The 54,245-nt window shown below is 72.2% G+C and carries 58 protein-coding genes and 1 pseudogene (2 of these 59 running past the window's edge); 31 read left to right on the plus strand and 28 right to left on the minus strand.

The window, feature by feature from the left end:
* A protein-coding gene (locus ACIRGB_RS10220) for an MFS transporter (RefSeq protein ID WP_403861162.1) crosses the window boundary here: on the plus strand, nt 1–717 show its 3' portion. The gene continues 633 nt to the left of window position 1, outside the view; 717 of the gene's 1,350 nt are visible here — the last part of the coding sequence; the start codon falls outside the window, past its left edge; its stop codon occupies nt 715–717.
* Nucleotides 714–2,663, plus strand: a complete 1,950-nt coding sequence (locus ACIRGB_RS10225) for an alkyl/aryl-sulfatase (RefSeq protein ID WP_403861166.1) — start codon at nt 714–716, stop codon at nt 2,661–2,663. Before ACIRGB_RS10220 ends, ACIRGB_RS10225 begins: the two co-directional genes overlap by 4 nt.
* Here ACIRGB_RS10225 and ACIRGB_RS10230 read toward each other — a convergent pair.
* The 6 genes from ACIRGB_RS10230 to ACIRGB_RS10255 all read right to left on the minus strand — a co-directional run bounded on the left by ACIRGB_RS10230 (nt 2,592) and on the right by ACIRGB_RS10255 (nt 8,573).
* Nucleotides 2,592–4,436: a PP2C family protein-serine/threonine phosphatase gene (locus tag ACIRGB_RS10230; RefSeq protein WP_403861169.1), complete on the minus strand. Its 1,845-nt coding sequence runs from the start codon at nt 4,434–4,436 to the stop codon at nt 2,592–2,594. The two genes, ACIRGB_RS10225 and ACIRGB_RS10230, sit on opposite strands and share 72 nt — an antisense overlap.
* Nucleotides 4,433–5,506, minus strand: coding sequence for a SpoIIE family protein phosphatase (locus ACIRGB_RS10235; RefSeq protein ID WP_403861172.1), 1,074 nt, complete (start codon nt 5,504–5,506; stop codon nt 4,433–4,435). The genes ACIRGB_RS10230 and ACIRGB_RS10235 overlap by 4 nt, the downstream gene beginning before the upstream one ends.
* Nucleotides 5,503–5,946 (minus strand): anti-sigma regulatory factor, encoded by a 444-nt coding sequence (locus ACIRGB_RS10240; protein ID WP_403861175.1) that lies wholly within the window; start codon nt 5,944–5,946, stop codon nt 5,503–5,505. The genes ACIRGB_RS10235 and ACIRGB_RS10240 overlap by 4 nt, the downstream gene beginning before the upstream one ends.
* The gene (locus ACIRGB_RS10245; RefSeq protein WP_403861178.1) at nt 5,946–6,371 is read right to left on the minus strand and encodes an STAS domain-containing protein; all 426 of its coding nucleotides are present in this window, start codon (nt 6,369–6,371) and stop codon (nt 5,946–5,948) included. Before ACIRGB_RS10245 ends, ACIRGB_RS10240 begins: the two co-directional genes overlap by 1 nt.
* Nucleotides 6,368–7,264: an STAS domain-containing protein gene (locus tag ACIRGB_RS10250; RefSeq protein WP_403861181.1), complete on the minus strand. Its 897-nt coding sequence runs from the start codon at nt 7,262–7,264 to the stop codon at nt 6,368–6,370. Before ACIRGB_RS10250 ends, ACIRGB_RS10245 begins: the two co-directional genes overlap by 4 nt.
* 139 nt (nt 7,265–7,403) lie before the next feature.
* Nucleotides 7,404–8,573 carry a PP2C family protein-serine/threonine phosphatase gene (locus ACIRGB_RS10255; RefSeq protein ID WP_403861184.1) on the minus strand — a complete coding sequence of 390 codons (1,170 nt, stop codon included), beginning with the start codon at nt 8,571–8,573 and terminating at the stop codon, nt 7,404–7,406.
* Nucleotides 8,574–8,755: 182 nt separating this feature from the next.
* On the opposite strand from ACIRGB_RS10255, the gene ACIRGB_RS10260 reads away from it, so the two are divergent.
* From ACIRGB_RS10260 to ACIRGB_RS10280, 5 genes are all read left to right on the plus strand, one after another.
* Complete coding sequence (locus tag ACIRGB_RS10260; RefSeq protein WP_403862098.1) at nt 8,756–9,190, plus strand: MarR family transcriptional regulator; 435 nt, start codon at nt 8,756–8,758, stop codon at nt 9,188–9,190.
* A 297-nt stretch (nt 9,191–9,487) separates the two neighbouring features.
* Nucleotides 9,488–9,868 (plus strand): FhaA domain-containing protein, encoded by a 381-nt coding sequence (locus ACIRGB_RS10265; protein ID WP_403861187.1) that lies wholly within the window; start codon nt 9,488–9,490, stop codon nt 9,866–9,868.
* 171 nt (nt 9,869–10,039) lie between these two features.
* The gene (locus ACIRGB_RS10270; RefSeq protein WP_403861190.1) at nt 10,040–10,477 is read left to right on the plus strand and encodes an ATP-binding protein; all 438 of its coding nucleotides are present in this window, start codon (nt 10,040–10,042) and stop codon (nt 10,475–10,477) included.
* Nucleotides 10,478–10,594: 117 nt separating this feature from the next.
* Nucleotides 10,595–12,010, plus strand: a complete 1,416-nt coding sequence (locus tag ACIRGB_RS10275) for a cytochrome ubiquinol oxidase subunit I (protein ID WP_403862101.1) — start codon at nt 10,595–10,597, stop codon at nt 12,008–12,010.
* Between the two features lie 121 nt (nt 12,011–12,131).
* Nucleotides 12,132–13,169 carry a cytochrome d ubiquinol oxidase subunit II gene (locus ACIRGB_RS10280; RefSeq protein ID WP_403861193.1) on the plus strand — a complete coding sequence of 346 codons (1,038 nt, stop codon included), beginning with the start codon at nt 12,132–12,134 and terminating at the stop codon, nt 13,167–13,169.
* Between the two features lie 46 nt (nt 13,170–13,215).
* Here ACIRGB_RS10280 and ACIRGB_RS10285 read toward each other — a convergent pair whose 3' ends face one another.
* The 4 genes from ACIRGB_RS10285 to ACIRGB_RS10300 form a co-directional block, all read right to left on the minus strand.
* The gene (locus tag ACIRGB_RS10285; RefSeq protein WP_403861196.1) at nt 13,216–14,574 is read right to left on the minus strand and encodes a diaminopimelate decarboxylase; all 1,359 of its coding nucleotides are present in this window, start codon (nt 14,572–14,574) and stop codon (nt 13,216–13,218) included.
* 173 nt (nt 14,575–14,747) lie between these two features.
* Entirely contained in the window at nt 14,748–16,415 is a 1,668-nt protein-coding gene (locus ACIRGB_RS10290; protein WP_403861199.1) for a PucR family transcriptional regulator, read from the minus strand.
* Nucleotides 16,416–16,478: 63 nt separating this feature from the next.
* On the minus strand, nt 16,479–16,913 hold the full coding sequence (locus ACIRGB_RS10295) for an OsmC family protein (protein ID WP_403861202.1): 435 nt from the start codon (nt 16,911–16,913) through the stop codon (nt 16,479–16,481).
* 171 nt (nt 16,914–17,084) lie between these two features.
* Nucleotides 17,085–17,498, minus strand: coding sequence for a DUF4190 domain-containing protein (locus ACIRGB_RS10300; RefSeq protein WP_403861205.1), 414 nt, complete (start codon nt 17,496–17,498; stop codon nt 17,085–17,087).
* A 317-nt stretch (nt 17,499–17,815) separates the two neighbouring features.
* On the opposite strand from ACIRGB_RS10300, the gene ACIRGB_RS10305 reads away from it, so the two are divergent.
* Together ACIRGB_RS10305 and ACIRGB_RS10310 are read left to right on the plus strand one after the other, a co-directional pair.
* Nucleotides 17,816–18,937: an FAD-dependent oxidoreductase gene (locus tag ACIRGB_RS10305; protein WP_403861208.1), complete on the plus strand. Its 1,122-nt coding sequence runs from the start codon at nt 17,816–17,818 to the stop codon at nt 18,935–18,937.
* 629 nt (nt 18,938–19,566) lie between these two features.
* On the plus strand, nt 19,567–20,088 hold the full coding sequence (locus ACIRGB_RS10310; protein WP_403861211.1) for an SRPBCC family protein: 522 nt from the start codon (nt 19,567–19,569) through the stop codon (nt 20,086–20,088).
* A gap of 105 nt (nt 20,089–20,193) precedes the next feature.
* Here the strand turns inward: ACIRGB_RS10310 and ACIRGB_RS10315 are convergent, their stop codons facing one another.
* Nucleotides 20,194–20,736: a GNAT family N-acetyltransferase gene (locus ACIRGB_RS10315; protein WP_403861214.1), complete on the minus strand. Its 543-nt coding sequence runs from the start codon at nt 20,734–20,736 to the stop codon at nt 20,194–20,196.
* A gap of 51 nt (nt 20,737–20,787) precedes the next feature.
* Here ACIRGB_RS10315 and ACIRGB_RS10320 point away from each other — a divergent pair, with 51 nt between their 5' ends.
* A complete protein-coding gene (locus ACIRGB_RS10320) occupies nt 20,788–21,414 on the plus strand; it encodes a TetR/AcrR family transcriptional regulator (RefSeq protein ID WP_403861217.1) in 627 nt (208 codons plus the stop codon).
* Between the two features lie 10 nt (nt 21,415–21,424).
* On the opposite strand, the gene ACIRGB_RS10325 is transcribed toward ACIRGB_RS10320, so the two are convergent.
* Both ACIRGB_RS10325 and ACIRGB_RS10330 read right to left on the minus strand, forming a co-directional pair.
* Nucleotides 21,425–22,078, minus strand: a complete 654-nt coding sequence (locus ACIRGB_RS10325; RefSeq protein ID WP_403862104.1) for a hypothetical protein — start codon at nt 22,076–22,078, stop codon at nt 21,425–21,427.
* Between the two features lie 22 nt (nt 22,079–22,100).
* Entirely contained in the window at nt 22,101–23,561 is a 1,461-nt protein-coding gene (locus ACIRGB_RS10330) for an alpha/beta hydrolase (RefSeq protein ID WP_403861220.1), read from the minus strand.
* Nucleotides 23,562–23,744: 183 nt separating this feature from the next.
* On the opposite strand from ACIRGB_RS10330, the gene ACIRGB_RS10335 reads away from it, so the two are divergent.
* Both ACIRGB_RS10335 and ACIRGB_RS10340 read left to right on the plus strand, forming a co-directional pair.
* Nucleotides 23,745–24,941 carry a sensor histidine kinase gene (locus ACIRGB_RS10335; RefSeq protein ID WP_403862107.1) on the plus strand — a complete coding sequence of 399 codons (1,197 nt, stop codon included), beginning with the start codon at nt 23,745–23,747 and terminating at the stop codon, nt 24,939–24,941.
* Nucleotides 24,942–25,631, plus strand: coding sequence for a response regulator (locus tag ACIRGB_RS10340; protein ID WP_403861223.1), 690 nt, complete (start codon nt 24,942–24,944; stop codon nt 25,629–25,631).
* A 23-nt stretch (nt 25,632–25,654) separates the two neighbouring features.
* On the opposite strand, the gene ACIRGB_RS10345 is transcribed toward ACIRGB_RS10340, so the two are convergent.
* The 3 genes from ACIRGB_RS10345 to ACIRGB_RS10355 form a co-directional block, all read right to left on the minus strand.
* Entirely contained in the window at nt 25,655–26,302 is a 648-nt protein-coding gene (locus tag ACIRGB_RS10345; protein ID WP_403861226.1) for a hypothetical protein, read from the minus strand.
* A 97-nt stretch (nt 26,303–26,399) separates the two neighbouring features.
* Nucleotides 26,400–28,445, minus strand: coding sequence for a CocE/NonD family hydrolase (locus ACIRGB_RS10350; protein ID WP_403861228.1), 2,046 nt, complete (start codon nt 28,443–28,445; stop codon nt 26,400–26,402).
* Nucleotides 28,446–28,461: 16 nt separating this feature from the next.
* Entirely contained in the window at nt 28,462–29,766 is a 1,305-nt protein-coding gene (locus ACIRGB_RS10355) for an acetyl-CoA carboxylase biotin carboxylase subunit family protein (protein ID WP_403861231.1), read from the minus strand.
* Between the two features lie 121 nt (nt 29,767–29,887).
* Between ACIRGB_RS10355 and ACIRGB_RS10360 the strand changes: the two genes are divergently transcribed.
* On the plus strand, nt 29,888–30,649 hold the full coding sequence (locus tag ACIRGB_RS10360) for a ZIP family metal transporter (RefSeq protein ID WP_403861233.1): 762 nt from the start codon (nt 29,888–29,890) through the stop codon (nt 30,647–30,649).
* 54 nt (nt 30,650–30,703) lie between these two features.
* Here the strand turns inward: ACIRGB_RS10360 and ACIRGB_RS10365 are convergent, their stop codons facing one another.
* A complete protein-coding gene (locus ACIRGB_RS10365; RefSeq protein ID WP_403861236.1) occupies nt 30,704–31,519 on the minus strand; it encodes a hypothetical protein in 816 nt (271 codons plus the stop codon).
* Nucleotides 31,520–31,646: 127 nt separating this feature from the next.
* Complete coding sequence (locus ACIRGB_RS10370; protein WP_403861239.1) at nt 31,647–32,300, minus strand: TetR/AcrR family transcriptional regulator; 654 nt, start codon at nt 32,298–32,300, stop codon at nt 31,647–31,649.
* Nucleotides 32,301–32,358: 58 nt separating this feature from the next.
* On the opposite strand from ACIRGB_RS10370, the gene ACIRGB_RS10375 reads away from it, so the two are divergent.
* Nucleotides 32,359–33,264 (plus strand): SDR family NAD(P)-dependent oxidoreductase, encoded by a 906-nt coding sequence (locus ACIRGB_RS10375; RefSeq protein WP_403861242.1) that lies wholly within the window; start codon nt 32,359–32,361, stop codon nt 33,262–33,264.
* Between the two features lie 112 nt (nt 33,265–33,376).
* Nucleotides 33,377–34,339, plus strand: a complete 963-nt coding sequence (locus ACIRGB_RS10380; protein WP_403861245.1) for a pentapeptide repeat-containing protein — start codon at nt 33,377–33,379, stop codon at nt 34,337–34,339.
* Between the two features lie 236 nt (nt 34,340–34,575).
* Here ACIRGB_RS10380 and ACIRGB_RS10385 read toward each other — a convergent pair whose 3' ends face one another.
* Complete coding sequence (locus ACIRGB_RS10385) at nt 34,576–35,235, minus strand: type III effector protein (protein WP_403861248.1); 660 nt, start codon at nt 35,233–35,235, stop codon at nt 34,576–34,578.
* Nucleotides 35,236–35,362: 127 nt separating this feature from the next.
* On the opposite strand from ACIRGB_RS10385, the gene ACIRGB_RS10390 reads away from it, so the two are divergent.
* From ACIRGB_RS10390 to ACIRGB_RS10400, 3 genes are all read left to right on the plus strand, one after another.
* Entirely contained in the window at nt 35,363–35,800 is a 438-nt protein-coding gene (locus ACIRGB_RS10390; protein ID WP_403861251.1) for an Hsp20/alpha crystallin family protein, read from the plus strand.
* A 99-nt stretch (nt 35,801–35,899) separates the two neighbouring features.
* Nucleotides 35,900–36,328, plus strand: coding sequence for a DUF2267 domain-containing protein (locus ACIRGB_RS10395; RefSeq protein WP_403861254.1), 429 nt, complete (start codon nt 35,900–35,902; stop codon nt 36,326–36,328).
* A gap of 100 nt (nt 36,329–36,428) precedes the next feature.
* A complete protein-coding gene (locus tag ACIRGB_RS10400; protein ID WP_403861257.1) occupies nt 36,429–36,869 on the plus strand; it encodes a DUF2267 domain-containing protein in 441 nt (146 codons plus the stop codon).
* A gap of 26 nt (nt 36,870–36,895) precedes the next feature.
* Here the strand turns inward: ACIRGB_RS10400 and ACIRGB_RS10405 are convergent, their stop codons facing one another.
* The 3 genes from ACIRGB_RS10405 to ACIRGB_RS10415 all read right to left on the minus strand — a co-directional run bounded on the left by ACIRGB_RS10405 (nt 36,896) and on the right by ACIRGB_RS10415 (nt 39,412).
* On the minus strand, nt 36,896–37,786 hold the full coding sequence (locus tag ACIRGB_RS10405; RefSeq protein WP_403861260.1) for an SDR family oxidoreductase: 891 nt from the start codon (nt 37,784–37,786) through the stop codon (nt 36,896–36,898).
* A gap of 73 nt (nt 37,787–37,859) precedes the next feature.
* Complete coding sequence (locus tag ACIRGB_RS10410; protein ID WP_403861263.1) at nt 37,860–38,471, minus strand: HD domain-containing protein; 612 nt, start codon at nt 38,469–38,471, stop codon at nt 37,860–37,862.
* Nucleotides 38,468–39,412 (minus strand): NADP-dependent oxidoreductase, encoded by a 945-nt coding sequence (locus ACIRGB_RS10415; RefSeq protein WP_403861266.1) that lies wholly within the window; start codon nt 39,410–39,412, stop codon nt 38,468–38,470. The genes ACIRGB_RS10410 and ACIRGB_RS10415 overlap by 4 nt, the downstream gene beginning before the upstream one ends.
* Nucleotides 39,413–39,676: 264 nt before the next feature.
* Between ACIRGB_RS10415 and ACIRGB_RS10420 the strand changes: the two are divergent.
* A pseudogene (locus ACIRGB_RS10420) lies at nt 39,677–40,090 on the plus strand (DUF6003 family protein); the annotation flags it as partial.
* 20 nt (nt 40,091–40,110) lie between these two features.
* Here the strand turns inward: ACIRGB_RS10420 and ACIRGB_RS10425 are convergent.
* Nucleotides 40,111–40,389, minus strand: coding sequence for a DUF4190 domain-containing protein (locus ACIRGB_RS10425; protein ID WP_403861269.1), 279 nt, complete (start codon nt 40,387–40,389; stop codon nt 40,111–40,113).
* A 155-nt stretch (nt 40,390–40,544) separates the two neighbouring features.
* Between ACIRGB_RS10425 and ACIRGB_RS10430 the strand changes: the two genes are divergently transcribed.
* The 4 genes from ACIRGB_RS10430 (at nt 40,545) to ACIRGB_RS10445 (ending at nt 43,318) form a co-directional block, all read left to right on the plus strand.
* Nucleotides 40,545–40,790, plus strand: coding sequence for a hypothetical protein (locus ACIRGB_RS10430; protein ID WP_403861272.1), 246 nt, complete (start codon nt 40,545–40,547; stop codon nt 40,788–40,790).
* Nucleotides 40,791–40,974: 184 nt separating this feature from the next.
* Nucleotides 40,975–41,262, plus strand: a complete 288-nt coding sequence (locus ACIRGB_RS10435; RefSeq protein ID WP_403861275.1) for a DUF6355 family natural product biosynthesis protein — start codon at nt 40,975–40,977, stop codon at nt 41,260–41,262.
* A gap of 90 nt (nt 41,263–41,352) precedes the next feature.
* A complete protein-coding gene (locus ACIRGB_RS10440; protein WP_403861278.1) occupies nt 41,353–42,090 on the plus strand; it encodes a VOC family protein in 738 nt (245 codons plus the stop codon).
* A 214-nt stretch (nt 42,091–42,304) separates the two neighbouring features.
* Nucleotides 42,305–43,318 carry a DUF3500 domain-containing protein gene (locus ACIRGB_RS10445; protein ID WP_403861285.1) on the plus strand — a complete coding sequence of 338 codons (1,014 nt, stop codon included), beginning with the start codon at nt 42,305–42,307 and terminating at the stop codon, nt 43,316–43,318.
* Here ACIRGB_RS10445 and ACIRGB_RS10450 read toward each other — a convergent pair.
* Nucleotides 43,315–43,599 (minus strand): DUF1905 domain-containing protein, encoded by a 285-nt coding sequence (locus ACIRGB_RS10450; RefSeq protein WP_403861288.1) that lies wholly within the window; start codon nt 43,597–43,599, stop codon nt 43,315–43,317. The genes ACIRGB_RS10445 and ACIRGB_RS10450 overlap by 4 nt on opposite strands.
* Before the next feature lie 155 nt (nt 43,600–43,754).
* Nucleotides 43,755–44,375, minus strand: coding sequence for a dihydrofolate reductase family protein (locus ACIRGB_RS10455; RefSeq protein ID WP_403861291.1), 621 nt, complete (start codon nt 44,373–44,375; stop codon nt 43,755–43,757).
* A gap of 159 nt (nt 44,376–44,534) precedes the next feature.
* Here ACIRGB_RS10455 and ACIRGB_RS10460 point away from each other — a divergent pair, with 159 nt between their 5' ends.
* The 5 genes from ACIRGB_RS10460 (at nt 44,535) to ACIRGB_RS10480 (ending at nt 50,206) form a co-directional block, all read left to right on the plus strand.
* Nucleotides 44,535–45,692: an ROK family transcriptional regulator gene (locus ACIRGB_RS10460; protein WP_403861294.1), complete on the plus strand. Its 1,158-nt coding sequence runs from the start codon at nt 44,535–44,537 to the stop codon at nt 45,690–45,692.
* A gap of 107 nt (nt 45,693–45,799) precedes the next feature.
* Nucleotides 45,800–47,020 carry a Gfo/Idh/MocA family protein gene (locus tag ACIRGB_RS10465; RefSeq protein WP_403861297.1) on the plus strand — a complete coding sequence of 407 codons (1,221 nt, stop codon included), beginning with the start codon at nt 45,800–45,802 and terminating at the stop codon, nt 47,018–47,020.
* Between the two features lie 150 nt (nt 47,021–47,170).
* Nucleotides 47,171–48,544: a cellulase family glycosylhydrolase gene (locus tag ACIRGB_RS10470; RefSeq protein ID WP_403861300.1), complete on the plus strand. Its 1,374-nt coding sequence runs from the start codon at nt 47,171–47,173 to the stop codon at nt 48,542–48,544.
* A gap of 127 nt (nt 48,545–48,671) precedes the next feature.
* A complete protein-coding gene (locus ACIRGB_RS10475; RefSeq protein WP_403861303.1) occupies nt 48,672–49,247 on the plus strand; it encodes a snapalysin family zinc-dependent metalloprotease in 576 nt (191 codons plus the stop codon).
* Nucleotides 49,248–49,288: 41 nt separating this feature from the next.
* Nucleotides 49,289–50,206: an endo-beta-N-acetylglucosaminidase H gene (locus ACIRGB_RS10480; protein ID WP_403861306.1), complete on the plus strand. Its 918-nt coding sequence runs from the start codon at nt 49,289–49,291 to the stop codon at nt 50,204–50,206.
* Between the two features lie 15 nt (nt 50,207–50,221).
* On the opposite strand, the gene ACIRGB_RS10485 is transcribed toward ACIRGB_RS10480, so the two are convergent.
* A complete protein-coding gene (locus ACIRGB_RS10485; RefSeq protein ID WP_403861309.1) occupies nt 50,222–50,683 on the minus strand; it encodes a MarR family winged helix-turn-helix transcriptional regulator in 462 nt (153 codons plus the stop codon).
* A gap of 112 nt (nt 50,684–50,795) precedes the next feature.
* Between ACIRGB_RS10485 and ACIRGB_RS10490 the strand changes: the two genes are divergently transcribed.
* Nucleotides 50,796–51,353 (plus strand): quercetin 2,3-dioxygenase, encoded by a 558-nt coding sequence (locus tag ACIRGB_RS10490; protein WP_403861312.1) that lies wholly within the window; start codon nt 50,796–50,798, stop codon nt 51,351–51,353.
* Nucleotides 51,350–52,261, plus strand: coding sequence for an alpha/beta hydrolase fold domain-containing protein (locus tag ACIRGB_RS10495; protein WP_403861315.1), 912 nt, complete (start codon nt 51,350–51,352; stop codon nt 52,259–52,261). Before ACIRGB_RS10490 ends, ACIRGB_RS10495 begins: the two co-directional genes overlap by 4 nt.
* Before the next feature lie 117 nt (nt 52,262–52,378).
* On the opposite strand, the gene ACIRGB_RS10500 is transcribed toward ACIRGB_RS10495, so the two are convergent.
* Nucleotides 52,379–53,212: a PIG-L family deacetylase gene (locus ACIRGB_RS10500; RefSeq protein ID WP_403861317.1), complete on the minus strand. Its 834-nt coding sequence runs from the start codon at nt 53,210–53,212 to the stop codon at nt 52,379–52,381.
* Between the two features lie 200 nt (nt 53,213–53,412).
* A complete protein-coding gene (locus tag ACIRGB_RS10505) occupies nt 53,413–53,796 on the minus strand; it encodes an STAS domain-containing protein (protein WP_403861320.1) in 384 nt (127 codons plus the stop codon).
* Between the two features lie 114 nt (nt 53,797–53,910).
* Between ACIRGB_RS10505 and ACIRGB_RS10510 the strand changes: the two genes are divergently transcribed.
* On the plus strand, nt 53,911–54,245 hold the 5' portion of the coding sequence (locus tag ACIRGB_RS10510; protein WP_403861323.1) for a helix-turn-helix transcriptional regulator. Its footprint extends 40 nt past the window's final position; the window shows 335 of its 375 coding nt (coding positions 1–335); the start codon lies at nt 53,911–53,913; its stop codon lies off the right edge, out of view.

The following is a 54,245-nucleotide window of genomic DNA, read 5'->3' on the forward strand; positions in this document are numbered from 1 at the left end:
ACCCGTCCGCCACGAACCGACGACCCACGGCCCGTGGAACACCTGCCGTACCGCCGGCTGCTGCTCACCGGCACCACGCTGGGCAGCATCGCCGGCGCCTTCGGAGCCGCCTGGGCCCTCGCGCTGGCCCACGCCTGGCTGCCCGCCTACCTCAGGACCCAGCTCGGTCTGGGCCCGCAGACGGTGGCGACCGCCATCAGCGGCATCTCCGCCCTCAGCCTCGTCCTGCTGCTGACCGTCTCGCCGCTCATGGACGCCCTCAAGGCACGCGGAGTGTCCAGCCGCTGGTCCAGCGGTGCCGCTCAGGGCGCCTCGGTCTGTGTCGCCGGCTGTGCCATGGCCGCCTTTCCCTTCACCGACGGCGACGTCGCCCGCCTGCTGCTCATCGGGGTGGCCTTCGGCACGGTCGCCGTCGCGATCCCCTTGCACTACGTGACCGTCGCGGAGGTCGTTCCCGCGGCCCAGCGCGGTGCCGTCTTCGGCATCGTCGCCGCGACGGGCACCCTCCCCGGCCTGATCGCGCCCTTCGTCACCGGCCACCTCATCGACGCGGCGGACAACGCGTCCTTCGGCTACACGACCGCGTTCCTCATCGCGGCGGCGGTGATGCTGCTGGCGGGCGCCTCGGCCATCGCCGCCATCCGGCCGGAGCAGGACGCGCGACGGCTCGGCCTGCTCCACCTCACGACCGACCCCGAGAAGGGTGCACACCCATGAATCCGATGAACCGGCGTGGCTTCGTCGCCGCCGCGGCGGGCGCCGCCGCGGCGACCGTGCCGCTGAACCCGCACGCGTCCGAGGCGTCCCCCGGCCTCCAGCCGGCCGGAACCCCCTCCCCCACCCACACCGGGGATCTCCCCTACGACGACCGCAGCGATTTCGCCGACGCCGACCGTGGGTTCGTCGCCGCGTACACCGGCGGACCGATCGCCACGCCCTCCGGCGGCACCGCCTGGGACCCCGACGCCCACCGCTTCCTCGCCGACGCCACCGACGCCCCGCCCGCGACCGTCGACCCGAGCCTCTGGCGCCAGGCCAGGCTGCTGTCCCGCCAGGGGCTCTACGAGCTCACGGAGCGGATCTACCAGGTCCGCGGCCTGGACCTGTCCAACATGACCCTCGTCGAGGGGGACACCGGCGTCATCGTCATCGACCCCCTGACCTCCGCGGAGACCGCGGCCGCGGCCCTGCGGCTGTACCACGCCCACCGCGGGAACCGCCCGGTCAAGGCCCTGATCTACACCCATCCCCACGTCGACCACTTCGGCGGCTGCCGGGGCGTCCTGCCCGACGGCGCCGAAGGCACACCCGTTCTCGCGCCGCGGGGTTTCATGGAGCACGCGGTCAGCGAGAACGTCTACGCCGGTCCCGCCATGTCCCGCCGCGCGGGCTACATGTACGGCTCCAGTCTGCCCACCGGACCCGCCGGCCAGGTCGGCTGCGGCCTCGGGCTGGCGGTCTCCACCGGCACCGTCGGACTGATACCGCCCACCCGCTCCATCGAGGCCACCGGGCAGGAGGTCGTCCTCGACGGAGTGAGGTTCCGTTTCCAGCTGACTCCGGGCACCGAGTGCCAGGAGGAGATGAACTTCCTCCTCCCCGATCTGCGGGCGGTGTGCATGGCCGAGAACGCCACCCACACGATGCACAACATCCTGACCCTGCGCGGCGCCCAGGTCCGCGACGCGCACGCCTGGGCGGGATACCTGACGGAGTCGATCGGCCTCTACGCGGGCGCGGCCGATGTGGCCTTCGCCTCCCACCACTGGCCCACCTGGGGCAACGACGGCATCGTCGCCCTGCTCACCCGGCAGCGGGACCTCTACGGCTATCTGCACGACCAGACCGTCCGCCTCATCAACAAGGGCCTCAACGGCACCGAGATCGCGGAGAGCCTCCGCCTCCCGCCGCAACTGGAGCAGGTGTGGGCCAACCGTGGCTACTACGGCTCCCTCAGCCACAACGTCAAGGCCGTGTACCAGCGGTACATGGGCTGGTTCGACGCCAACCCGGCGCACCTGTGGGAGCACCCGCCGGCCGAGGAGGCGCGGCGGTGGGTCGAGTCCCTCGGCGGGCAGGCCGCCGTACGGGCACGTGCCCGGCACTACAGCGACCGGGGCGACCTGCGCTTCGCCGTGACGCTCCTCAACCACGCCGTCTTCAACGACCCGGCCGACAGCAGGGCGAAGCAGCAACTCGCCCTGCTCTACCTACGCTTGGGCCGGGCCGCCGAGAACGCCGTGTGGCGCAACTTCTACCTCACCGGTGCCCAGGAGCTCCTGCACGGGATCAGGCAGGTTCCCAAGCCCACCACGGGACCCGATCTGCACCGGGCCCTGACGGTCGGACAGCTCGTCGACGGTCTGGCCGTACGGGTCGACGGACCCGCCGCCTGGTCGCTGCGTCTCACCCTCGACTGGCACATCGGCGATGCCTACTGGCACCTTCGGCTCGCCAACGGTGTGCTCACCTGGACCAGCGACGCGAGCCCCGCCCCTGACGCGGCGCTGACCATGACGATGACCAAGGCGCAGTTGCTCGCGCTGCTCGCGGGCCAGGGCACCGACGGCATCACCATGACGGGTGACGGCTCACAGCTGACGCAGCTCCTGTCGGTCCTGGACACGCCGGACCGCCGCTTCCCCGTCGTCACGCCCTCCTGATGACCGCCGGGCCTCGTGCCCGCCGTCGGTCGCTCCCGCGGCCTCCCGGCCCGCGGTTTCCCGGCTGTGGCAGAGCAGCAGGCAGACGTCGTCGTCGCGTTCGGAGTCGTGCAGGAGGGAGGTGAGGAGGTTGTCGGCGGCGGCGTCCATGTCCCGCTCCAGGTCGTGCGTGCTCACCGCGGCCAGGAGCCGGCCGAGGGTCTCGATGCCGCCGTCCAGCCCCCGCGACCGGCGTTCGACCAGGCCGTCGGTGTACAGCAGCAGGGATGAGCCCGGCGGCAGTTCGGCCCTCTGGTCGGCGTAGGTGTGCGCGACGGGGACGCCGAGCATGATGCCCGGTTTGGTGTCCAGGACCCGTGCGGTGCCGTCGGCGTCGCGCACGACGGGGGGCGGGTGTCCGGCCGATGCCCAGACCACGTCGGAGCGGCCCGGCCGGAGCCTGGCGATCACCGCCGTGGCGTAGAGATCGGGTTGCAGGTGCCGCAGCATGCGGTGCAGTCGGGTGAGGATCTCGCCGGGGGTGCCGTCCTCGACGGCGTAGGCGCGCAGTGCGGTACGGAGCTGGCCCATGACGACGGCGGCCCGGAGTCCGTGGCCGGTGACGTCTCCTATGACGGCCAGCAGGCTGCCGTCGGGCTGGTGGAAGACGTCGTACCAGTCGCCTCCGATGTTCAGCCCCTGGGTCGCGGGGAGGTAGCGCGCGGTCATCAGGAGGCCGGGCGCGTCGGGCAGGTCCGTGAGCTGGGCTTGTTGCAGGGTTTCGGCGGTGACGCGGTACTGCTCGTAGCGGCGGGCGTTGTCCAGGGCGATGGCGACGCGGTGGGCCAGCTCGACCAGCATCAGCGAGGTGTCGGGGTCGAAGCGGGGGCCTGGGGCGGTGAGGGTCAGGACACCGAGCAGGTCGTGTGCCGCGAGCGGGACGGCCAGCAGCGGCCGGTCGGTGGACAGCGCGGAGGGCGGGAGGTCCTGGATGCCGGGCTGGTTCCCGGGCTGGGCCGCGGCGTGCTGGGGGCGGCCCGTTCGTGCGGCGACCACCGCGGCCGCCGCGTGCCCCCGCACGCCGCGGGCGCCTTCGGGCCTGTCCTTGTCGAAGAGCCAGACGTCGAGTTCTGCCGCGTACTCCGGTACCAGCAGGTCGGACAGGCACCCGAGAATGGCGCTGTGGCTGAGTGACGCGGTGATGGTGGCACTGGCGTCGGCGAGGAAGGTCAGCAGGCGCCGGGCCCGTTCGGCCTCGGCATGTGCGGCTCGCTCGGACTGGAACAGGTCGCGCTGGGCCAGCGCGGCGGCGGCGAGATCGGAGTGCAGCGCCAGGACGCCCTGGTTGGTCTGGTGCAGTTCCTGCCGGTACATCTCGGCGAGACTCGTCTGCTCGTTCAGCTGGTCCAGCACGGCCGAGGTGGTGTCGTCCGCGTGCCAGAGCGCCTCGGACAGCGGCGGTCGACGGCCGGGACGGGTCCGGACCGGCCCGTGGGGCAGGGGGCAGACGAGCGGGGGTTCGTCCCGCCGGTCGGCGTCGGGCTGGGCGATCGGCCGGAGCCGGACCGTGAGTTCGCCCTCCCGTCCGGCGGTGGCCTGCCGGATGTGGAGGCCGACTTCCCACTCGCCGCCCTGGCCGACGCAGTGGCGCAGTCGCGTGGTCAGGGCGGTGAGGAACCGGGCACGTGCGAGTGCGGGCGTCCGGCCCGCGGTGACGACGTGCGCGAGGGCGGCGCGTACCCAGGCCGCGTCTGTGACGGACACGACCTTCCAGGCGTCGGAAGTCACGGTCATGGAGGTCCGTCCCCGGGTCCGGGGGCCAGTACGGCCACGCTGGTGTCGTCACGCAGGGGGCGAGCCGCGCTGCCGGCGTCCCGCAGGACGACCGCGGCCACCAGGGCCGGGTCGTGGGCTTGGAGTTCGGGGTCGTACAGCGGCTCCCACCGGCTGGGGAGCCCGTCGCTGTGCAGGACGAGCAGGCTGTCCACCTGCCACGCCTGCTCGTGCAGGGGGACCCGGGCGGGGAAGTGCGCTCCGACGATGCCCGGGTGGGACGTGAGGGAGTGCCAGGAGCCGCCGGTGCGCAGCCGGGCGCCGGTGTTGCCGATGCCGGCGAAGGAGAGCCGGCCCCTGCTCTCGTCGAGCTGGGCCACGCCGACGGCCGCGCCCCGCGTGTCGTGCAGGGCGGCGTGCAGCTGCCTGAGGATCTCGGCCGGTGGCCGGTCGGCGGTTCCGTGCAGCGCGTTGACGGCGGCGGTGGACGCCCGGGCCGCCGCTTCGCCGTGCCCGAGGCCGTCCGCGAGCATCAGGGTGAGCCGCGGGCCCGAGCGCACCCAGGCGAAGGAGTCTCCGGAGTGCTCGGCGTGGGCGAGGGAGGTGTTGACTCCCCCGGCCCGGGCTCCCTTGGCGGAGCGGACCGGCCGGGACCGGCGGCCGGCGGATGCCACCGACGGGCCGATGCGCGCCATGGCCACGGTGCCTCGGCCCGGCAGGCTGTGGAGGTCGAAGTCGCCCGCCATGCGCAGGCAGGTGCCCAGGCCGGCGCCGAGGGAGACGGCGGAGGTGGTGTAGCCGTCCCGCAGGGTCGCCTGGATGTCGTCGATGCCGGGGCCGTGGTCGAGCGAGATGATCTGCACCTGCGGCACGGCCTCCGCGAAGGTGTCGGCGGGGCCGGTCAGGTTGATGATGATGCGTCCGCCGTTGGCGTGTTTGACTAGATTGGTGGCGAGTTCGGTGGCCACCAGGGCGGCGACCGCCGTGGAGTGCGCGTCCATGCCGCTGGCGGCGCAGGCGGCCTCCGCCGCCACGCGGGCGTCCCGGACCCGGGTGCTGTCCTGGAGCGGAATGTCCCAGACCCTGCTCATGATCCGCCCGTACGGGCGGAGGGGAGGGCGGTGGCCCAGTCGGTGATGGTGACGGTGGTGCCCTGTCCGGGACGGCTGTCGAGGGTGAATTCCTGGACGAGCCGCTTGGCTCCGCTCAGGCCCAGGCCCAGGCCGCCGCCGGAGGTGTATCCGTCGGTCATGGCCAGCTCCAGGTCCGGGATTCCGGGGCCCTCGTCCGTGAAGGACAGCCGCAGTCCGCGGCGGGCGCCGTCGTCGAGGTGTGTCATCTCCACGTGTCCGCCGCCGCCGTGCACGAGGGTGTTGCGGGCCAGTTCGCTGGCCGCGGTCACCAGCTTCGTCTGCTGGACCAGGCTGAAGCCGAGGCCGGCCGCGGCCTGGCGTACTTCGTGACGAACCCAGGCCAGGTCCGCGTCCGAACCGATGTGCAGACGTGTCGTCGAGGCGGATGGGGCATGCATCACGCACCCCCTTCCGGGTGAACGTGGGGAGCGGACAGAGGGGCTCGTCCCAACAGGGACAGGGCCGCTTCGACGTCCAGAGCCGTCACCAGGCCGGGCAGGGTCAGACCCAGCTCGACGAGGGTGATGGCCACGGCCGGGCGCATCCCGGCCAGGACCGTGCGGGTGGCCAGCAGGCTCGCGGCCGCCGCGATCTCGGCCAGGACGCGGCCGAGGAAGGAGTCGACGATCTCCACGCCGGAGATGTCGATCACCACGCCTCCCACCGGTGCCGCGCTGGAGGCGATGCGGTGGGCCACGTCGTCCTGCAGTTGTTCGGCCGCCCCGTCGTGCGGTTCTCCCTGCAACGTGACCAGCAGGACGTCCCCCAGCGCGAGCACCGGCACGTGCACCGGCCCCCACGGGGAGGGTGAGAACCCGGTCACCGCGCGCTCGCTCCCCCGACCGCACGGGGGGAGACGACGATGCCCTGCCGGGTGAGGGCGTGCGCGAGGGCGTCGGCCAGGGAGGCGCGTGTGGTGATCGACCCGAGGTCGATGCCGAGGTGGACTATGGTCTGGGCGATCGCGGGACGGATTCCGGAGACGATGCATTCGGCCCCCATCAGGCGGGCCGCGGCGACGGTCTTCATCAGGTGCTGTGCCACGAGCGAGTCCACGGTCGGCACACCGGTGATGTCGAGGATGGCGTACCGGGCCCGCTGGGCCACGATCGCGTCCAGCAGGTTCTCCATCACGACCTGGCTGCGGGCGCTGTCCAGCGTGCCGATCAGGGGCACGGCGACGATGCCCTCCCACAGCTGGATGACCGGGGTCGCGACCTCCAGCAGCTGCTCGCGCTGGCGGGCGATCAGCTCCTCGCCGGCGTGCACGGTCGTCTGCATCACCACGAGGCGGAGCGTGCCCATGAGGACCGTCAGCGCCAGCAGGCAGGCGTCCGCCTGCTCGGCGGAGCGTTCCTCGAAGTCGGCCCGCAGCAGCACGCCGACCGGCTCGCGCAGGCCGGCGACCTCCTCGGCGATCTGCGACGGGGACTGGCCGGCCCGGCTCCGGGAGGCGGACATCCGCCCCAACTGGTCTCTCACGGCGCCGAAACCGGGCGCCGTGACGTCCTCCAGCCGTCCGGTGCGGGCCACGTCCGCCAGAGCGTCCACCACGGCCTTGCACGCTTCGACCGCCTCGTCCCTCGAGACGGTGAAGACCGTGCGGAACAGCGCGGCGTCCGCCCATCGCTGGGCGATCTGCTCGCGTCGGCGTTCCAGGAAGGCGCCCAGCTCCTGCGCCGTCTCCTGGGCCGTGTCGTGCTCCGCCACCTGCATCGTCTCCCTGCTGTGTCCTGTCCTGTGTCCTGTCGAACGGCGGACCATTCGGCAATTATTGCCGGATGGCAAACATTAACGCGATGGAATGAGTCGAACAACACGCGATCGTCACAACTGGCCGAACCCGCCCGGGCCGTCAGCCGTCCCCTCTTCCGTGCCAGTCCAGGCACATGACCAGGGCGTCGTCGTCCGGCACGGCCTCGCCGCGGTGGCCGGTCAGCTCGCGCAGGATGGCGCGCGGCACCTCCGCGGCGGGCAGCAGCCGGGTCGCGTGGATGGCCCGGGCGAGGGCCGCGTCTCCGTAGGTCTCCCCCTTGGGAGATGCCACCGCGTGGACGCCGTCGCTGACGCAGACCAGGCGGTCACCGGGCCGCACGCGGAAGTCCTGCGCCACGTAGTCGGTCTCCTCGAACATGCCCAGGGGCAGTTGGGCCTCGAAGGACACGCGTTCCACCTTGCCGTCCCGCAGCCGCAGCAGCTGGGGGGAGCCGGCGTCCACCACGCTCGCCCGGCCGGCCGCCAGATCGAAGTCGAACATGAGGACGGACAGATAGCAGCGCCCCTGGTAGTGCGCGTAGACCGCCTGATCGGCCAGGGCGGCCTGGTCGGCGATGGAGAGGCCGGCGCGGCGCGCGTTGCGCAGGGCGTTGATCGCCAGGTTCGTCAGCAGGGACGCCTCGGTGCCCTCGCCCATGCCGTTGGTGACGTACAGCATCAGGTGGTCGGCGGTGGCGGACCAGTCGAAGTTGTCGCCGTAAATGGCGTAGGCGGGCTCCAGCTGAGCACCCAGCTCGTACTCGGGACACGAGCTGGAACGGCCGGGCAGCAACTGCCACTGCATCTCGGCGGCCAGGGTCAGCCGGTCCCGGCGCCGCGCCTGGAGGTACAGATCGGTGTCGCGCTCCGCCACCATCACCTCGTGCCCCAGCACGGAGGCGATCTCGGCCAGCTCGGCCTCCCGCTCCCGGGCGCCGTCGGCCCCCGGCAGCGTGACGCTCAGCACGCCGAGCCGGTCGCCGCGCACACTGACCGGAAGGTGCAGGCGCACCCTCCCGTCCCTGGTGTCCTCGCGGTAGGGCTCCTGCGAGCCGAAGGCCCGCCCGGCGGGACTGTTGTGCACCGACACCGGCTCCATGGTGTGCGGGAGCACCGACACCGGCTGAAGCACGGTCAGGCCGTAATCCGCCATGAACAGCTCGACGTCCTCCACGCCGTACTGGTCGGCCAGTACGGCACGGATGGCGTCGAGCAGCTCGTGCGGAGCCGCCGTACGCAGGGCGCGCTCGGCGACGACGAATCTGTTCATGATGGGATATACACCTATCTTTCGTCCTGCAACGGAGCGCGTCTCGCTCACGGAGTGGCATCGGTCGCCCCGGACCATCTGTACTCGGCGAGCGCGCCTAGTACGCTGGCAGGCACCCCAGTGCCTGCGAGAGTGTGATCGTGACTGCCTTCCGCCGCCCGAAGCCCGACGAGGTCGCACGTGTGACCACGACGGCCGTTGAGCTGCTGGAAGTCGTGTGGGGCCGGGCTTCCACGGCACCCACGTCCGCTTCCCAGCTGCGCGTGCTGCATATCCTCGAACACCACGACGGCATCAACCTGCGCACCCTGGCCGAGTTCCTCGCCTCGACGCCACCGTCCACCAGCCGCCTGTGCGACCGCCTGCACGCGGCCGGTTTCGTCGAGCGGATGACGCGTCCGGAGGACAGGCGCGAGGTGCGGCTGCACCTCAGCAGCCGAGGCCGCGCGTTCCTCGCCGACCTGCGCGCCCGACGGGAGAAGGAACTGCGGAAGGTGCTCGCGGACATGCCCGCCGCCAAGCGAGTGGCCCTGCTGGAAGGGCTGGAGGCGTTCTGCGACACCGCGGCGGCACAGACGCACGGTGACGTGGTGGACTCCGACAGCCGCACCGCCTGACCCAGCGCTCGCAGCATCTCAGGTCCTCTCCCCTCGTACCCGGCACTCGCACTTTGTTGCCGACGACGACTATTGCCACCCGACAACTATGCCTGTGCGGCCCTTGTCTGCCCCTGTCCTGACCCCGTGTACCCACTCGGAGCGAGTTCTGCCGCGACTGTGTGCCATGTCGCTCACTCCGGTGGCGGGTCGAGCGCCCTTGCGATGCTCCGTGCCGAGGGCACGGTGACGCCGTGCCGCCGGAAGTACGCCCGTACGGGTGAGCCTGCTCGGGACGGGGTGGGGCAGGCGCCCCCGATGGGATTCCTCGAAAGCGAACGCGTCATGGAGCAGTGGGTGATGAACGTGTGGGGCCGCTTGTCACCGGCCCGGCAGCCGCACGGCGAGGCCCTGGCGACGTTACTGCGGCAGTGCGACGAGAACGCCCTGATCGTCGCCCGGCAGCGCGTCGTGGCACCCAACGCCTACGTCATCGAGTTGCTTCCGCAGACCCACCGCCTGATCTCGGACAGCCCGCTGCCCGTGGCGCCCGCCCTCGCGGCCCATGTCCGCCGCCATGCGGCCGAGCGGGGGTACACCTTCGCCGGTCCCGTCACGGTTCGTCTGTGCTCCGCGCCGGAGGACCGTACCGACCGGTTCCGCGTGCACAGCCGTATCGCTCCGGCGAAAAGGCGATGAGGCTCGTTCGAGGGGTCAAGGGTCCGATGCCTCCAGGGAGATGCCCCTCGCCGGACACGCGGGAAAGGGTGCCGCGCATACGCCCGGAAGCGGGCGTTACGGGTTGAAATCCCGCCGGGCGGGCACACGCTGGGCCTGCCGGCACAACCGATCAGGACTGGGTGGTAGTGCATGACCGACACCGACACCACACGTACTTTCACCCCGAGGGCCCCCGTCCGCGCCGAGGGCGACAGCCCTTGCGGCATCGCTCACGCCCGTGACGTCACGCGTGCCTTCGTCGACGGGCTGGACCCGCCCCCGGCCGCCGAGACGGCGGAGACTCTCGTCCTCGTGGTCTCCGAGCTCACCACCAACGCCGTGCGTCATGGCGGCGGTCGGTACACGCTCGAACTCACGGCGACCGCCGACGCGCTCAACGCCGCCGTCAGCGATCCCGACCCCACGCCCCCACGAGAGCGGACCCCCGACCTCGACGGTGGCACCGGCGGGTTCGGATGGCCCATGGTCCGCCGCCTCACCAACCGGATCACCGTCACCACGGACCCGGGACAGGGCAAGACCATCCGCGCCCGTCTGGCGCGAGAGCCCAGGGCCGGCGACTCCTGAGCGAGGCGTGGCGCCGACGGCTCAGCGGCTCCGTACCGCTACCTTCAAGGGGTACAAACCGGGCATTGCCTTACATGTCCGGGTTTCGCTCACCGTCGGGAGGCAGGCGTGGCCGTCATGCATCATCTGGCCGCGACGCCGTGGCAGGCCGCCGTACTGGCCGTCGACAAGGTCTCCGAGGGGGATCTCGCCGCGGCCCGGGCGCAGATGGGGTTCTCCCTCGCCTGGCACATCGTCGTCGCGTGTCTCGGGGTGGGCCTGCCCGCGCTCACGCTGATCGCCGAGTGGTACGGCATCCGTACCCAGAACCCCTCCCACCGGCTGCTGGCCCGCAGGTGGGCCCGTGCGATGGGTGTGCTCTTCGCTGTGGGCGCGGTGTCCGGCACGATCCTCAGCTTCGAGATGGGACTGCTGTGGCCGGGTCTGATGGGGACGTTCGGGCAGGTCATCGGGCTGCCCTTCGCCCTGGAGGGCATCGCCTTCTTCATCGAGGCGATCTTTCTCGGCATCTACCTCTACGCCTGGGACCGGCTCCCGCCCCGGCGGCATCTGCTCACCGGGCTGCCGATCGTGGTGGCCGGTGTCGCCTCGGCGTTCTTCGTGGTCTGCGCCAACGCCTGGATGAACCAGCCCCGTGGCTTCGTGCTGCGCGAGGGGAAGGTCGTGGACGTGGACCCGTGGGCCGCCATGCTCAATCCCGCGAGCCCGCCGCAGACCGTGCACATGATCCTCGCCGCGTTCATGGTGGCGTCCTTCCTGACGGCCGCGGTCTACGCGGTCGCCCTGCTGCGGGGCCGCCGGGACGCCTATCACAAGGCGGGGTTCTACCTCCCCTTCACGCTGGGAGCGGTGGTGACGCCCTTCCAGCTCGTCGTGGGGGACTGGGCCGCGCGGTTCCTGGCGGAGTTCCAGCCCGCGAAACTGGCGGCGATCGAGGGGGTGTTCACCACCGGTTCGCACGTGCCGCTGACCCTCGGCGGCATCGCTCGCGACGATGCCCTGCGCTACGGTCTCGAGATCCCCAACGGCCTTTCCCTGCTGGTCGGCTACTCGCCGAGCACCGTTGTGCAGGGCCTGGACAAGGTGCCCCGCGACCAGTGGCCGGCGGTGACGGGCGTGCACTGGGCGTTCGACGTCATGGTGGGGATCGGACTGTTCCTCCTGGCCCTGGGGGCCTGGCTGCTGCTCTCCTGGTGGCGCGGACGCCGGAGTCGGGGTGAGCTGCTCGACCAGCGCGGGTCCCGGCTGTTCCTGACGCTGGCCGCGATCGGCGGTCCGGCCTCGGTGGTGGCGCTGGAGAGCGGCTGGTGCGTCACCGAACTCGGGCGGCAGCCCTGGATCGTCTGGGGAGTCATGAGCGTGCGCGATGCCGTCAACCCGGCGCCGGGCCTCATGACCGGACTGTGGCTGGTGCTGATCGTCTACGCCGGCATGACCGTCGCCACCGTCTATGTGCTCCGCCGCCTCGCCAAGGGCACCGCCGTGCCCCTGGCACCGCAGGAACAGGACGTCGAGAGCTACCCCGTCGTATGACCGGCCCGCGGCCTCCCGGCACCCCGCGCCGTCCGCATCGGCGGGAGCACTCCCCCGCCCGCCGCTTCCACCACCCGAACCCCTTCTCGCGCCGCCCCGTCGGCCGAAACCGGAGGTGACCGTGCTCGCAGACACGGCTCTTGCTGTCATGTGGGTGGGCCTCACCTGCTACGCCCTGTTCGGCGGGGCGGACTTCGGGGCCGGCGTGTGGGACCTGCTCGCCGGCGGGTCCCGGCGCGGACTGCCCCAGCGGCGTCTGATCGAGCACAGCATCGGTCCCATCTGGGAGGCCAACCACGTGTGGCTGATCTTCGTGATCGTGCTGCTGTGGTCCGCCTTCTCCCCCGTGTTCGCCGCCGTGATGTCCACGCTCTACCTGCCACTGACGCTCGCCGCCCTGGGCATCATCGCGCGCGGGGCCGCCTTCGCCTTCCGCAAGGCGAGCACCGAGCTGTGGCAGCAGCGGCTGTTCGGGGCCTGCTTCGCCCTGTCCTCCCTGATCACGCCGTTCTTCCTGGGCGCGGTCGCGGGGGCGGTCGCCTCCGGACGGGTCCCGCCGGGCCTCGCCGCCGGCGACGTGATCACCAGCTGGCTCAATCCGACGTCTGCCCTCGGCGGCGTCCTCGCGGTCACCACCTGCGCCCATCTCGCCGCGGTGTACCTGTGTGCCGACGCCGCCCGCGCCGGCGAACGGGCGCTCGCCTCGGCCTTCGCCCGTCGCGCCGTCATCAGCGGTCTGGTCAGTGGCGCCGTCGCGGGCGCGGGTAGCGCCGTGCTGCACGCCGACGCCCCCGAGCTCTTCCACGGGCTGACGCACCGCGCGCTGCCGCTGGTCGTCCTGAGCGTCGTCGCCGGTCTCCTCGGCCTCGCCCTGCTGCACCGCGACCGCTTCGTGCCGGCCCGTCCCGCCTCGGCGCTGGCGGTCGCCGCGATCCTGTGGGCGTGGGGCGCGGCGCAGTACCCGGCGATGCTGGTCGGCGGAACGACGGTCGAGCAGGCCGCGTCGGACGGTGCGGTCCTGGCGGCCTGCCTGGTGGTACTGGGCGTGGGCGCCCTCCTGCTCGTCCCCTCACTGTGGCTGCTGTACGCCACGTTCCAACGGCGCGCACCCGCCGCCGGGCCCGGCTCCTCACCCTCCTCCGAGGCACCGGGCGACTGAGACGGGCGCGGAGGGTTCCCTCCCGCGGGTCATTCCGCCGTCTCCTTCACTGGTCCACGGCGTTGCCGGCGCGCAGCGCCACCAGGGCGTCCGCCTGGGAGAGTCCGCTCTCCTCGACCACGCCGCGCACGCTCTGCGCCTCGCGCACGAGTGCGAAGGCGACCCGTCCGCCGGAATCCGTCCGATAGCCGTAGACCGCGGGGCGTGGCAGGGAGTTGTAGGAGAAGTGCGAGGAGAAGTAGTACGCCCCGGTGTCGTACAGCGCCACCACGTCGCCCGGCTCGACGGCCGGCAGCTCGCGCCCGGTCGCCGTCAGGTCGCCCGCGAAACAACACGGGCCCGCGATGTCGACGACCTCGGCCGGGCCCTGCTTGGGACGGCCCGTGGCGTCGAACACCCCGACGCGCAGCGGCCAGGCGTCCGGCATGAAGACCGTGCGGGTGGCCACCTGGGCGCCGGCGTGCGTGACCGCGATCCGCCGGCCGCCGGCCATCTTGGTGTATTCGACGATCGAGCCGATGGTGCCGCTCTTGGCGAGCAGGGAACGGCCGAATTCGGTGATCAGGGCGTAGCGGCCGTCGAAGAGGCCGGGTACGGCGGTGCGGAGTTCGGCGACGTAGTCCGCGTACGTCGGGCGGTCGTCCTCGCTGTCGAAGTTGACGGGCAGGCCGCCGCCGATGTCGAGTCCGGTGATCTGGGCCCGGCCCAGTTCCGTGTTGATGCGCTCGGCCAGCTCGTACGCCGCCCGCACGCCCTGGGCGATGAGCGGCAGCGGGCAGCCCTGGGAGCCGACGTGGGCGTGCAGCCGGTTGAGCCACGGCCGGCGCGCGAAAGCCTCGATCACCGCGTCGACGGCGCCCTCGTCGCGCAGGGCGACGCCGAACTTGGACGTCGCGGTCGCCGTACTCATCGCACCGATGCTCCCGGCGCCGACCTGCGGGTTCACGCGCAGCCCGATGGGCCCGGCGGCCTCTCGGCCGGCCAGCAGGGCGTCGACGCGGGCCATCTCCTGGAAGTTGTCCAGGTTGACCGCGATGCCGTGGGCGAGGGCGAACTCGAGCTCCTCGACCGTCTTGGCGGGGCTGTCGAGTACCAGCCGGTCGTAGGTGAACCCGGCCGCCAGCGCCTGCTCCAGCTCCCCGGGCGAGGCCACTTCGCACCCCATGCCCGCCTCCGCGAGCAGCCGCAGCACGGGCACCAGCCCGCACGCCTTGGCCGCGAAGGTGTGCTGCACCGCGGCCGGTCCCTCAAACGCCTCGTTCAGCGCCTCGACGGCGGCGAGCACACCGTCGACGTCGAGGAGACCGACCAGGGGCGACCGCGGGCCCAGCAGGCCCTCCTCGACGGCTCGGGCGAGCGCGGCCTCACGGGCGCTGCCGCGCTGGTGGCGGGTACCGGAAGTCACTGTCAACACACTCCAGACGCGTCGGTCGTGGGTCGTGCACGGCGTTCGCCGGGCGGCCGGCCGTTCTCACGTGTACAGCGTCGTTCCGCAGAGCCCGTCGCGTCTTCGTCCGGTACGACCACGGTCGGTCCGGAATGCTGTGCAATGCTCCAACGGAATGATCAAGGGAATGATCACCCTGTGCGCCGTGCCAGCCGCAGGCCGATGTCGGCCAGGAGCCGCAGCGTCGGATCGGCCAGGTCGACGCCGAAGAGTTCCCGGGCCCGCCGCAGCCGGTACCGCAGGGTGTTCGGATGCACGTTCAGGCGCTCGGCGGCCGTGCCCGTGTCACCGAACACGTCGAGGTAGGCGGCGACCGACGCGCCGTACTCCGAGCCGTGCGCCCGGTCGTGCTCCACCATCGCGTGCACCGGACCCGACAGGCTCTCCCACAACGGCGCGATCCGGTCGAGCACCCGCAGCGCGGACACCTCGGGAATCAGCTCACCGAACGCCGCCACCGCGGACACCACGTCCGCGGCCGGCCGTCGCGCGGCCCGCTCCCCCAGCACCCGTACCACCAGCTCCGCGGCCTCGCGCGACGCGGGCAGCTGCGACAGGTCGGCCGTCACCGGGCCGACGCCCGCGAACACCACACCGCGCGGCACCGAGCGCGCCGCCGCCAGCAGGGCTCGCGCCGGGTCCGTCTCCTCCTCCCCCGCCGGAAGCAGGACGTACAGCCGCCGCCCCGACCGCGCCGTCACACAGCCCGGCCGGTACGCCGCGGCCTGCAAGGCGAGCACGTCCAGCAGCCGCTGCTCGGCGGCTCCCCCCGCGGTCGCGGCGGGCCCACCCGCCGGCTCCCGGCCGTCGTACGCCTCCGCGACCACCACCGCGTACGGCCGACCCGGCACGACCCCGGCTTCGTGCGCGACGCGGGCCGGCCGGCCGCTCCCGTCGAGCAGTGCGTGCACCGCGCCCTCGCGCGCCCGGGCCGCGGCCCGGCCCCACGTCTGGTGGTGGGACAGCTGCGGCACGGCGGCCCGCGCCGCCGTGTGCAGCGCCGCCGCCGCGTCCTCGGCCAGCGGCCGGCCGTCCGCGGCGGCCCAGAGCGACCCGAGGATCTCCGGCCCATGGCGCACCGCGACCGCCAGCCGTTCCGCGTACCGGTCGTCGGCGGGCAGACGCACGACGCCGTCGGTGCTCCACAGCGCCTGGAAGAAGCCGCTCTCGCGCAGTTCGTCCACCCGCCAGCGCGGGACCTCCTGGCCGAGGATCGTCAGCCTGCGCATCGGGTCCGGCTCATGGTCCATCCGCGAGTACGCGAGCACCCGCGACTGCGGGTCCTCGATGGTGATCGCGCCGCCGACCAGGGCCGCCACCGTGTTGGCCAGCCCCGGCAGGTCACCGAGCCGCAGGCCCTCCACCCCGGTCGTTCCGGTCGGGGCGCTGTGCGCCAGGGCGGTACGCAGCCCGCCGAGCACCTCCGTCCAGCCCTGCCCCGGCCGCCGGGTGAGCAGCGCCGTACGCCCCGAAGCGGCCGCCTCCAGCAGCGACGTCCGCGGCCCGCGGGCACCCCGCCGCAGCACCACGGCCGCGGCTCCGGCCCGGTCGGCGCCGCGCAGCACGTCGACCGCCTCCGGCGAGGCGACGTCCACACCGACCGCGAGCAGGATCGTCCCGGACGCCGCCCAGGTGTCGTCGTCCCGCTCCTCACCCGGGTCGTGCAGCACCACGTCGGCCACCGGCACACGGGAGCCGCGCGGCGCGACGACGACATCCAGCATGCCGGGGGCGATCAGACCGAGGATCTGCTCCAGCGACGGCCCGGCGTCGGGCCGGCCGGGTTCCTGTGTTGCCATACGTCCATCATGGTCGGCCGCCGGCCGAGTGCTCACGGTCCGGCTCGGGCCGGTGGGCCGTCGTCACCCGTCGTGGACCGTCGTGCTCACCGGGGTGCCGACCTCGACGGTCCTGCTCACGGTGCACAGACGGTCGTGGGACGCCTTGACCGCGCGGGGCAGGATCGCGCGGGCGCGCTCCGCCCCCTCGCCGTCCGGGAAGGCCACCGTGAACGCGACCTCGAGGTTCGTCATGCGGTTGCCCAGGTCGTCGCTGACCTTGTCTCCCCTGACCGTCACGGAGAACCGGGTGGGCTCCGCGTGACGGCCGGTCGCGATGTCGACGTCCACGGCCGTGCAGCCGCCGATCGCGGCCAGGAACAGCTCGACGGGGGTGAACCCCTGGTCACCGTCCGAAGACGAGCCGAAACGGATCGATCCGCCGCGGGCGTTGGTCGCCACGAACTGGCCGCTGCTGGTGCGTTCGACGATGACGGAACGCTCCGAGTGTTCGCTCATACCGTTCACATTAGTCACCTCGACGCCCCGACCCCCGGCGCCGGCAGGGAAGCCACGCCGACACGGCGGCCGACCGAGGCGTCGTCGGGCGCGCACGGCGGCGCGCGGGATCGCCGCCGCGCTGAGCTTGTTCCGCTGGGCGCGGCGGTGCCGGCGCAGAGACGCTACGGGTCAGTTGTTGACGTCCTCGTTGAAGTCGTCCGCGCAGGCGTCCCGTTCGCTCTGCGTGTCGGCGTGCTGCACGCAGTCGTCGAAGTCCTTGAACTCGTCCGAGTTCAGGATCGACGCGCCGATCGCGATGATCACCACGGAGCCGATGATCCCGAGCACGCCCAGTACCGCCCCGAAGATGGACATCGTGCGGCGCGGCGCCCTGCCGCCCCGGGCTCTGCGCGCGCCGATGATGCCGAAGACCAGCGCGAGGATGCCGAGCACCACACCGCCGATGACGGTCCAGAAGAGGACCACGGCGAGGATGCCGAGCACGAGCGCGGCGATCGCCGGTCCGTTGCCGCGACCGGCTGTGTCCCCGGTGTGCGGCTGGGTCGAGCCGACGGGCGTTGCGGGGTGTTCGGGGTAGGACACGTCATCACGCTCATCTCTGGGTGGGTCGCGGGGAGTTGCCGTGCACTGCGACTGCCCCGCCGAGCGTGGCGGATGCCTGCCGCCTCGTACCGGAGTCGTGCGCCCGGCCGGGACGGCTGTGCCGCCGCGTCCCGTCGTCCGACGAGGAAGGTGCGGAATCTGCCGCTGACCTGCGGTGTCGGTGATTCGTCGGCGTCGTGTAGGAGCGCTGTCGGGGGCTGTCGGCCGGATGTCGGTGGTTCGTCGGCGGTGCCTGACACCTTTCGAGAAGCGGCCGGACGGAGCCAACCGGACGGCCCGATACCGAAGGAGTCACCATGCACACCCCCGTCACGATCATCGGCGCCGGACTCGGCGGACTGACGCTGGCCCGCGTCCTGCATGTCCACGCGATCCCGGTCACCGTCTACGAGGCCGACTCCTCCCCTTCGGCGCGCGCCCAGGGCGGATTGCTCGACATCCACGACTACAACGGTCAACTCGCCCTTGAGGAAGCCGGGTTGATGGACGAGTTCCGGGCCATCGTGCTGGAGGGCCGCCAGGCCCTGCGGGTGCTCGACCCGGACGGGACCGTGCTGCTCGACCAGGCCGACGACGGCACCGGCGGGCGTCCGGAGGTGCAGCGCGGTGACCTGCGTCGGATCCTGCTCGACTCGCTTCCGGCAGGGACCGTGCGGTGGGGGCACAAGGTCAGCCGGGTCCGTTCCCTGGGCGACGGCCGCCACGAGGTGACGTTCGCCGACGGCACCTCCGTCGTCACGGGCCTGCTGGTCGGCGCGGACGGCGCCTGGTCCCGCGTCCGGCCGCTGCTGTCCGACGCCACACCCGAGTACATCGGCAGGTCGGTCGTCGAGACCTACCTGTTCGACTCCGGCACCCGGCACCCGGCCGCCGCGAAGACCGTCGGCGGCGGAATGCTGATCGCTCCGGCGCCGGGCAAGGAGATCTTCGCCCACCGGGAGAAGGGCGACACGCTGCACGCCTATGTGGGACTGGCCCGGCCGCGGGACTGGTTCGCCGCCGTCGACTTCACCGATGCCGCGGCGGCCACCGCGCGCATCGCCCAGGAGTTCGACGGCTGGGCGCCGGAGCTCACCGCGCTGATCACCGACAGCGACGTCGCACCGGTCCTGCGCTCCCTCTACGCGCTGCCGACCGGACACCGGTGGGACCGGGTGCCGGGGGTGACCCTGCTGGGCGACGCCGCCCACCTCTCCGCCCCCAACGGCGAGGGCGCCAACCTGGCGATGCTCGACGGCGCGGAACTGGGCACCGCACTCGCCGCGCACCCCGGTGACGTCGAGGCGGCGCTGACCGCGTACGAACGGGTGATGTTCCCCCGCAGCGCCGAGTCGGCCACCGACGAAATGCCCGGGCTCGACTCCGCGGACAACACGGCCCAGGGCCTGATCGACCTGTTCACCGAGAAGGGCCGGTGAGCCGATGACGCCGGGGTGTCGTGGGCGCGCACGCACGACACCCCGCCCCTCGGGGCCGGGCCGGGGCAGGTCGAGGTCCCTCTTGCCAGAACCGCAAGGTTGCGTGCCAGGCGCGACGTGCCCGGCGAGACTGGTGGCGAGGCGCCTCGCCACCGTTCCGCTCTCCTCAGGATGAGAAGCACATGATCACTGCACAACGGCCGCTGCCGTACCGTGCCCTCCGCACCGCCCGTCGCCCTGGCAGCCGCCACCCTCGCCCTCCTGCTCACGCTGGCCGGCGCGGCCTGTTTCACGACTGGGCGACAGCACCGGCTCACCGACCGGCTACGACAAGGCGACGCCGGCCCGATCCGTGCACGAGCTGATCGCCGAGCGGCTCGGGGTGGACGACGCCCGCGTCATCCGGCACGACTTCGGCGCGGCGGTCGCGTTCCAGTACGCCAGTCGGTTCCCCGACGACACCGCACGGCTCGGCTACTTCGACCTACCGCGCCCTCGACAAGGACGTCCGCGACACCGTGGCGGCAGATCCGGTACGGGTCCCGAGGTGGACGTCCCGGAGGCCAGCACTGGCTCGTGGAGGAGAACCCCCGGTTCGTCACCGCGGAGCTGTTGCGCTTCCTCGACGCATGACCCACGCCCCCCATGCCGCACCCACCGATGGACAGGAGTCCCGCACCATGCACCAGTACGACGTCACCGTGACGACCGGCGCCCCGCCGGAGACCGTGTGGAAGCTGCTGGTCGACGCCGCCACCTGGCCCCTGTGGTCCAAGGTGGACAGCCTGGACACGGCACGGTCCGTCGGCCTCGACCCGGACGGCGACGACGCCGTCGGGGCCGTCCGGGCCTTCCGGACGGGACGCACCGTGACCGGCGAAAGGCTCACCGAGAAGGTCGAGGGACGCCTGCTGGCCTACGAGGACGCGTTCAACCCGTCGATGCGCGACTATCACGCGCGCATCGAGCTGACCCCCGCGGCCGATGGCTCGGGCACGACCATTCACTGGTACGGCGAGTACGAGACGAGCTGGCTGCTCGGTTGGTTCATGCCCCGCTACCTCCAGAAGTTCATGCAGGGCATGGCGGAAGGGCTGGCCCGCTACGCCGAGGAGCGCTCCGTCGACCCGGACGGGCACCGCCCGTCTTGACAGCGAAGGCCCCCCGTTGTCCGGCGCCCGCTTCGAGCGGGCGCCGGCCCGAGGGAGGGCGGGGTCGGGGTGAAGAGATCGCGGCGCCCCGGCAGGTACGGGTGCTCAGGAGCGCCAGTCGGGGGCCAGGACCGCCCAGACCTGCTTGTCGTAACGCACCCCCTCGTACGGCCACGCCTCGCGGCGTACGCCTTCCAGGGTCATGCCGAGCCTCTCGGCCACCGCGGCGCTGCGGTCGTTGTCCGCCCGGCAGTGCCATTCGGCCCGGTGCAGTCCGCGGACCGTGAAGGCCCAGTCCAGCAACACGCCACAGGCCCGCGTCATCAGCCCGTGGCCCTCGGCCGACGGCTCCAGCCAGCAGCCGATCTCGCAGTTGCCGAAGGCGGCGTCGAAGTCGGTGAACATCACACCTCCGACCAGCGTTTCCTCGCGCCAGATGCCGTACATCCGGGCGCCGTCGCCCGCCTGGCGTGCGGCATACCGCTCGAGGGTGGCCCGTGCTCCCTGCAAGTCGTCGGTGACGAACGCGGGCCCGACCCAGGGGCGGATGTGTTCACGAGCCCGGTCCAGATGACCGGCGAACTCCTCGGCGTGCCACACCTCCAGCGGACCGAGACGAGCAGCGTCACCGAGCGACACCGAGAACATGGGACCTCCCCCGTTTGCACAACGCTTGTTGTGTCAACGTACCGTGGCGGCATGCCACGCACCAAGGGAGATCACGAGGCCCGGCGGCGGGAGGTCTCCGCGGCGGTCTGGCAGGTCATGGCCACCCGCGGTTTCGCCGGCCTGACACTGCGCGCCGTTGCCGCCGAACTCGGTGCGAGCACGGGCCTGCTCACGCACTACTTCCCCACCAAGCGCGCCCTGCTCGAGTACGCCCTCGACCTGCTGGAACAGCGCACCCTCGCCCGCCCCCGCCGCCGAGCGGGCCAGGGCCTGGCCGCCCTCAGGGACGCCCTGCTGGACATCCTGCCGCTGACGCCCGAGGCCACCGACAGCAACCGCGTCTGGGTCTCGTCCTGGGACGCCGCGCTCTGCGACCCCGCCCTGGCCGCCGACTACGCCCGCAAGTACGCCCAGGGCCGCGAGCGGCTGCGCGTCCGGGTGGCCGCCGCGCAGGAACTCGGCGAACTACCCCCGGGCGACGCCGCTCAGGTCGCGCGGAGCGCGCAGTCCTTCGTCCTGGGACTGGTCGTCCAGGCCCTCTTCGACCCGTCGGCGTTCCCGCCGGAGCGGCAGGTCGAGCTCCTGGACGGCTACCTGGCCGCCCTGGCCGCCGACACGGCCTCAGGACCTCGATCCGGCACTGCTGGGCACCGGTGAGGGCGCGGAGTCAGCCCGCTGTGCCGTCGAGCAGCCGGTTGTAGCGCAGCCGCAGGGCCCGTTCCGTGCCGGCCGACAAGGTGACCAGGGTCAGCACGGCATTGCTCCAGGCCGAAAGGTGGACCGGCGAGGTGAGGGCCCCGACGTGCTCGGCCACCGCGGGTACCGCCGTGAGGTGTTCGACGATCTGCACGGCCAGGACGGCCAGCGAGACGACGAGCACGGTCAGCGAGAGGGCACCGATCCCGCGGCTCAGCGCGGGGTGCGCACGGTCGAGGTGGGCGCGGCGCCCCTCGGCGGAGTCGCGGTCCGGGACCAGCAGCTGCTCGGCGCCCTTGGTGGTGACGTAGTGGCAGCGCCGCAACCCGAACCTGCTCAGCCGCACCTCCACGGTGCCGCCGGGGACCGGGAAGGCGGCGGGGAGCCTCGACCGGGCGTGGTGCCTGCCGTCGAGGTACAGGTCGGCCTTGGCCTGCGCGGAGGTGTGGTCCTGACCGCGTCTGACGTCCACGGCGTAGACCGCCTGCCCGCCGGCGCCGTCCGGCAGCCGGAGATAGAACAGGGACCGGTAGGGCAGCTGCCACCAGCGGAACCGCCGCAGCGGCCGGCCGTCCCCGGGGGTGATCCGCCGGGCCGCACGACGGTTCCGCAGCTCCTCGAACATCTCCGGCGCCTCCGTCACTCGCTCACTTGCCCGGTCCCGCCGCGCAGGCGAGGTCCCCCGCGGGGCGTTCTCCGGTGGTCAGGAACCTCGTCGCCGCATCGTTGACGCACGCGTTGCGGCCGTACGGATACACCCCGTGGCCGCCCTGGTCGACCGTCACCAGCGTGGCCCGCCCGCCGAACGCCCGCCGCAGCTCCCGGGCGCCGGCGAGCGGGGTGCCCGGGTCGCGCTCGTTCTGCACCATCAGGACGTTGGACGGGCCCCTGCCGGTGATGCGCACCGGCGGTTCGGTCCGCTTCCGCGGCCAGAACGCGCAGGGGTTGACGCTCGCCGTGGAGCCGCCCAGCATCGGGTACCTCAGCCGGTCGACGGCGACGTTGCGCTGGTACTGCCGGACCGACCTCGGCCAGCGCGAGTCGGCGCAGACCACGGCGAAACGTGAGGCCATGAGGTTCTCCAGGTCCGCGGGCAGCTCCGGGAGCGGCAGTTGCGCGCCCGTGTCGGCCGCCCGCCAGAACTCGGCGAGCCGCGGCATGGAGCCGTCCGCGTAGAGCAGTTCGAAGGTCTGCGCGCGGAACGCGGTCCCGTCGACGCCCTGTCGCGGCTCGGCGTCCAGTCGCTCCGCCAGCTCGAAGAACTTGGCCCTGACCTGCTTCGGCGTGGAGCCCAGACCGTATTCGGGGTGCGCGACGGCGAACGCGGCGAAGTCGGGGAAGCGGTCCTCCAGCCCGCGGGCGAACCGCCGCATGGCCGTGACGTCGTAGCCGCCCGGCCCCATGTTGCTGTCGAGCACGATCCGGTCGCCGCGCCGCGGGTACAGCGTCGTGTAGACCGCGCCGAGGTAGCTGCCGTAGGAGGCTCCGAGGTACGACAACGTCGGCTCGCCCAACGCCGTCCGGATGCGGTCCATGTCGCGTGCCGTGTTGGCGGTGGTCGTGTGCGGCAGCATCCACGCCGTCCGCGAGCTGTTGCACTGCTCGGCGATCTTCCGTGCGGGCCCGGCCGCCCGTATGACGTCGGCCGCGGTGTGCGCGTACGGCGGGAAGTTGCCGCGCCACTGCTGCTCCTGCGTCAGGTCGCAGGTCACCGGCGTGCTGTGGCCGACGCCGCGCGGGTCGAAGCCGATGATGTCGTAGGAGTCGCGCACCTTCTGCGGCAGCCCCGAGGCGGCGAGGACGGCCGGGTACTGAAGGCCGGAACCGCCGGGGCCGCCCGGGTTGGTCAGCAGGATGCCACGCCGCTGTGCCGGCTTCTCGCTCGCCAGCCGGGAGACGGCGATCTCGATCCGACGGCCGTCCGGGTCGCGGTAGTCCAGCGGCACCCGGAGCGTCGCGCACTTCAGGCGGGGAGCGGCGGCGCCCTCGGGGCACGGGCCCCACCGCAGGGTGTCCGGCGGTGTCGTCGCAGCCACCGACGACGATGACGGCAACGCGGTCGCCGCCAGCGCGGCGGCGGCGAGGGCGAGGGGCAGACTTCTGCGCATGAGGTGTCCTCCTGTGGGGGGGCGACCGGGACGTGAACGAGTCTGTTCATCGGGCGCGGCCGGCACATCGGCCCGGCGGACCGGCTCCGCCTCCGACCGCGGGAGAGGCACCGGTTAGACCTGGGTCGAAGGCGCATCGGCCCTCGGTCTGATCCGCCGGTCGCCCGGTGTGGCGACAATGGCCTGGTGAACAAGGACGTTGTGCCGCGGCTCGGGGCGTGGCAGCACTCATGGCGGCTGCTGGTGGCCGCGGCCGTGAGCGTGCCGATCTGGCTCGTGACCGTCGCGCTGGCGCGGAAGGAGTCCGGTGACCCGGGCTCCTGGATCCTCGTCGGGGATCCGCTGGTGGGCCTGGGCTGCCTGGCGGCGCTCCGGTGGCGGCGGCGGTGGCCCCTCACGGTCGCGCTGACGGTCACGATCGCCTCGGCCATGTCGGCGCTCGCCACCGGCGCCGCGCTGTTGGCGCTGTGCTCGGTCGCCACCCGTCGTCGCCCGGTGGAGATCGGGGCCGTCGTCGTGGCCTACGTGGCCGCCTCCCACCTCGCCGGCGGGGTCTATCCGACGCAGGATGCGGCCGAGGGGCTGTGGTGGGTCACCGTCGTGGTGTCGGTGCTGACCGCGGGGATCGCGGTGGCCGCCGGCATGGCGGTCGGGGCACGGCGGGTCGAGGTGCTCTCGCTGCGTGAACGGGCGGAGAGCGCGGAGCGGGAACAGCACGCGCGGGCGGCGCAGGTCCGGGCCCTCGAACGCAACCGGATCGCCCGCGAGATGCACGACGTCCTCGCGCACCGCATCTCCCTGGTCGCCATGCAGGCCGGGGTGCTCGACCACCGCGCCGACCTCTCCGCCGACGAGAGCCGGGTGCTGGTCCGCGGGATCGCCGAGGGCTCCCACCAGGCGCTGGAGGAACTGCGGGAGGTCCTCGGCGTGCTCCGCGCCGACCCCGGCCACCCGGAACCCCCGCAGCCCTCCCTCGACCGCATCCCCGACCTGGTGGCCGACACCCGCGCCTCGGGGCTCGATGTCAGGCTCACCAACGCCGTGGCCGCGACTCCGCCCGACGGCGTCGGACGGACCTGCTACCGGATCGTCCAGGAAGCGCTGACCAACGCCGCCAAGCACGCCCCCGGCGCGGTCGTGTGGGTCACCCTCCGCGGCACCGCGGGCGGCACCCTCGACATCGGTGTCTGCAACGGCCCGGCCCCGCTGCGGCCCGCACCGCCGCCGGCCTCCGGCTTCGGCCTGCTGGGCCTCGGCGAGCGGGTCACCGTGGCCGGCGGCGAACTCGGCCACCGCCCCACACCCGACGGCGGGTACGTTCTCACCGCCCGGCTGCCCTGGCCGGACGGCCCCGCCCACCGCCACGAAAGGGGCGTATGAGTGGACACGCGACGTGATCCCGTACGGGTGGTCGTCGTCGACGACGAGCAGCTGGTGCGCATGGCCCTGCGGCTCGTCATCGACGGTGAACCGGACCTGACCGTCGTGGCGGAGGCGGCCGACGGGAACGCCGCTCTCGCCGCGGTGGCCGAGCACCGGCCCGACGTGGTGCTGATGGACGTGCGGATGCCGGGCCGGGACGGTCTGGAGACGACCCGGGAACTGCTCACCCGTCCGGCGCCGCCGCGGGTGCTGATGCTGACCACCTTCGACTCCGACGACCTGGTGCTCGGGGCGCTGCGCGCCGGCGCGCTCGGCTTCGTCCTCAAGGACACCCCGCCCGCGGGCATCCTCGACGCGGTGCGGACCGTCGCGGACGGCAACCCGGTCCTGTCCCCGGCGGCCACGGCACGGGTGATCGCCGCGGCCACGGGCCCGGACTCCCGGCACGTCCGTGGCCGTTCCCGCGAGGACGCGCGCGAGCGGCTGTCCGCGTTGACGGAACGGGAGCGGGAGACCGCGCGGGCCATCGCGGACGGACTGGGCAATCCGCAGATCGCCGAGCGGCTGCGCATCACCGTCGCGACGGTCAAGGCCCACACCGGCAGCCTGTTCGCCAAGCTGGGGGTCGAGAACCGGGTGCAGATCGCGCTCCTGGTCCGCGACGCGGGGGACTCGCCGGAGGCGTGATCCGGCCGGGGTGTGGGGTCCGGTCAGTCGTCGAGTGCGGCGGAAGGTGTCTGCCCGTTCTGTGCCTGCCGGGAGCGTTCGGCCAGCACCGTGGCCAGGTCCCGGGCCACGTCCTCGTCGACGCCGCCCTTGCCCGCGGAGACCGTCTCGGTCCACAGCAGGGTCGTGCCCACCCTGGTCTGGGTCACGGCGCCGGGCTCGCCCCGGAAGCCGGAGGTACCGAACCGGGCGTCGCGCTCGTCGCCGACCGGGCCGAGCGCGAACGTCTTCGCCCGCGGCCCCGCCCTCTTGCTGTAGTGGCCGTCCCACAGGACGTCGTAGGCATCACGGGCGGCCTGTTCGCTGTCGTAGGCGATGAGCAGGAAGTTGACCTGGGCGGCGTTGTCGCCGTGCCGGAAGGTCGAGACGCCGAAGAAGCGGGAGTTCTCGCAGCCCGCGTTGCCCTTGCTGGGGCAGGCCTCTCGACGGTAGAGCTCGTCCATCTCGACGGCCGTGGGCCGAGCGGCCTCCTGCCAGCCCGTCATGGACCCGCCGTCCGGCAGCGTCTCCCGCACCTGCTCCTGCGTGAGCGCCACCGCCTTGTCGTCCGCGCTGTCGCTCGCCGTGCCGCCGCCACAGCCGGTCAGCAGCGCGGCCGCCGCGATCGCCGGGCACCACCCGTAGTGCTTCATGACCATGCCATCACCCCGGCGTGATCTTACGGGCATCGCGCGGGCGGCCGGCGCCCCGGCCGCCCGAGCGGTGTGCCGTCCTCGGCGAGTGCGGTGGTCAGAGCAGGTCCCGCGGCACCGTTTCGTTCCAGGTGCGGGAGAACACGCGGCGGCCCGCCTCGTAGCCGTCGAGGGTGGCGTCCACGAAGAAGCTCTGTTCGTCGCACCTGAGCCGGGTGTGGGTCACGACGCTGACGTCCCAGTCGTCCCGCCCGAAGCGCATGGTCCAGGTCGACTCGCCACGCGCCGAGGTGAAGTCGTCCGCCGTCGCCGCGTACCGCTCGTGGGCCCGGCAGCCGACGTCCATACCGATGTCGTCGCAGCGGATCAGGCCCCGGTCCTTGACGATGTCCAGTTCGGCGGCGTAGTCGATCAGGTCGCGCCTCACCTCCCAGCGTTCCTCCGGAGGGGTCAGCGTGGTCGTCGTCAGCGGCGGAGTCCCCTCCGGGAGGCCGAACGGCTCGGCGGGTGTGTCGTCGGGGCGGTGCGCCGGGCGGACGGGAAGGGTGAGGGTGCTGGAACGCTCGTGGACGCTCAGCTCGGCGGGCCTCGGCGGCGGCCAGGCGAGCGGCCAGTAGGAGGTGGACAGGGACAGCCGGATCCGGTGGCCGGGCGGGAAGGACTGCGCCACTCCGTTGAGGTGGACCGTGGCGCGGTAGCGGCGGCCGGGTTCCAGCGGCTCGGGCTGCTCGGTGCTCTCGCAGCGCGTGAGGTTGAGCAGCCCGTACGTCACCCGGGTCGCGGCTCCGTCGGGGCGCACGTCGGACAGGCGCGCGGCCACCATGGCGACCGGTTCGGCGACCGACAGGTCGAGTTCCACGGTCGGTGAGCCCAGGATCTCCAGCGGTTCGGTGAGCGGCTCGGTCTCGAAGACGAGGGAGCCGCCGTCCTCCTCACGCTGGTCGTAGGGCAGGTCCGGGGGCGCGTTGTAGGAGGCCCACTTGCCGGCGAACTGGCCGACGGACAATGGCGACCGCACGGTCAGTACGCCGCCCGCCGCGGCCCTCTCGCCGTCGGAGGACTGCTCCACCGGGTCCTCGATGCGGTGCCGGCTGAGCGGGTGCGTGACCGGGTGGACGTTCGGCGAGGGCCAGGACGGCTCCGCCACCCAGCGCCCCGGCCGTTCCTCGTACGACGTGGACGGCGGCACACTCTCCTGCATCCAGGTGCGCAGCATGGGGCCGTCCATGACGCCGTTGTCGACGCCCTTGAGCCAGTGGTCCCACCAGCGCACCACCTCCTGGAGGTAGCCGATGGCGGGGCCGGGTTCGCCGAGGTGGGGGAACTTGTGCGACCAGGGGCCGATCAACCCCTTGCGGGGCACGTCCAGGTGGGCGAGCAGCCGGGTGACGGCGTTCGAGTAGCCGTCCGCCCAGCCGCTGGAGGCGAGGACGGGGCACTGCACGGCCTGGTAGTCCTCGGCGACCGAGGCGTGCCGCCAGTAGTCGTCGCGGCGCTGGTGCCGGAGCCACTCCAGCACCCAGGGCCGGGTGTGTTCCAGGCGTTCGTGCCACATCTCGCGCCAGCGGTCACCGACCACGGCCGGGTCGGGCGGGCAGGTGGCGTAGGCGAACATGGTGCCCGCCTCGGCCAGGTTGTCGGACAGCATCGCGCCGCCCATGTAGTGCATGTCGTCGGCGTGCCGGTCGTCCGTGAAGGAGGCGATGACGACGGCCTTGAGGCTCGGCGGCCGCCTGGCCGCCACCTGGAGGGCGGCGAAGGCGCCCCAGGAGATGCCCATCATCCCGGTGCTGCCGTCGCACCAGGGCTGGTCGGCGAGCCAGGCCAGCACCTCCTCGGCGTCGCGCTGCTCCTGTTCCAGGTACTCGTCCCGCAGGACCCCCTCGGACTCCCCGGTTCCGCGCAGGTCGACGCGGACGCAGGCGTAGCCGTGCCCCGCGATGTAGGGGTGGTGGACCGAGTCGCGGACGGCGGTGAGGTCCCGTTTGCGGTAGGGGATGTACTCCAGTACCGCGGGCACGGGTTCATGGTCGGACGACAGGGGCCGCCACACCCGCGCCGACAGGCGGACGCCGTCGGACATCGGGATGACGACGTGCTCTTCTTCCTTGGTCTCGTGGGGCAGTTGGGTCACGTAACGCATGGGTCTTGCGTGCTCCTTACCGTCGTGCTCCCGCGTCGGGCTCGTCGAAGGTGAGCCCGAGGGCCGCCACGCAGTGGTCGTACTTCTCGCGCATCTCGTCCTCGTCGTTCCCGCCGGTGAAGATGTGCGCGACCTCGTAGCTGTAACTGTCCTGCTGGGAGAGGTCGGACAGCCGCCGGCCCGCCTCGGGCAGGACGTGGATCCGCACGCCCGGTGTCTCCCGCTCGATCCGCGCGATCGTCTCGGGCGAGGGCACGTCGCGCACCACACCGTCCGTGAACCAGCGGTAGTACCACTTCGCGGCCATCGCGTAGGGCCCCTGCCGGTGCGGCATGGTCGGATCGGTGCCGAGGGCGAGCGCCAGCATGGCGTGGTGGTTGGGCACCCCGTCGACGTACTGGAACAGCTCGGCGTGCGACTGGGAGTGGCGGGGGTTGATCTCGAGCAGGTTGATCCGCTGGGTGCTGGGGTCGTAGAAGTACTCCACGCTGAAGGTCGCCGAGTCGAAGCCGATGCGGCTCATCACGCGTTCGGTGACGTCGTGCAGCCGTCCGATCACCTGCGGGGGGAGGGTGGAGGGGTACTGGTGGCGCAGGAAGCACGCCGAGTCCGGATAGTCGATGGAGTCCAGGGTGCCGTAGACGGTCACCTCGCCCTGGTGCACATAGCCTTCCACGGCGACCTGGATGCCGGAGCACTCCTCCTCGGCGAGGCACACCCGGCCGCCGACACCGTCCATCTCGGGCGGCAGGTCGATGCGGTCGAGGATGCGCTCGAAGGGGCGGCCGACGCGGGAGATGCCGTCCCGGATCTCGGTGACGGCCTTGCGGAACTCCTCCTCGTCGCCGACGCCGAAGGCGAGTTCGGAGGAGTAGGACAGTGCGGGCTTGAGCCACATCGGGAAGCGCACGCCGTCCGGCGGGCGCGGCGGGTCGGCCCGCAGGTCGACGCGGTCGAAACGCGGGTGGCAGTCGGTGACCTCCCGCTGTTCGAGCCGACTCCAGTACTTGTGCTCGCACTTGACCACCGACTCCAGGCTGGTGGTGCGGGTGCCGTAGCGCTCGCCGAGGATCGGCACCAGCGTGCTGACCGGGAAGTCCCAGTACCCCACGATCGCGTCGATGCTTCCCTCGAAGGCGTCCAGCTGCCGCTGCGCCTTCTCCAGGACGTCGGGCACCGAGACCTCGCCGTCCTGGAGCTCCTCCACCGTCAACAGACCGTGGAAGCGCAGCGATCCGGCGCCCGGCACGGCCTGGAGCGTCGGCAGGTTCGCCTCGTCGAGACCGACGACGAAGACATTCTTCACATTCTCTTCAGACACGACTCTCCTTTCAAGATCGGCTGGGTACCCCGCCACGCCCCGGACAACCTCCGGCCCTCGCCACCCGGTACGTCCGCGGGGCGTCGGACTCGACGTGGTCCCGCGGGGTACCGGCCCCCGTATGAACGATGCGGTGCAGGCGGGACTGTGGGGATTGCTGGCGGGAGCGGCGCTGCTGCTGGGTGCGGTGATCGGGTTCGGGGTGCGGGTGCCGCAGAAGGTGATCGCCACGGTGATGGCCTTCGGCGCCGGTGTGCTCCTGTCCGCGGTCTCCTACGAACTCGTCGGTGAAGCCTACGAGCTGGCCGGACTGGCGCCCGCGGCGATCGGCACGGTCATCGGCGCGACCGCCTACACCCTCGGCAACCTCTGGCTGGCCCGCCGTGGTGCCCGGCACCGGAAGAGGTCCGGCCACCACACCGCGCACGCGCAGCCTTCCGAGGCCCAACAGGGCGGCTCGGGCCTGGCTCTCGCGCTCGGGGCGCTCCTGGACGGTGTGCCGGAATCGGCCGTGATCGGGGTGAGCCTGCTCGACGGCGGCGCGGTCAGCATGGTTACGGTGGCGGCCGTGTTCATCAGCAACGTCCCGGAGGGGCTGTCCAGCTCCGCGGGTATGAAACGAGCGGGCCGCGGCACGGCGTACGTCTTCGGTGTGTGGGGCGCGATCGCCGCCGCCAGCACCGTGTCCGCGGTCCTCGGCTACACCGTCGTCGGTGCCTTCTCCCCCGCCGTCGTCGCCGCCGTCACCGCGGTCGCGGCCGGGGCGATCCTCGCCATGATCGCGGACACCATGATCCCGGAAGCCTTCGAAGACGCCCACCTGGCCATCGGGCTGGTCACGGTCAGCGGCTTCCTCGTCTCCTTCGCGCTCTCCCACGCCTGAGGCACGTCACCGCCTCCCGGCGGGAGGCGGCTGCGGTTCCGCTCCGTCGCCGGGTTACTTCCGCTCGGCGAGCTTCGCCGTCTGCGCCTCGATCACGGCCGTCGGTACCGCGGCGGCCTTGCCGGAACCGAGCGCGGCGAGGTCGACCGTGTAGTACGTCGCCACGGTGTTGCCGACGCGCACCACCTCGGTGTTGAAGGTGGCGGTGCCCTCGCCGTCCGCGTCCGAGTCGACGGAGAAGGCGACGGACTCGTCGCCGCCGCCGGAGGACTTGGCCGCCGCGACCCTCGTGATCTTCTGCGTCTCGCCCTCCCCCGTGAGCGCGAATCCTCCCGAGCAGGCGTCGATGCCGTCGGTGACCGCCTTGAGGGCCTTCTCGGCGCCGTCGCCGTCGTAGGAGGAGAGACCGACGAAGGTGATCTCGACCTTGAAGGCGTTCTCGATGTCGGCCTCGCCGATGTCCTCGGGGGACTTGGAGGCGGCGTCCGACGCGGGGTTCCTGGTCACGGAGTTGCTGGCGCCGGACTGCGTGTCGCCGGGTGCCAGTCCGGCCATGGCGTACGCGAGCGGCGCGCACTCCGCCTTGTCGGTCTTCACCTGCCCCTTCGACGTGGGCAGCGCCTCGTCGCCGGTGTCGACCTTGTAGCCCTGGAGGTCGTCCCCCGCGAGCAGGAGCTTCTCCAACTCGGCGGAGCCGACGGCCTTCGCGGCCGCGGTCGGCGTGGCCGTCGGCGTGGGCGTGGAGCCGTCCGCCTTCCCGGACGAGCCGGTGTCCTGCGACGACCCGCCCCCGCAGCCGGTGCCGAGGGCGAGCAGGAACAGGCTCGCGGTGACCGTCGCACCCGCGCGGGCTCGCAGAGATCTCTTCATGGGCGGATCATGAAGGGCTTGTCCGACACACGTCAAGGCAGACGCAGACGTGAGGAACACAGGAGTACGCCCCCGCGGCCGGCCCGGGCAGCAGCACCGGCGGGGGCGCGGCGTTGGCGCCTTGCGGTCATCGGTCGGCCAGTCCCCGCAGCAGGGCGCCGAGGACGCGGTCCAGGCGCGGCTCGACCTCCACGACCGCGTGCGCGAGCCGGGGGTCGCTGCGGTAGAGGGTCCGGATGTGCGGGCCGGGCGTCGCCATCTGCCACAGGGCGCCCGCCAGGCTGGTGGCCGTCGCGATGACGTCCACGGCCTGGGTCTCCTCGATGCCGAGCAGGCGTCGCAGCTCGCCGCCGATGCGGTCGACCTCGTCGAGGGTCACGATCTTGAAGGAGCGCACCGACTCGATGGACACGTTCCGTTCGAGGTTGAGGGGCGCCTGGGCCAGCAGGTCGCAGAACAGGGGCCGGGCCGCCAGGGTGGCCGCGAAGGCCCGGCCGACGGCCTCCGGTGCGGCGCTCGGCAGCGCACCCAGTCGGGCACACAACTCCACGGACCACTCCCGCCAGCCCTCGGCAGTGATCCTGAGGAAGATCTGTTCGCGCGTCTCGAAGTAGCGCAGCAGCGCCGACTTGTGCATGCCCACGGCGGCGGCGATGTCGGTCAGCGTGACCTCGCGAATGCCCCGCTCGGCGCCGAGCACGCGGGCCGCTTCGAGGATCGCCTCCTCGCGCTGCTGTTTGGCCTGCGCGCTGCGGGCGCGCTGGAATCCGGACCCGGTCATCACCCCAGCATAGGGCAACCGCGTTGCATTATTAACGCAACGGTGTTTCACTATCGGTATGGAACAACGCAAGCACCGTCAGCAGGTCTGGTTCGTCACCGGCTCCTCACGCGGCCTCGGCCGCGCCCTGGTCACCGCCGCCCTCGACGCGGGCGACCTGGTCGTCGCCACCGCCCGCCGCCCGGAACAGCTCGACGATCTCGTACGGCGGTACGGCGACGACCGCGTCCACCCGGTCGCACTCGACGTCACGGACGCCGCCGCGGCCCGAGGTGCCGTCGACGCGGCGGTCAGCCGCTTCGGGCGCCTCGACGTCCTGGTCAACAACGCCGGGTACGCGAACGTGTCACCGATCGAGACGACGGACGACGCCGACTTCCGCGCACAGTTCGAGACCAACTTCTGGGGCGTCCACCACGTCACCAGGGCCGCCCTGCCGACCCTGCGCGCTCAGGGCGGCGGCACGATCGTCCAGGTCTCCTCGGTCGGTGGACGCGTGGGCGGATCACCGGGCATCGCCTCCTACCAGGCGGCCAAGTTCGCGGTGGACGGGTTCAGCCGCGTACTCGCCGTGGAGGCGGCACCCTTCGGCGTCCGCGTCATGGTGGTCGAGCCGAGCGGATTCGCCACCGACTGGGCCGGGTCCTCCATGACGGTGCAGCCGGTGCCCCCGGAGTACGAGGACACCGTCGGCCTCATGAACCGGCGCATGCGGCAGAGCGACGCCGGGGCCGCCGGGGACCCGCGGCGCGCCGCCGGCATCATCGTCGGGGCGGTCCGGCGCGACAACCCGCCCTCGCACCTCCTGCTCGGCGTCAACGCCGTCGAGATGGCGACGGAATACTCCCGTCGCCAGTTGGCGGAAGCCACCGCGTGGGAAGAGGTCAGCCGCTCGGCGGACTTCGCCGAGCCCTACCCCGCCCCGATGCCCGCCGACACGGCGGCCGGGGCACCGCGCCGCTGACCGGGAGACGCTCCGGCCGGCCGTGGTGCCGGTCGACGTGGGCGCCGGAAAGGGCACGCGCCGGGCGTGTCATGGTGTGGGCATGCCGACTCCGACGCACAGACCCGCAGGGATGGTTCAGCCACGGGACGACCGCATGTGGGCACTGTCCCGGCACGTCGCGGTGGTTCTCGCACTCGGTGTCGCCCTGTTCCTGCTGAGCGCCTGTCTGGTGTGGGTCGCGCTGGGCTGTCCGGCGCTCACCGGCCCGCACGCGCTGGCGGCAGACAAAAGGTTCGACCTCATCAAGATCTCCCTGTCCGTGGTCGCCGGCGTCGGCGGCGTGCTCGCCCTGGTCGTCGCCTACCGCAGGCAGCGGCTAGCCGAGGCCGCCGAGCACCGGGAGGACGTCCGGCTGTTCAACGAGCGTTTCGTCACCGCCAGTTCGCAGCTCGGCCATGAGCTGCCGATGGTCCGGCTCGCCGGGATCCACGCCCTGGCCGGACTCGCCGACGACTGGCCCGAGCAGCGCCAGGTCTGCATCGACGTGCTCTGCGCCTACCTGCGCATGCCCTACGCGCCCTCCGACACCCCCTGGTACCACGACGAGGAGTCGGAGATACGCCTCTCCCTCACCGCGATCATCACCGGGCACCTGCGCGAGGGCGCCCCGACGAGCTGGGAGGGCCACGACTTCGACTTCACCCGCGCCGTCCTGCGGGCGGCGGACTTCAGCGGGGCGCGCTTCTCGGGTGGCCGCGTCTCGTTCAGCCTGGTGCGTCTCGCCGGGGGATGGGTGTCCTTCGACGACGCCCACTTCTGCGGCGCCCGGGTGACCTTCGGCGGCACCGACTTCGCCGACGGCCGGGTCACGTTCGCGCGCACCTCCTTCAGCGGCTCGGAGATCTCCTTCGACGGCGCCGAGTTCAACGGCGCCCACGTCTCCTTCTTGGGCGCCCGCTTCACGGGAGGAGTGGTCGACCTGTCCGGAGCCGACCCCGACCACCTCGGGACGCCACCGGAGTTCGACACCTGGGAGACTCCTCCATCGGGCCTGGCCCTTCCCGCGACGCTCACCTCGAACGGACCGACCTGACAGCGGCCGCCCGCTCGGACAACGCGCCCGCGACGCCGGGTTGGGCTCAGCCCGACGTGTCCATCAGGAGGGGTGACGTGGACGTGCGGGCGCGTCCGCCAATCCCCCGTCGTCGAGAACCGTCCGGCCCGTCAGATGTGTCATGAGACGCGCGACACCAGGTCCCGGGTGCCGCCGTCCCGCCTGCCGATGGACAGCCGCCGCACCTCGGCGGTGGTGCCGCCGTGCGGCGTCTCTCATTCCCCGGGCGACGGGTCCTCGTCGCTTCCCGTGCGGCGGAGCCGGTCGGTGCGCCGGGTGAGGGTGTCGATGCGGTCGGCCAGTTCCGGATGGTGCGCGCAGAGGTGCTCGCGGGCGCCGGACAGGGGTCCGATCAGACCGGCGGCGTCGTCGTGGCCCAGCGCCTGGACCAGTGGGGTCCGGGCCCGGGCCGGGAGGCCCGCGAGTGCGGTGATCTGGCCGGCGAGCTGCCGCAGGTCCGCGGCGTTGCCACGGGCCCAGGTGGTGACGGCGCGGTCGGCGGCGCGGCGGTCGCGCGTGGCCTGGACCCGCTGTTCGCCGGTACTGCCGGGGGCGCCGGGGCGCAGGCGCAGGTAACGGCGTTCGGCGGCCTGTCGACTGGCGACGCCGAGGGGACGGGCGAGGTCGGCCCAGCTGGCGCCCGCCTCACGGGCGGTTTCGATCAGGCCCGTCTCCCACCCGGCGAGCTGATCGCGCATCTGGCGCAGGAGCAGCAGCGCGGCGAGCGCCTGGTCGGAGCTGACCTCGTCACCGGGCTGCCCGCCGTGCCGCGGTGCCTGGGCGCCGTGGACCGCCTCCTCGATCGCCGCCAGCGCTGCCTCGGCGGCGAGGAAGGACACGGGCTGGGGTGCGGATTCCTGGGGGTCTGCGGCCATGGTCACCTCCCGAGACCGGTGTCACCCTTCTGACGACACCGACAGTTGTCATCGTTCCGATGACATGCTACAAGAAAAGCAAGAAGCAGCGCATGAGCGGATCCGCTCGAACTGGAGGTGTTTCACGATGCTGATGCGCACCGACCCCTTCCGTGAGCTCGACCGGCTCACCCAGCAGTTGTTCCCGAGCACGTCCGGCACCTGGTCGCGGCCGTCCGCGATGCCCATGGACGCCTACCGCGAGGGGGACGTGTACGTGATCGCGCTCGACCTCCCCGGTGTCGACCGGGACGCGATCGACATCGACGTCGAGCGCAACATGCTGACCGTCCGGGCCGAACGTCGTCCCGCGGCCCGGGGCGACGACGTCCAGATGGAGCTCTCGGAGCGCCCCTTCGGCGTCTTCTCCCGCCAGGTGGTGCTCGCGGACACCCTCGACACCGAGCACATCAGTGCCGACTACGACGCGGGCGTGCTCACCCTGCGCGTCCCGATCGCCGAGCGGGCCAAGCCGCGCAAGATCTCGATCGGCGCCGGCCAGGACCACAAGGAGATCTCCGGCTGACGCGGAAGCCGCGCTCCCGGCGGGCGGTGGGGGGACGTCCTGTGCCTCCCGTCCACCGCCCGCCCACGGGTACGGACTCCCGAGGGAAGGAGGATTCCGATGACCATGCCGTGGAACGTGTTCCTCGACCAGGTACAGGAACGCGGTGAGTACCCGACCCGTGCCGAGGCCGACCGTGCGGCGCGCACCGTGCTGGCTCTGCTGGGCGCCCACCTGGTGGGCGAGGTACGGGCCGAACTGGCCGCGAGGCTCCCGGAGGGCTTCGCCCTGATCCTGCTCAATCCGCTCCAGGCCACCGAGCCGCTGTCCGCCGACCGTTTCGTGCGGGCCACCGCGGCGTGGATCGAGGGGGCCACCGAGCAGACCGCGACCTGGGACGTCGGAGCCGTCCTCAGCGTGACCGCGGACGCGGCCGGCGAAGACCTGACGCGCCGCGTCCTGTTCCAGCTGCCGCCCGGATACGACCTGCTCTTCGGCCGGCCGCAGGACGGCACCGCCCCGAGCCCGGCCCGCACCTCCGAAGACTGACCCCTTCCGTTCCACCGGCAACCGCAACCCACCACAGCCACCGCCACCGGCCGACCAGGCCGTACCACCGTCCCACGACTCAGAGAGGCACCCTTCACCGATGCAGCCCCAGACGGCGCCGACGACGATCACCACCGAGCCGGCCATGTCGTTCGTCCAGATGCTGGAGCAGGTCCGCTACCACGGCGCCTATCCCACCCGGGAGCGAGCCGAGGAGGTCGTGTCCGCCGTCCTGGCCGCCCTCGGGCGCCGCATCACCGGCGAGGAACGCGTCGAGCTGGCCGCCCGCCTCCCCCGCGAGGCGGCGCAGATCCTCGTCGCCCAGATCCCGGACACCAACCCCATGACCGGCTGGGCGTTCGTCAGGGACCTCGCCGGCCGCACCGGCGGCACCCTGGCCACCACGCGCTGGGACGTCGGCTCGGTCCTGGGCGTCGTCGCCCGTCTGGCGGGCCCGGACCTGCTCGACCGCATCCTCGCCCACCTGCCCTCCGGCTACGCGATCCTCTTCGGGCGCGCGGAACTCACCCAGGCGGCCTGAGCCCCGCCGGTGAGGCCCGCTCCTGCTCAGGGCAGCGGCGTCCCCCCGGTCGCGTTCAGGATCTCCGCGGTGACGTAGCCGGCCTGCTGAGAGGCGAGATAGACGTACGCCGGTGCCAGCTCGGCCGGTTGCGCGGGACGGCCCAGCGGGCTCTGCTTCCCGAACTCGGCCGTGTCCGGCAGCGTCGCCGGGATCAACGGCGTCCACACCGGGCCGGGCGCCACCGCGTTCACCCGGATGCCGCGTTCCGCGACCATCTGGGCGAGTCCCTGGGTGAAGGTCACGATCGCGCCCTTGGTCATCGCGTAGTCCAGCAGGTGCGGACTGGGCTTGTACGCCTGCACGGAGGTGGTGTTGATGACGCTGCCGCCCTCGGGAATGTGCGGCAGCGCGAACTTGGTCAGCCAGAACATGCCGTACAGGTTCGTCCGCATCACCCGGTCGAACTGCTCCGTCGTGATCGCTTCGATGCCGTCCGGCTGGGACATCTGGTAGGCCGCGTTGTTCACCAGGACGTCGATGCCGCCGAACTCCGACACGGCCCGGTCGACCAGCGTGCGGCAGTTCCGCTCCTCGCGGATGTCGCAGGGGACGGCCACGGCCTTCTGCCCGGCGTCCTCCACCAGGCGGGACGTCTCGCGTGCCTCGTCCTGTTCCTGCTCGAGGTAGGTGAACAGCACGTCGGCGCCCTCGCGGGCGAACGCCAGGGCCACCGCCCGGCCGATGCCGGAGTCACCGCCCGTGATGACGGCCCTGCGGCCCACCAGACGCCCCGCTCCGCGGTACGACTCCTCACCGTGGTCGGGCGGCGGGTCCATCGGCCCGGTCCAGCCGGGGTGCGGCTGGTCCTGAGCGGCGAAGTCCGGACGAGGGTACTGATCAGTAGGGTCCTGCTGGCGATGCGGGTCGTCCGCCACGTCGATCTCCCGTGTCTCGATACTGCGCGGTCAGCGACCGTGTGCCCTGACCGGGCGGTCCGAAAAGTCCCGCTCAGGCGGAGGAGTCGAACGGGTTGGCGGCCATCCGCTCCGCGAGTCCCGACCGCACCGCGCCGGCCGCCGGACTGTCGGGTTTGCGCGCCGCCTGGTCCTGGAAGCACGCCAGGAACGACGCGGCGAGGTCCAGCCTCGGATAGCGGTCCAGCACCTCCTCCCGGAAGCGGGACGGATAGGCGTCCGCCTCCTTGCCGACGACCTCGGTCGCGGTGGCGCGGGCCAGCAGGTGGCCCTCGGGGTCGGCGGCGACGTCCACCCGCGGCCACATGTGGCGGACGATCACGTCCGACAGGCGCGCACGGCGCTCGGCAGGCCATCCGGCCCCGGCGGCGAAGACGCGGGCGACGTGACCGCCCGCCTCCTCGAAGGCGACGGTGTGGCTGTCGAAGACCGGCACCAGCCCGATGTCGTGGAACAGCGCGGCCACGTAGAGGAGTTCCGGGTCGAAGGGGATGCCGTCCGCCGTGCCCCGGGCCGCCGCCCACAGGTAGGCGCGCAGGGAGTGGTTGAGCAGGGCCGGGGAGAGGTGGTCGGCGGCCACGTCCAGGGCGGCGGCCGCCGTCGCCGTGCCGGGCACGCGGAGGGCGGCGAGCGAGAGGTCGTTCACCGGGAACCCGCCGCCGCGGGGGTGTCGGACGCGACGCGGATGATCGTCCTGCCGTGTCTGCCCCGGCCGGGCGCGAAGGCCGCGGGGGCCTCGGCCAGCGGACGCACCTCGCCGACGGCCGGGTGGAGCCGCCCGTCCCTCACCCGCCGCACGAGTTCGGTGAGCCCGGCCCGGTCGGGTTCGACGACGAAGAAGACCGCACGGCCGTTCTCCGGCCTGACCTCGGGCGGCTCGGCGATGGTGACGAGGGTGCCGCCGGGACGGACGAGTGCGGCCGAGCGGCGGAGGATCTCGCCGCCGATGACGTCGAACACGACGTCGGCCTCTCCCGCGTCCTCCAGCCGCTCGGACTCGAGGTCGAGGAAGTGGTCGGCGCCGAGGGCGAGACCGGTGTCCCGGTCGGCGGAACGGCCGGTGGCGATCACCCGTGTGCCCGCCTCGCGCGCGAGCTGGACCGCGACCGATCCGACGCTTCCCGCGGCGCCGTGGATCACGACGGTCTGCCCCGCGGTGAGCCGTGCGTGGTCGAACAGGCCCTGCCACGCCGTCAGTCCCGAGACGGGCAGCGCGGCGGCCACGGTGTGGTCGACGTCCGCGGGAAGGGGCGCCAGGTTGCGGGCCTCCACGGCGGTGTACTCGGCCAGCGATCCGTTGCGCGTCCAGTCGGCCATGCCGAACACGCGCTGGCCGACGGTGAGGCCGGTGGTGCCGTATCCGAGTTCCGCGACCACCCCCGACAGTTCGTGTCCGGGAACGCTCGGCGTCCGGTCCCGGCCGGCCCGGTCCGTCCAGGTTGCGGGCCAGTCGAGTTCTCCGCGGGTGAAGCCCGCGGCGTGCACGCGTACGACGACGTCGTTCTCGGCGGCGTGCGGATGCGGCAGTTCCGTCAGGGTGAGCCCGGCGGTGCCTGCCGCGCGGTCGTGGACGGTGATGGCTTGCATGAGGGGTCCTCGGGGGGTGCGGCGGTCATCGGGCACACGATGCCCGTGCACGCTCGCGTGGGCTCACCGTGCGTCGTCATCTCGACCGTATGCCGCTGATGCTTGCCCCGTGTGGGCCACTTCGGCAGCGGCCGGATGAGCCACTTCCGGAGGAAGGCCCGGTGAACCCGCGTCGCGCGCGTCCGGGCCGGTGAGACCGGCGATTGCGGGTACTGGGGTGGCCGGCAGAACACCACCGCCCCCTTCTACCGTGAGGAACCGAGAATGACCGACGACGCCTACCTCGTCCTGCTGCCCGACACCGCTTCGACGCTCGGTGTGCCACTCGCCGCGGTCGGGGACATCGCCTGCCTGGAGACCCCCGCGGTGCGCGCGTGGCTGGACGCGCAGGGGGTCACGGTCGCGTCGCCGGGTCTTCGCCTGCTGCCTCCCGAGGAGGCGTCCGCCGTCCCGGTGGAGGCCGAGCGGCTGCCGGTCCCCCTCAGTGACGAAGAGCTGAGCCGGGTGCGTCACCAGGCCGCACCGGAGGACGTCGCACGGCTGGAGGAGGAGCTGCTGGCCTACCGTTCCCTCGTGGAGGGGCACGAGGCGTTGCTCGCGCGTGCGCTGGCCGCCGGTGTGCCGGCCCACCGCGTCGCGGAGCTGACCGGGGAGGACCTGAGCGCCGTCACGGCGTCGTGCACCGCGGTGGAGCGGGGTCAGCCGATGTGCCAGGAGAAACTGCCGCCGTTGTTGGCGGCGACGGCGAACATCACGATCATGAGCAGGATGTCGACCACTCCCAGGGCGACGGCCCACTTGGCCATCGCGGACCCGGTCTGACGCAGGGCCACGGCACCGAAGACGATCGCGAGCGGTCCCAGGATGATCGGCAGGATGAGGAGTCCGACGATGCCGCAGACGAGTCCGGCGATCGCCAGTCCACTGGTCCTGCCGCCCTTCCGGGCCCCCGTCCCCGCTCTGCTGTAGGTCGACATGCTTTCTCCCGACTTGACGTAGATCGGCTGGTTTCTCCTTCGATGAGCTTCGAGTTACCCCTCGGGTTCGTTTCACACCTACGGGCCGTCAAATCCGTTCGCCACGACGCGAGTTCGGGACACCGGCGGCAAATCGGCTCACACGCCTGCTGTTGATGGACCACCTCACGCCGCAGGTGCAGGTGCCCGACGACATGTTCCGCCCGCGGTCCGAGGCGCTCGGCCTCGGCTGGTTCACCGCCCACGTCGAGGCCGCAGAACTGCTGCTGCCCCGGCTGGTGCTGCACGAGCGCGTCTCGGAGGTCACGCTGCCGTCGAGCGCGGTCCGGGTCGACGGTGCGGCCGTCATCCTGGCCGTCACGCCGCACCGGGACCCGCTCGTCACGGAGCGGCGGCCGTGACGAAATCCGGTGAATCGGCGGAGATCAACTGATCGGCGCAGCACTGAATCGATTCGCCGGGTGAACGGGGCCACCGTTCCTCACCACGGCTTCCCCGAGCTGTGAGTCTGGGCGTCGCATCGGCAACGGATCGGCAGGTACCGGCAGTACCGGCTGGCGATCCCCTCACCTGTTGGGAGTCCCCTTGTCACTTCGTCGTATCGTCACCAGCACCCTCGCCTCCCTCGCTCTGACCCTCGCCTCCGCCGGCGCCGTCACCCTGACCGCCGGTCCGGCCGCGGCGAACCCCTGCGGTTTCTACGAGACCGCCTCCGACGCCTACTACAACCACTGCACCTCGGACGGCTCGCACATCGTCATCGAGATCGACGACTGGGGGCCCAACAGCGAACGGTGCGTGGTGCCCGGCGTGACCTGGATCGGCTCCAGCTCCGACATCGACGGCGCCTGGTACACCGGCCGCACCTGCTGAGCCGAACGGCCAGGACGGCCAGACCCGGTGCAGCCCGGCCCTCCCGGGGGCCGGGCTGTCCGGCCGTTCCGTACGGCTAGGGTGTGCCGGATGACGTTGGAACTCGTGCAGGTGAACTTCAAGGCCCGGGACGACTCGACGCTCGGCCGGTTCTGGGCCCAGGCGCTCGGCTGGAGCATGTCGAGCGAGGGGCCCGGTGTCACCAACCTGGAGCCCGAGGGCTTCGACTGGCCGGACCCGTCCGCCGTCTGCATCGATCTGGTGCGCGTCCCGGACCCGGAGACGGTCGAGTACCGGGTGCACCTCGAACTCGCGACCACCTCCGCGGCCCATCAGGCGGAGCTGGTCGCCCGTCTGGAAGAGCTCGGGGCGACGCACACCGACGTGGGCCGGGGCGACACGCCCTGGAAGGTGATGGCGGACCCGGAAGGCAACGTGTTCAGCGTCCTGGAGCCCCGCGAGCTCTACCGGGACACGGGGCCGATCGCCTGCGTGGTCGTCGACTGCGCCGACCCACGGGGCATGGTCCGGTTCTGGGGCGAGGCGATCGACTGGACCGTCCACCAGCTGTCCGACGACCGCGCTCTGCTGCGCTCCGCCAAGGGCGTCGGACCGTACCTCGAGTTCCACCGCACGTCCGACGACGAGGTGGTGCGGAGCCGGATCCATCTCGACGTGATGTCGGACCCGGTCGAGGACCAGGCGAAGGAGGTCGCCCGGCTCGAAGGTCTCGGCGCGACCCGGGCCGACGTGGGTCAGGGCGACGTCTCCTGGGTCGTCCTGGCCGATCCCGCGGGCCACCAGTTCTGCGTCCTCGGCCGGGGCTGACGAGGCCGCGGGCGCACGGCTCGCCCGGCCTTGACTCCGTGAGCGGCGGCCGGTTGTCCGGGCCGGCGGGAGAACGGAGGGCGGAGCCCAGGAGCCCAGGAGGCCGAGGGCCGGGGTCGTACGGGTCCGGAAGGGGGGCACCCGGCGGCACGGTCGTCCGGAGCCGTAACGGGGAACACGACCCCGCATGACACCGCCCCGCACGCCGCGCAGAATGAGTCCCGTCGCCGGCACGCTGGCCGTCGGCGGAGGGAGAAGCGTGGGCGGGATCACGTCGAAGGACGTCGCCTCGGGGATGCGGGAGGCGGCACGTGCGCTGCTCGCCGTCCTGGAGCCGGAGCAGGAGCGTGTGCTGCGCGCGGTGCCCGACCGGCTGGACGCGCCCGAGCTGCGCGAGTGGACCTATCTGCCGGGCCCGCGCCCCGGACTCCGCACCGAGGAGCTGGACGACCGGCAGCGCGAGCTGGTCGACGCGCTCCTGGTCACGGCGCACAGCGCGGCGGGAGCGGAGCTGGTGCGCGGAGCGATCGAGGTGGAGCGGCACCGTCGCGCCCGGTCCGGTCCCCTGGGCCCGGACCGCTACTGGGTGCGGCTGCTCGGCGACCCGGAGGGTGACGAACCTTGGGGCTGGCGGCTGAACGGCCACCACCTCGCCGTACACGTACTGGTCACGGCCGCCGGGGTCCGGGTGACCCCGCACTTCGTCGGCGCGGAACCGGCTCGCATCGGCAGCGGCCCGCGGGCGGGCCACCGGCTCCTCGGCCCGGAGGAGGACCTGGCCAGGCGGCTGGTCACGAGCCTGGACGGCACCGCGCGGGCGTCGGCGGTCTTCGCCGCCGTACCGCCGGACGACATCCTGACCCGGGCCGATCCGTTCGCCGATCCGGGCCTCCTTCCGGACGGTCTCACCTACGACCGCCTGTCACCCGGGCAACAGCACCTGCTGGAGCGTCTGGTGCGCCGGTATCTCGACCGCGCGCCCGCGGCGTACGCGCGGGAGTGCTGGTCGGATGCCGTGGCCCGTGGACTGAGCAGCGTCTCCTTCGCCTGGGCCGGCGGCCTCGCACCCGGCGACCGGCACTACTACTGCGTGCGCGCCCCGGACTTCCTGATCGAGTACGACAACACGCAGGACGACGGCAACCACGCCCACTCGGTCTGGCGGCACGTCCGCCACGACTGGGGAGCCGACCTGCTCCGCGGGCACTACACGGAGCAACACGGCTAGAGCGTGTCCCTCCGGGCGTCCAGCCGCTCCAGGAGCCGGACGGTCACCGTGTCCCCCTGCTCCTTGCCGATCGCCTTGCGCACCTCCGCCTTCACGGGCAGCTTGTGCGTGCCGTCGCCCAGGGCCATGAAGGAACCCCGGAACGGATGACCGTCGATCGTGCCCCGGACCTTCACCAGGCCCCGGGTGCCGAAGTACCCGACCGACCCGGGCCACACGACGTAGGTCCAGCCGCCCGTGGCCGGGCTCTTCAGCAAGGTCGCGGTGAATTGCTCGTCCATCGTGGATACCGCCTGTTCAGAAGTGATCGACAGGTCTGCCTCGACCGCGGCGGGGAAGGGACATCGGCCCCGTGCCCGCGCTGTCTCGGCGTTCACACGTAGGACGGAGGCCGGCGGGAAAACTCATCGAACCGCCGCGCAGACCGGCCGGTGGTTCAGCTCACCACCCGATAGGTCAGGTGCGTGACCGCGGTCGCCGCCCGCGACGCCACCTGTTCGAGCTCCAGCGGCGGCACGCCCTCGAACAGCCGGGTGCCCGCGCCCAGGGTGAACGGCACGATGTGCAGGCGCAACTCCTCGATCAGGCCCGCCGCCAGGTACTGGTTGACGGTGGTCGCGCCGCCCAGGACCAGGACATCGGCGCCACCGGCCGCCGCGCGCGCCTGCTCCAGTGCCGACTCGATGCCGTCGGTGACGAAGTGGAACGTCGTGCCGCCCTCCATCGGCTGCGGCTCACGCGCGTGGTGGGTGAGGACGAAGACCGGGGCGTGGAAGGGCGGAGGGTCGCCCCACCAGCCATTCCACGGGCGGTCCCACGCCCCCCGCACCGGGCCGAACATATTGCGTCCCATGACGAACGCCCCGGCGGCGCCCATCCTTTCGACCTCGGCCCGGTTCTCGTCCGGGTGGTCGAACATCCACCCGTGCAGCCTTTCGCCCGTCCCGTCGCCACCGTCGTTCCCGAACGGGCGTTCCTCGGTCTGGTCCGTCCCGGCCGAGCAGCCGTCGGCCGAGATCGTGATGTCGCAGATCACCTTGCCTGTGCGCGCTGTCATGACCACGGTTCTACACCCCCGCGCCCGGCTGTCCCGCAGAACATGACCGCCCCGTTTTATGAGCCGGTGTTGACAAAGTTTCACTGCACCTCATCAATATGTAGGCCACGGCGCCCCGACTGGCGGCGCGCACGGCAACCCTCGCGGGGAGTACTCAGCATGGCGACGACCGGAACAGACCTGTCCCGGATGCGCGAGATGAACCAGCTGTCCCTCGTGTGGGCGCTGCGCGGCCACCCCCCGTCGACGGTCACCGAACTCGCGGGCCGGGCCGGTCTGTCGCGTCCCGCCGCGGACGTGCTGGTGCAGACGCTGGTCGCCGAGGGCTGGGCGGAGGTGCAGGAGCCCGGGGCCGGCAGCGTGGTCGGGCGGCCCGCCCGCCGGTACCGGTTCCGGGCCACCGCCGGACATGTGCTCGGCATCGACGTCGGGGTGCACAAGGTGCTGGCGGTCCTCAGCGACCTGGAGGGCAACCTGGTACGGACGCTGCGCCGGCCGGTCGATCCCGAGGCGCCGCCCGCGGCACGGCTGTCGGAGGTCGACCGGGTGATCGACGACGTCCTCCAGGCCGCCGGGATGGCGCCGGACGACGTGTGGGCGGTGACGGTCGGGGTGACCGGCCCGGTCGACGCCGCGGGCCGGACCAGCCTGTCCACTCCGCTGCCCGGCTGGACCGAGGCCGACCCGGTCGCCCACCTCGCGAGCCGCTTCTCCTGCCCGCTCCGGGTCGAGAACGACTGCAAGCTGTCCGCCGTGGCCGAGCGGTGGAAGGGCGTGGCGCAGGACGCCGACGACATCGTCTTCCTCCTTGCCGGGCTGCGCACCGGCGCCGGTCTCATCCTGGACGGCACCCTGCGACGTGGCCACGGCGGCGCCGCGGGAGAGATCGGCGCCCTCAAGGCGGTGCGCTGGCTCACCGCCCCGGACCACCTCCGGTCCTGCCCCGGGGTCCCGGCCACGACCCCGCCCGGCGAGGCCGCCGCCTGGGTCTTCCAGGCGGCCCGGGACGGTGACCGGGACGCGAGGACCGCGGTCCGCCGCTACACCCGCGACCTCGCGGTGGGGGTCGCCGCGCTGGTGCTCACCCTGGACCCGCAGGTCGTCGTCTACGGCGGCGGCTTCTCGCGATCCGCCGACGTGGTCCTCGAACCGCTGCGCCGCGAACTGGCCAGGCACTGCCTGCGCCTGCCGGAACTGCGCGTCTCCACGCTCGGCGACGAGAGCGTGGCCCTGGGCGCGGTGCGCCTCGCGCTGGACGAGGTCGACGAACGGCTGCTGAGCGACGGGCTCTCCGCGCCGACCGCACCCCGCCGGTAGGCGCCCGCCGCGCCGGCGCCAGGCCCCGCCGGTCCGGCATGCCCCCCCCCCCCCCCCCCCCACCCCCCCACCCCCCCCCCCCCCCCCCGGGAACGAAAGGACAGCACGTGAGCCACCGTGACCAGACATCGAGGCCGGAACTGCGCGTGGGCGTGATCGGCGTCGGCCAGCGCGCGCCCGTGGCCGCGTTGGCGAACCGTCCCGGCATCGCCCGGGTCGTCTCCTGCGCCGATCCGGACCCGCGGGGCCGACAGGACGCCAAGGCCCTGTTCGGACCGGACGTGGTGCTGCACGAGCGGTACGAGGAGATGGCCGAGGACGGCCTGGACGCCGTGTTCGTCCTCACGCCGGACCATGTGCACACGCGGCCCGCGCTGTTCTACCTGGCCGCCGGGGCCGCGGTGTTCGTGGAGAAGCCGCTGGCGATCACCGTCGAGGACTGCGACGCCCTGCTGCGGGCCGCGTACGACTCCCGCAGCCGCCTGTACGTGGGCCACAACCTGCGCCATCTCCCGGTGCTGCGGCGGATGCGCGAGCTGATCGACGACGGTGCCATAGGGCGGGTGCGCGCCGTGTGGTGCCGCCACTTCGTCGGGCACGGCGGGGACTACTACTTCAAGGACTGGCACGCCGAGCGGGCCAACACCACGGGACTGCTGCTCCAGAAGGGCGCCCACGACCTCGACGTGATCCACTGGCTCGCCGGGGGCTACGCCAGGAGCGTCGTCGCGCAGGGCGCCCTGGCGGTGTACGGCGGCAACCCGCGGCGCGGGGCCGACGACCCGGCGCCGGCGGGCGGGCGCATGCCCGACTGGTTCGACCCGGGGATCTGGCCGCCGTCCGCGTTGCGGGAACTGAACCCGGTCGTCGACGTCGAGGACATCAGCATGATGCTGACGCGCCTGGACAACGGCGTGCTCGCCAGCTACCAGCAGTGCCACTTCACGCCGGACTACTGGCGCAACTACACCGTGATCGGGGACGAAGGCCGGCTGGAGAACTTCGGCGACGGCCTCGAGGGCGATCCCGCGACGGTCCAGGTGTGGAACCGGCGGCGTTCCGGCTACCGGCGCGACGCCGACCTCACCGTCCCGGTCCCCACCCCGTCCCAGGACGACCACGGCGGCGCTGACCGGGCGCTGGTGGACGAGTTCCTCCGCTTCGCCGCCGTCGGGGGCCCCACGGACACCTCCCCGGTGGCGGCCCGCGAGGCGGTCGCCGCCGCGGTGGCCGCGACGACCTCGCTGCGCTCGGGCGGCACCCCCGTCGACGTGCCCGCACCGCCCGCGGCGATCGTCGACCACTTCCGGCGGCACCAGCCCGCGTAACCGCCGCCCGACCGCGGCGCGGGCGGTCGCCCGGTCGGACATCTGTCGCACACCGGCATACGGGTGTACGGTCTCGGCCCGAAGGCTTTGGGAGCGCTCCCAAAAATGCGCTCCTACTTGTCATGTCCGCTTCATACGAGGAGGAATGCGTTGAAACGCCTTTTGGCCCTGCTCGCGACCGCCGCGTCGACCGTCGGCCTCACGGTGCTCGCCGGGCCCCCGGCGCAGGCCGCGGCCGGCTGCACGGTCCAGTACACGATCACCAGCCAGTGGGAGGGCGGCTTCCAGGCCGGGGTGAAGATCACGAACCTGGGTGATCCGGTCAGCGGGTGGAAGCTCGATTTCACGATGCCGGACGCCGGGCAGAAGGTCGTCCAGGGCTGGAACGCGACCTGGTCGCAGTCCGGCTCCAAGGTCACCGCCGGCGGCGTCGACTGGAACCGCACGCTGTCCACCGGCGCGTCGGCCGACCTGGGATTCGTGGGGTCCTTCACCGGTTCCAACCCGGCACCCACGTCCTTCGCGCTCAACGGCGTGACCTGCACCGGGTCCGTAACCGATCCGCCGACCGACCCGCCCGCGACCGGCACCCCGACCGCCGTCAACGGCCAACTGCACGTCTGCGGTGTGCATCTGTGCAACCAGTACGACCGCCCCGTCCAGCTCCGCGGCATGAGCACGCACGGCATCCAGTGGTTCGGCTCCTGCTACAACGACGCGTCCCTGGACGCACTGGCGAAGGACTGGAAGGCGGACCTGCTGCGCGTCGCCATGTACGTGCAGGAGGACGGCTACGAGACCGACCCGGCGGGCTTCACCGGCCGGGTGAACTCCCTGGTCGACATGGCCGAGGCACGCGGCATGTACGCGGTGATCGACTTCCACACGCTGACCCCGGGCGACCCGAACTACAACCTCGACCGCGCCAAGACGTTCTTCTCCTCCGTCGCCGCGCGCAACGCGCAGAAGAAGAACGTGATCTACGAGATCGCCAACGAGCCCAACGGGGTGAGCTGGGCGGCCGTCAAGAGCTATGCCGAGCAGGTCATCCCGGTGATCCGGGCCGCCGACCCGGACGCCGTCGTGATCGTCGGCACCCGCGGCTGGTCCTCGCTGGGCGTCTCGGACGGCGCGAACGAGAGCGAGGTGGTCAACAACCCCGTGAACGCGACCAACATCATGTACGCGTTCCACTTCTACGCCGCGAGCCACAAGGACACCTACCGCGCGGCGGTGAGCCGGGCGGCCTCACAACTGCCCCTGTTCGTCTCCGAGTTCGGCACGGTGAGCGCCACCGGCGGAGGCGCGGTGGACCGGTCGAGCAGCATCGCATGGCTGGACCTGCTCGACCGGCTGAAGATCGGCTACGCGAACTGGACGTACTCCGACGCCGACGAGGGCAGCGCGGCGTTCAAGCCGGGCACCTGCGCGGGCACCGACTACAGCAGCAGCGGCGTACTGACCGAGTCCGGGGCGCTGCTGAAGAGCCGTATCAGCACCGCCGACAGCTTCCCGACGAGTTGACCCCCCGGCGGGGCTCCGGAGCGGTCCGGGGCCCCGCGCGAATTGACTGATTGACGGCGGTGCCGAGCGGGCAGGGTGCCCGATGATGTCATGAGCACGACTCCTCTCCCCCACAAGGAGGTCGAGCATGCACGTCCGCACACTGACCGGCCCTCTCGCCGCCGCCGCACTGCTGTCACTGCCGCTGCTGAGCGGTGAGGCCGTGGCCGCCGGCGCTCCGGGCGACGCCGCCGGCTCCCCGGCCGCGGTCCGCATCCTCACCTACGACGCCGGCGGCTCCGCGGAGTTCAGGTCCGCGGTCGATCGGGGCGCGGCGATCTGGAACGAGAGCGTCGAGGGCGCGGAGCTGCGTCCGGCCACGGCCGGGCAGCGGGCCAACATACGCGTCCTGGCCGACGACGGCTGGCCGCGCGCGCTCACCACTTCCCTGGGCAACGGCACCGTCTGGATCGGCCGTCAGGCGGTGGACCAGGGCTACAACACGGTACGCATCTCGTCCCACGAGCTAGGCCACATCCTGGGGCTGCCGGACCGCAAGCCCGGGCCCTGTTCCAGCCTGATGTCGGGGTCGAGCGCGGGCACCGCGTGCACGAACCCGTATCCGAACGCGGCGGAGAAGGCGGAGGTCGAGAACAACTTCGGCGGGGCGGCCGAGGCGCCATCCACGGTCGCCGGATCGGCACCCGTACTCATCGAGGACTGACCGGAGAGGGCCGCCGACCACGCGTTAGGAGAGTGATCACCATGTTCAGTCCGGTACGGAGAAGGGTGCGGACGGTGGCGTCGGCGCTCTCGACCGTCGCGGCCCTCGTCCTCGGCACGGCCACCGCGACCGGCGCCGCGGCGGCCCCCGCCCCCGTGAAGCAGGGGCCGACCTCGGTGGCCTACGTCGAGGTGAACAACAACAGCATGCTCAACGTCGGCAAGTACACACTGGAGAACGGGGGCGGCAACGTCTTCGACGTCGCCGTGGTCTTCGCCGCGAACATCAACTACGACACCGGCTCGAAGACGGCGTACCTGCACTTCAACGAGAACGTGCAACGCGTCCTCGACAACGCCGCCACGCAGATACGGCCGTTGCAGCAGAAAGGCATCAAGGTCGTTCTGTCGGTGCTGGGCAACCACCAGGGTGCCGGATTCGCCAACTTCCCGTCCCAGCAGGCGGCTTCGGCGTTCGCGAAGCAACTCTCGGACACCGTGTCCGAGTACGGCCTCGACGGCATCGACTTCGACGACGAATACGCCGAGTACGGCGCCAACGGCACCGGCCAGCCCAACGACAGCTCGTTCGTGCACCTGGTGACGGCACTGCGCGCGAACATGCCGGACAAGATCATCAGTCTTTACACCATCGGCCCGGCCGCGTCCCGGCTGTCGTACGGCGGCGTCGACATCTCCTCCGCGTTCGACTACGCCTGGAACCCGTACTACGGCACCTGGCAGGTCCCCGGCATCGCGCTGCCCAAGGCGAGGCTGTCACCGGCGGCCGTCGAGATCGGCCGGACCTCGCGGACCACGGCCGCCGACCTGGCCCGCCGCACCGTCGGTGAGGGCTACGGCGTCTATCTGACGTACAACCTCGACGGCAGCGATCGCAGCGCCGACGTCTCCGCGTTCACCAGGGAGCTGTACGGCAGCGAGGCCGTTTACACGCCGTAAGGGCGCCCGCGGCCCTCACGGTCGTGGAGATCCGGCGTCGGGGCCCTGGGTCGGCGCCGGGCCCCACGGCGCCTCCAGCGCGGCCCGCAGCGCGGCGACCGTGTCCCGCCCGATCCGCTCGGCGAGCGTCTCCTCCAGGCGGCGCAGAACGAGGTCGGCCCGCTCGTGCGCCCGCTGCCCCTCGGGGGTGCGCCGGATCAGCCGTCGCCGGGCGGAGGCGGGGTCGGGCGCCTGTTCCAGCAGCCCCAGGTGCACCAGGCCGTGGACCGCCTGATGGGCGGTCTGCCGGGTGACGCCCATCCGCCGGGCCAGCTCCGACACCGTCGTGCCGTCCTCGTCCAGCACGCTGAACAGACCCAGCTGCGTCGGGGAGACCTGGGACGCGCCGGCCTCGTCCAGGGCGGCGAGCAGGGCCTCGTCGAACCAGCGCCGGGCGTCGCCCAGCAACTGCGGGAGGTTGCGGTCAGCGGGATGCATCGGTTCCTCACGGGGTGGTGGCGCTGCGGGCCGGTCCGTCGGCCCACTTGGCGGTCGGCGACCCGTTGTGTCAGGCTACCTGACATTGCACTGTCGCCGACACGGGAGAGCCATGACCATCGAGTACGCCACACGCTACCGGCGCGCCTCGCGCATCCCCGCCGAACCGGGCAAGCCGTACTTCATCGAGAAGGGCGAGGGAGACCGCGCCCACCTGTTCGGCGACCTGATCACCATCTACGCCGGCGGGGAGCAGACCGAGAACACCTTCAACTTCTTCACCGTCGAGGGCCCCAAGGGCGACATCATCCCGGCCCATCTGCACACCGACACCCACGAGGTCTTCTACATCACCCAGGGCGCGGTGCGGCTGTTCGTCGAGGACACCGAGGGCGGGCAGCAGGAGAAGCTGCTCACGCCCGGTGACTTCGGCTTCGTGCCCAAGAACTGCCGGCACGCCTACCGCATGGAACGCCACCACAGCCAGGTCGTCGGGGTCGCCGCAGGACCGGGCGGCACCTTCGAGCGCTTCTTCGAGAATCTCGGTACGCCCGCCGAAGCCCTCGGACTGCCGCCCGAGCCCTATGTGCCCGAGCCGGAACGATTCGCCACCGTGCCGCGGAAGTTCGACGTGCGGTTCCTGCCCGACCACCAGTGGCGCACCCCGTGACCGCCGGGCGCCGCTCCCTGCGCGAGCTGATCGCCGCGCCGCATCCGGACGTCGCGCCCCTGCCTCCCGCGGCCCGCCACGAGTCGGGCACCCGGGTGCTGCGGGGCGTCCCGTTCGCCGAACGCGCCGGAAGCCGGCCGCTGGAACTGGACCTCTGGCTGCCTGGGAACACCGAGCGGGAGGAGGCGCTTCCCCTGGTGCTGTTCGTGCACGGCGGCGCCTGGCTCCGCGGCCGCCGGGACGACATGGGCCTGCGGACCCGGGACTGGGCTCCCGGACCGTTCGCGCGGATCGCCGCGGCGGGTATCGCCGTCGCCTGCGTCGACTACCGGCTGAGCGGCGAGGCGCCCTTCCCCGCACCTCTCGACGATCTTCGCGCCGCGCTGCGCTGGCTCGGTCTGCGCGCCGCCGAGCTGGGTCTGGACGTCGGTCGCACGGTGGTGTGGGGTGAATCGGCCGGCGGGCACCTGTCCTCCCTCCTGGCGCTCACCCAGCGCGCCGGACCGGCCCCGGTCGCCGCCGTCGTCTGGTACGGGCCGGCCGATCTGACCACCGCCCGCGGCCCGTACGACCCGCAGTCGTCCACCACGCCGGAGGCGCTGCTGCTGGGTGGAGCCCCGGCGGCTTGCCCGGACCGGGCGTGGGAGGCCAGTCCCCTGGCGCACGCCCACCCGGGCGCGCCTCCCTTCCTCCTCGTCCACGGCGAGGAGGACACCATGGTCGCGTGCTCGCACAGCCGGGATCTCGCCGCGCGGCTGGACGAGCTGGGCGCGTCGGTGCACCTCCGTACCGTGCCGGGCGCGGACCACGGCTGGTACGGCCTGGCCGCTGGGCAGGTCGAGGACATATTCGACCAGTCACTGCGGTTCACCAGGCGCTTCACCCAGCGGGGCGCCGGGGAGCGGTGACGGGCGGTCCGGTACGAAGGTGGCGGCGGTACGGTCCGCGACGCCCTGTCCCGACACGGTGACCGGTCGGCTGCGGGCCGCCCTCGCCGGAACGTGGGCGGCGGGCAGTCGGCCGGGTCAGCGCAGTCCGGCGAAGAGGTCGTTCTCCGGTACGGCCGCGCCGGTGGTGTCCCGGACCCGGACGAAGGTCTCCATGCCCATCAACTCGCCGAACCTCTCCTTGCCCATCCTGAGGAAGAAGATGTTCTCGCCCTGACTGGCGTGCGCGGCCAGCGCGTCGAACTTCTGACCGCTGAACGCGGTGGTGTCGACCCAGGTGGTGATCTCGTCGTCGGGGAGTCCGATCTCGGCCATCGCGGCGGCCTCCGCGGGGTCCGGCTCCGGCATCTCCGCACCGAACTCGCGCATGATCTCGCCGAACCGCTGCATCATCGAGCGGGGCATCGTCGTCCAGTAGACCTTCGGCGTCAGCTCCGTCATCTCCAGGGCCGCCATCGTGATGCGGTGGGCCTGAATGTGGTCGGGGTGGCCGTAGAAGCCGTTCTCGTCGTAGGTGACGACCACATCGGGCCGGTAGTGCCGCATCAGTTCCGCGAGTCTCGCGGCGCCTTCCTCTACCGGGGTCCGCCAGAAGGACCCGGGGGCGTCATTGCTCGGCCAGCCCACCATTCCGGAGTCGGCGTAGTCCAGCATCTCCAGATCGCTGATCTTCAGGACCTCGCAGCTCTCCTCGAGTTCCTGACGGCGCATCCGCGCGACGGCCGCCGGATCGTGTCCCGGATCGCCCGGCTTGACGCCCCCCGGTCCGTCACCGCAACCGCCGTCGGTACACGTCACCAGTACCGTGCGGACACCCTCCGCCGCATACCGGGCCAGCACACCGCCGGTTCCGGTGGCCTCGTCGTCGGGGTGGGCGTGCACGGCCATGAGCGTCAAGGGTCGGTTCGTCATGAAAAGAGTCCTCCTGCAGACATACGTCTCGCGCGGGTACGGCGGGGGCACGGCGGTCCCGGAAAGAACGCCGGCCCCTCCGCCCGTGCAACAGCGGGGGCCGGGCCCGCTGTTCCCGACCGCGGTTCCGTGTCCGCGTCCGCGGGCCGGGGGCATCGCCGCGTCCGGCCTACCTGGGGGTGACCGTCGCCGCAGGAGTTCTAGCAGGCGGCCGCTTCGTCCACCGTCGCCCGCACCTCGATGACCCCGTCGACTCCGGTGATCTCCAGCAGGCGCCGCATCTGCTGCGGCGGCGCGGCCACGCGGAGGTCGACCGCTCGACGGGTGAGGATCAGCAGGTTCAGCAGGCTCGAGTCCGCGAAGGTGATGCCGGAAGCGTCCAGGACGACCTTCGGATGCTCCTGGGCCGCGACGCCCAGCGCCTCCGCCAGGGGCCCGATCGAACTCATGTCGCACGCGCCCCGCGCGGTGACGACCCGGGCGCCGCGCCCCGCGTACTGATCCACCGCGACCTGGTCCAGGCCCTGCGGCAGGCCGGCGTCGACCTCGCCCGTACGCCCCGTGACCGCCTCATGCCAAGACACCTTCAGGTCCCTCCCGTGTCTCCCACACGCGGTCCCACCGACGCACGCAGCCTGTAGCACGAAAAGTATGTCATGTATCTGGTTTCACGCAAGGTGCTACGTAGAATGCAGCGCATGGTGGAAGTACCTGAATCTCACACCGGATGGACGTTCGTCACCAACCACGCGCGGGTGCTGGCGGCCATCGCCGACAACCCGAACATCCGGATCCGTGACATCGCCCTGCGCTGCCGGCTCACCGAGCGCGCCGTCCAACGGATCATCTCCGACCTCGAACAGGACGGCTACCTCTCCCACACCCGGGACGGGCGCACCAACACCTACCGCATCCAGCCGGACCGGGTCCTGCGCCACCCCGCGGAAGCGGGCCTGACCGTGGCCTCGCTCCTCTCCCTGCTCGTACAGGACGAGACCGACCGCGGACGGCACGGAAGCCTGCCGTCCGGGTC

Source organism: Streptomyces sp. NPDC102490, assembly GCF_044765285.1.
Lineage (GTDB): Bacteria > Actinomycetota > Actinomycetes > Streptomycetales > Streptomycetaceae > Streptomyces.

Bases quoted from the DNA above. Each gene is read 5' to 3' on its own strand.
- ACIRGB_RS10225 (WP_403861166.1), top strand. From the start codon at position 714: ATGAATCCGATGAACCGGCGTGGCTTCGTCGCCGCCGCGGCGGGCGCC.
- ACIRGB_RS10230 (WP_403861169.1), bottom strand. From the start codon at position 4,436: ATGACCGTGACTTCCGACGCCTGGAAGGTCGTGTCCGTCACAGACGCG.
- ACIRGB_RS10235 (WP_403861172.1), bottom strand. From the start codon at position 5,506: ATGAGCAGGGTCTGGGACATTCCGCTCCAGGACAGCACCCGGGTCCGG.
- ACIRGB_RS10240 (WP_403861175.1), bottom strand. From the start codon at position 5,946: ATGCATGCCCCATCCGCCTCGACGACACGTCTGCACATCGGTTCGGAC.
- ACIRGB_RS10250 (WP_403861181.1), bottom strand. From the start codon at position 7,264: ATGCAGGTGGCGGAGCACGACACGGCCCAGGAGACGGCGCAGGAGCTG.
- ACIRGB_RS10255 (WP_403861184.1), bottom strand. From the start codon at position 8,573: ATGAACAGATTCGTCGTCGCCGAGCGCGCCCTGCGTACGGCGGCTCCG.
- ACIRGB_RS10265 (WP_403861187.1), top strand. From the start codon at position 9,488: ATGGGATTCCTCGAAAGCGAACGCGTCATGGAGCAGTGGGTGATGAAC.
- ACIRGB_RS10270 (WP_403861190.1), top strand. From the start codon at position 10,040: ATGACCGACACCGACACCACACGTACTTTCACCCCGAGGGCCCCCGTC.
- ACIRGB_RS10275 (WP_403862101.1), top strand. From the start codon at position 10,595: ATGCATCATCTGGCCGCGACGCCGTGGCAGGCCGCCGTACTGGCCGTC.
- ACIRGB_RS10290 (WP_403861199.1), bottom strand. From the start codon at position 16,415: ATGGCAACACAGGAACCCGGCCGGCCCGACGCCGGGCCGTCGCTGGAG.
- ACIRGB_RS10295 (WP_403861202.1), bottom strand. From the start codon at position 16,913: ATGAGCGAACACTCGGAGCGTTCCGTCATCGTCGAACGCACCAGCAGC.
- ACIRGB_RS10305 (WP_403861208.1), top strand. From the start codon at position 17,816: ATGCACACCCCCGTCACGATCATCGGCGCCGGACTCGGCGGACTGACG.
- ACIRGB_RS10310 (WP_403861211.1), top strand. From the start codon at position 19,567: ATGACCCACGCCCCCCATGCCGCACCCACCGATGGACAGGAGTCCCGC.
- ACIRGB_RS10315 (WP_403861214.1), bottom strand. From the start codon at position 20,736: ATGTTCTCGGTGTCGCTCGGTGACGCTGCTCGTCTCGGTCCGCTGGAG.
- ACIRGB_RS10320 (WP_403861217.1), top strand. From the start codon at position 20,788: ATGCCACGCACCAAGGGAGATCACGAGGCCCGGCGGCGGGAGGTCTCC.
- ACIRGB_RS10325 (WP_403862104.1), bottom strand. From the start codon at position 22,078: ATGTTCGAGGAGCTGCGGAACCGTCGTGCGGCCCGGCGGATCACCCCC.
- ACIRGB_RS10330 (WP_403861220.1), bottom strand. From the start codon at position 23,561: ATGCGCAGAAGTCTGCCCCTCGCCCTCGCCGCCGCCGCGCTGGCGGCG.
- ACIRGB_RS10345 (WP_403861226.1), bottom strand. From the start codon at position 26,302: ATGAAGCACTACGGGTGGTGCCCGGCGATCGCGGCGGCCGCGCTGCTG.
- ACIRGB_RS10350 (WP_403861228.1), bottom strand. From the start codon at position 28,445: ATGCGTTACGTGACCCAACTGCCCCACGAGACCAAGGAAGAAGAGCAC.
- ACIRGB_RS10360 (WP_403861233.1), top strand. From the start codon at position 29,888: ATGAACGATGCGGTGCAGGCGGGACTGTGGGGATTGCTGGCGGGAGCG.
- ACIRGB_RS10365 (WP_403861236.1), bottom strand. From the start codon at position 31,519: ATGAAGAGATCTCTGCGAGCCCGCGCGGGTGCGACGGTCACCGCGAGC.
- ACIRGB_RS10370 (WP_403861239.1), bottom strand. From the start codon at position 32,300: ATGACCGGGTCCGGATTCCAGCGCGCCCGCAGCGCGCAGGCCAAACAG.
- ACIRGB_RS10375 (WP_403861242.1), top strand. From the start codon at position 32,359: ATGGAACAACGCAAGCACCGTCAGCAGGTCTGGTTCGTCACCGGCTCC.
- ACIRGB_RS10380 (WP_403861245.1), top strand. From the start codon at position 33,377: ATGGTTCAGCCACGGGACGACCGCATGTGGGCACTGTCCCGGCACGTC.
- ACIRGB_RS10385 (WP_403861248.1), bottom strand. From the start codon at position 35,235: ATGGCCGCAGACCCCCAGGAATCCGCACCCCAGCCCGTGTCCTTCCTC.
- ACIRGB_RS10390 (WP_403861251.1), top strand. From the start codon at position 35,363: ATGCTGATGCGCACCGACCCCTTCCGTGAGCTCGACCGGCTCACCCAG.
- ACIRGB_RS10395 (WP_403861254.1), top strand. From the start codon at position 35,900: ATGACCATGCCGTGGAACGTGTTCCTCGACCAGGTACAGGAACGCGGT.
- ACIRGB_RS10400 (WP_403861257.1), top strand. From the start codon at position 36,429: ATGCAGCCCCAGACGGCGCCGACGACGATCACCACCGAGCCGGCCATG.
- ACIRGB_RS10415 (WP_403861266.1), bottom strand. From the start codon at position 39,412: ATGCAAGCCATCACCGTCCACGACCGCGCGGCAGGCACCGCCGGGCTC.
- ACIRGB_RS10425 (WP_403861269.1), bottom strand. From the start codon at position 40,389: ATGTCGACCTACAGCAGAGCGGGGACGGGGGCCCGGAAGGGCGGCAGG.
- ACIRGB_RS10430 (WP_403861272.1), top strand. From the start codon at position 40,545: ATGGACCACCTCACGCCGCAGGTGCAGGTGCCCGACGACATGTTCCGC.
- ACIRGB_RS10440 (WP_403861278.1), top strand. From the start codon at position 41,353: ATGACGTTGGAACTCGTGCAGGTGAACTTCAAGGCCCGGGACGACTCG.
- ACIRGB_RS10445 (WP_403861285.1), top strand. From the start codon at position 42,305: ATGAGTCCCGTCGCCGGCACGCTGGCCGTCGGCGGAGGGAGAAGCGTG.
- ACIRGB_RS10450 (WP_403861288.1), bottom strand. From the start codon at position 43,599: ATGGACGAGCAATTCACCGCGACCTTGCTGAAGAGCCCGGCCACGGGC.
- ACIRGB_RS10455 (WP_403861291.1), bottom strand. From the start codon at position 44,375: ATGACAGCGCGCACAGGCAAGGTGATCTGCGACATCACGATCTCGGCC.
- ACIRGB_RS10460 (WP_403861294.1), top strand. From the start codon at position 44,535: ATGGCGACGACCGGAACAGACCTGTCCCGGATGCGCGAGATGAACCAG.
- ACIRGB_RS10475 (WP_403861303.1), top strand. From the start codon at position 48,672: ATGCACGTCCGCACACTGACCGGCCCTCTCGCCGCCGCCGCACTGCTG.
- ACIRGB_RS10480 (WP_403861306.1), top strand. From the start codon at position 49,289: ATGTTCAGTCCGGTACGGAGAAGGGTGCGGACGGTGGCGTCGGCGCTC.
- ACIRGB_RS10485 (WP_403861309.1), bottom strand. From the start codon at position 50,683: ATGCATCCCGCTGACCGCAACCTCCCGCAGTTGCTGGGCGACGCCCGG.
- ACIRGB_RS10490 (WP_403861312.1), top strand. From the start codon at position 50,796: ATGACCATCGAGTACGCCACACGCTACCGGCGCGCCTCGCGCATCCCC.
- ACIRGB_RS10500 (WP_403861317.1), bottom strand. From the start codon at position 53,212: ATGACGAACCGACCCTTGACGCTCATGGCCGTGCACGCCCACCCCGAC.